The sequence below is a fragment of the Mycobacterium paraffinicum genome (assembly GCF_001907675.1).
GTDB classification, from domain to species: domain Bacteria; phylum Actinomycetota; class Actinomycetes; order Mycobacteriales; family Mycobacteriaceae; genus Mycobacterium; species Mycobacterium paraffinicum_A.
Genome location: NZ_MPNT01000003.1, coordinates 56904 through 113249 on the forward strand (window position 1 = coordinate 56904; position 56346 = coordinate 113249).

At 67.4% G+C, this 56346-nt stretch carries 58 protein-coding genes and 1 pseudogene (2 of these 59 running past the window's edge); 26 read left to right on the forward strand and 33 right to left on the reverse strand.

Annotation, left to right across the window (positions count from 1 at the left end; translation table 11 throughout):
* A protein-coding gene (locus tag BRW65_RS31635) for a hypothetical protein (RefSeq protein WP_167373997.1) crosses the window boundary here: on the forward strand, window positions 1-98 show its 3' portion. The gene continues 64 nt to the left of window position 1, outside the view; the window shows 98 of its 162 coding nt (coding positions 65-162); its start codon lies beyond the left edge, outside the window; it ends in the stop codon at window positions 96-98.
* A 156-nt stretch (window positions 99-254) separates the two neighbouring features.
* On the opposite strand, the gene BRW65_RS04815 is transcribed toward BRW65_RS31635, so the two are convergent.
* The 7 genes from BRW65_RS04815 to BRW65_RS04845 all read right to left on the reverse strand — a co-directional run bounded on the left by BRW65_RS04815 (window position 255) and on the right by BRW65_RS04845 (window position 6700).
* Window positions 255-932, reverse strand: coding sequence for a phosphodiesterase (locus BRW65_RS04815; RefSeq protein ID WP_073871900.1), 678 nt, complete (start codon window positions 930-932; stop codon window positions 255-257).
* 56 nt (window positions 933-988) lie between these two features.
* Complete coding sequence (locus tag BRW65_RS04820) at window positions 989-2068, reverse strand: sulfate/molybdate ABC transporter ATP-binding protein (RefSeq protein ID WP_073871902.1); 1080 nt, start codon at window positions 2066-2068, stop codon at window positions 989-991.
* 13 nt (window positions 2069-2081) lie between these two features.
* Window positions 2082-2900, reverse strand: a complete 819-nt coding sequence (gene cysW, locus BRW65_RS04825) for a sulfate ABC transporter permease subunit CysW (RefSeq protein ID WP_073871904.1) — start codon at window positions 2898-2900, stop codon at window positions 2082-2084.
* Window positions 2897-3781: a sulfate ABC transporter permease subunit CysT gene (cysT, locus tag BRW65_RS04830; protein ID WP_073871906.1), complete on the reverse strand. Its 885-nt coding sequence runs from the start codon at window positions 3779-3781 to the stop codon at window positions 2897-2899. The genes cysW and cysT overlap by 4 nt, the downstream gene beginning before the upstream one ends.
* A complete protein-coding gene (locus tag BRW65_RS04835; protein ID WP_073871908.1) occupies window positions 3778-4815 on the reverse strand; it encodes a sulfate ABC transporter substrate-binding protein in 1038 nt (345 codons plus the stop codon). The genes cysT and BRW65_RS04835 overlap by 4 nt, the downstream gene beginning before the upstream one ends.
* A 529-nt stretch (window positions 4816-5344) precedes the next feature.
* A complete protein-coding gene (locus BRW65_RS04840) occupies window positions 5345-6082 on the reverse strand; it encodes a hypothetical protein (protein WP_073871910.1) in 738 nt (245 codons plus the stop codon).
* 123 nt (window positions 6083-6205) lie between these two features.
* Window positions 6206-6700 (reverse strand): MarR family winged helix-turn-helix transcriptional regulator, encoded by a 495-nt coding sequence (locus tag BRW65_RS04845; protein ID WP_073871912.1) that lies wholly within the window; start codon window positions 6698-6700, stop codon window positions 6206-6208.
* Between the two features lie 331 nt (window positions 6701-7031).
* On the opposite strand from BRW65_RS04845, the gene BRW65_RS04850 reads away from it, so the two are divergent.
* Genes BRW65_RS04850 through BRW65_RS04890 form a run of 9 tightly spaced genes read left to right on the forward strand, consistent with a single transcriptional unit; the run spans window position 7032 to window position 14917 of the window.
* Window positions 7032-8153 carry a polyprenyl synthetase family protein gene (locus BRW65_RS04850; RefSeq protein WP_073872315.1) on the forward strand — a complete coding sequence of 374 codons (1122 nt, stop codon included), beginning with the start codon at window positions 7032-7034 and terminating at the stop codon, window positions 8151-8153.
* 27 nt (window positions 8154-8180) lie between these two features.
* A complete protein-coding gene (crtI, locus tag BRW65_RS04855) occupies window positions 8181-9713 on the forward strand; it encodes a phytoene desaturase family protein (protein ID WP_073871914.1) in 1533 nt (510 codons plus the stop codon).
* Window positions 9710-10666 (forward strand): phytoene/squalene synthase family protein, encoded by a 957-nt coding sequence (locus BRW65_RS04860; RefSeq protein ID WP_073871916.1) that lies wholly within the window; start codon window positions 9710-9712, stop codon window positions 10664-10666. The genes crtI and BRW65_RS04860 overlap by 4 nt, the downstream gene beginning before the upstream one ends.
* Window positions 10663-10986, forward strand: a complete 324-nt coding sequence (locus BRW65_RS04865; protein WP_073871918.1) for a lycopene cyclase domain-containing protein — start codon at window positions 10663-10665, stop codon at window positions 10984-10986. The genes BRW65_RS04860 and BRW65_RS04865 overlap by 4 nt, the downstream gene beginning before the upstream one ends.
* Window positions 10983-11294, forward strand: a complete 312-nt coding sequence (locus tag BRW65_RS04870; protein ID WP_073871920.1) for a lycopene cyclase domain-containing protein — start codon at window positions 10983-10985, stop codon at window positions 11292-11294. The genes BRW65_RS04865 and BRW65_RS04870 overlap by 4 nt, the downstream gene beginning before the upstream one ends.
* Window positions 11281-12006 (forward strand): class I SAM-dependent methyltransferase, encoded by a 726-nt coding sequence (locus BRW65_RS04875; RefSeq protein WP_073871921.1) that lies wholly within the window; start codon window positions 11281-11283, stop codon window positions 12004-12006. The genes BRW65_RS04870 and BRW65_RS04875 overlap by 14 nt, the downstream gene beginning before the upstream one ends.
* A complete protein-coding gene (locus tag BRW65_RS04880; protein ID WP_073871922.1) occupies window positions 12003-13538 on the forward strand; it encodes an FAD-dependent oxidoreductase in 1536 nt (511 codons plus the stop codon). Before BRW65_RS04875 ends, BRW65_RS04880 begins: the two co-directional genes overlap by 4 nt.
* On the forward strand, window positions 13535-14545 hold the full coding sequence (locus tag BRW65_RS04885; RefSeq protein ID WP_073871924.1) for a DUF5914 domain-containing protein: 1011 nt from the start codon (window positions 13535-13537) through the stop codon (window positions 14543-14545). Before BRW65_RS04880 ends, BRW65_RS04885 begins: the two co-directional genes overlap by 4 nt.
* Window positions 14546-14557: 12 nt before the next feature.
* A complete protein-coding gene (locus BRW65_RS04890; RefSeq protein ID WP_244167985.1) occupies window positions 14558-14917 on the forward strand; it encodes a DUF2784 domain-containing protein in 360 nt (119 codons plus the stop codon).
* On the opposite strand, the gene BRW65_RS04895 is transcribed toward BRW65_RS04890, so the two are convergent.
* The gene (locus BRW65_RS04895; protein ID WP_073871926.1) at window positions 14907-15155 is read right to left on the reverse strand and encodes a hypothetical protein; all 249 of its coding nucleotides are present in this window, start codon (window positions 15153-15155) and stop codon (window positions 14907-14909) included. The genes BRW65_RS04890 and BRW65_RS04895 overlap by 11 nt on opposite strands.
* A 101-nt stretch (window positions 15156-15256) precedes the next feature.
* On the opposite strand from BRW65_RS04895, the gene BRW65_RS04900 reads away from it, so the two are divergent.
* Both BRW65_RS04900 and BRW65_RS04905 read left to right on the forward strand, forming a co-directional pair.
* Window positions 15257-15550, forward strand: a complete 294-nt coding sequence (locus BRW65_RS04900; protein ID WP_073871928.1) for a LapA family protein — start codon at window positions 15257-15259, stop codon at window positions 15548-15550.
* A 336-nt stretch (window positions 15551-15886) separates the two neighbouring features.
* A complete protein-coding gene (locus tag BRW65_RS04905; RefSeq protein WP_073871930.1) occupies window positions 15887-16468 on the forward strand; it encodes a MarR family winged helix-turn-helix transcriptional regulator in 582 nt (193 codons plus the stop codon).
* Here the strand turns inward: BRW65_RS04905 and BRW65_RS04910 are convergent.
* Entirely contained in the window at window positions 16465-17715 is a 1251-nt protein-coding gene (locus tag BRW65_RS04910; protein WP_073871932.1) for a glycosyltransferase, read from the reverse strand. The genes BRW65_RS04905 and BRW65_RS04910 overlap by 4 nt on opposite strands.
* Window positions 17716-17726: 11 nt before the next feature.
* A pseudogene (gene fni / locus BRW65_RS04915) lies at window positions 17727-18775 on the reverse strand (type 2 isopentenyl-diphosphate Delta-isomerase).
* 374 nt (window positions 18776-19149) lie between these two features.
* Here fni and BRW65_RS04920 point away from each other — a divergent pair.
* The 3 genes from BRW65_RS04920 to BRW65_RS04930 all read left to right on the forward strand — a co-directional run bounded on the left by BRW65_RS04920 (window position 19150) and on the right by BRW65_RS04930 (window position 21636).
* On the forward strand, window positions 19150-19629 hold the full coding sequence (locus BRW65_RS04920) for a TspO/MBR family protein (RefSeq protein ID WP_073871934.1): 480 nt from the start codon (window positions 19150-19152) through the stop codon (window positions 19627-19629).
* A gap of 3 nt (window positions 19630-19632) precedes the next feature.
* On the forward strand, window positions 19633-20961 hold the full coding sequence (locus BRW65_RS04925) for a cryptochrome/photolyase family protein (protein WP_073871936.1): 1329 nt from the start codon (window positions 19633-19635) through the stop codon (window positions 20959-20961).
* 123 nt (window positions 20962-21084) lie between these two features.
* On the forward strand, window positions 21085-21636 hold the full coding sequence (locus BRW65_RS04930; RefSeq protein WP_073871938.1) for a DUF4333 domain-containing protein: 552 nt from the start codon (window positions 21085-21087) through the stop codon (window positions 21634-21636).
* A 135-nt stretch (window positions 21637-21771) separates the two neighbouring features.
* Here the strand turns inward: BRW65_RS04930 and BRW65_RS04935 are convergent, their stop codons facing one another.
* On the reverse strand, window positions 21772-22509 hold the full coding sequence (locus BRW65_RS04935; protein WP_073871940.1) for an acyltransferase: 738 nt from the start codon (window positions 22507-22509) through the stop codon (window positions 21772-21774).
* A 102-nt stretch (window positions 22510-22611) separates the two neighbouring features.
* Between BRW65_RS04935 and BRW65_RS04940 the strand changes: the two genes are divergently transcribed.
* Complete coding sequence (locus tag BRW65_RS04940; RefSeq protein WP_432206397.1) at window positions 22612-23964, forward strand: PQQ-binding-like beta-propeller repeat protein; 1353 nt, start codon at window positions 22612-22614, stop codon at window positions 23962-23964.
* Window positions 23965-23982: 18 nt separating this feature from the next.
* Window positions 23983-24372: a DUF6264 family protein gene (locus BRW65_RS04945; RefSeq protein WP_073871942.1), complete on the forward strand. Its 390-nt coding sequence runs from the start codon at window positions 23983-23985 to the stop codon at window positions 24370-24372.
* Here the strand turns inward: BRW65_RS04945 and BRW65_RS04950 are convergent.
* The 8 genes from BRW65_RS04950 to ctaD all read right to left on the reverse strand — a co-directional run bounded on the left by BRW65_RS04950 (window position 24369) and on the right by ctaD (window position 32885).
* Window positions 24369-25052, reverse strand: a complete 684-nt coding sequence (locus tag BRW65_RS04950; protein WP_073871944.1) for an esterase — start codon at window positions 25050-25052, stop codon at window positions 24369-24371. The genes BRW65_RS04945 and BRW65_RS04950 overlap by 4 nt on opposite strands.
* A gap of 71 nt (window positions 25053-25123) precedes the next feature.
* Window positions 25124-26365 carry a class I SAM-dependent methyltransferase gene (locus tag BRW65_RS04955; RefSeq protein WP_084187729.1) on the reverse strand — a complete coding sequence of 414 codons (1242 nt, stop codon included), beginning with the start codon at window positions 26363-26365 and terminating at the stop codon, window positions 25124-25126.
* Complete coding sequence (locus tag BRW65_RS04960; protein ID WP_073871947.1) at window positions 26323-27297, reverse strand: class I SAM-dependent methyltransferase; 975 nt, start codon at window positions 27295-27297, stop codon at window positions 26323-26325. The genes BRW65_RS04955 and BRW65_RS04960 overlap by 43 nt, the downstream gene beginning before the upstream one ends.
* 10 nt (window positions 27298-27307) lie before the next feature.
* Window positions 27308-28072, reverse strand: a complete 765-nt coding sequence (locus BRW65_RS04965; RefSeq protein WP_139272882.1) for an enoyl-CoA hydratase — start codon at window positions 28070-28072, stop codon at window positions 27308-27310.
* Window positions 28069-28914 (reverse strand): NUDIX hydrolase, encoded by an 846-nt coding sequence (locus BRW65_RS04970; protein ID WP_073871950.1) that lies wholly within the window; start codon window positions 28912-28914, stop codon window positions 28069-28071. The genes BRW65_RS04965 and BRW65_RS04970 overlap by 4 nt, the downstream gene beginning before the upstream one ends.
* A complete protein-coding gene (locus BRW65_RS04975) occupies window positions 28911-29786 on the reverse strand; it encodes an ABC transporter ATP-binding protein (RefSeq protein WP_073871952.1) in 876 nt (291 codons plus the stop codon). The genes BRW65_RS04970 and BRW65_RS04975 overlap by 4 nt, the downstream gene beginning before the upstream one ends.
* Before the next feature lie 84 nt (window positions 29787-29870).
* Window positions 29871-31109 (reverse strand): phosphoserine phosphatase SerB, encoded by a 1239-nt coding sequence (gene serB, locus BRW65_RS04980; RefSeq protein ID WP_073871954.1) that lies wholly within the window; start codon window positions 31107-31109, stop codon window positions 29871-29873.
* A gap of 15 nt (window positions 31110-31124) precedes the next feature.
* A complete protein-coding gene (gene ctaD / locus BRW65_RS04985; RefSeq protein ID WP_073872321.1) occupies window positions 31125-32885 on the reverse strand; it encodes an aa3-type cytochrome oxidase subunit I in 1761 nt (586 codons plus the stop codon).
* A gap of 187 nt (window positions 32886-33072) precedes the next feature.
* Here ctaD and BRW65_RS04990 point away from each other — a divergent pair, with 187 nt between their 5' ends.
* Both BRW65_RS04990 and BRW65_RS04995 read left to right on the forward strand, forming a co-directional pair.
* Window positions 33073-34167 (forward strand): iron-siderophore ABC transporter substrate-binding protein, encoded by a 1095-nt coding sequence (locus BRW65_RS04990; RefSeq protein ID WP_073871956.1) that lies wholly within the window; start codon window positions 33073-33075, stop codon window positions 34165-34167.
* A 79-nt stretch (window positions 34168-34246) separates the two neighbouring features.
* Window positions 34247-35287 (forward strand): NAD(P)-dependent alcohol dehydrogenase, encoded by a 1041-nt coding sequence (locus tag BRW65_RS04995; RefSeq protein WP_073871958.1) that lies wholly within the window; start codon window positions 34247-34249, stop codon window positions 35285-35287.
* Here BRW65_RS04995 and BRW65_RS05000 read toward each other — a convergent pair.
* Entirely contained in the window at window positions 35282-35719 is a 438-nt protein-coding gene (locus tag BRW65_RS05000; protein ID WP_139272883.1) for a DUF3349 domain-containing protein, read from the reverse strand. The two genes, BRW65_RS04995 and BRW65_RS05000, sit on opposite strands and share 6 nt — an antisense overlap.
* A gap of 157 nt (window positions 35720-35876) precedes the next feature.
* On the opposite strand from BRW65_RS05000, the gene BRW65_RS05005 reads away from it, so the two are divergent.
* Window positions 35877-36452, forward strand: coding sequence for a restriction endonuclease (locus tag BRW65_RS05005; RefSeq protein WP_073871962.1), 576 nt, complete (start codon window positions 35877-35879; stop codon window positions 36450-36452).
* A gap of 66 nt (window positions 36453-36518) precedes the next feature.
* Here the strand turns inward: BRW65_RS05005 and nrdF are convergent, their stop codons facing one another.
* On the reverse strand, window positions 36519-37493 hold the full coding sequence (nrdF, locus tag BRW65_RS05010) for a class 1b ribonucleoside-diphosphate reductase subunit beta (protein WP_208611756.1): 975 nt from the start codon (window positions 37491-37493) through the stop codon (window positions 36519-36521).
* Between the two features lie 213 nt (window positions 37494-37706).
* Between nrdF and BRW65_RS05015 the strand changes: the two genes are divergently transcribed.
* Window positions 37707-38153, forward strand: a complete 447-nt coding sequence (locus tag BRW65_RS05015) for an SRPBCC family protein (RefSeq protein ID WP_073871964.1) — start codon at window positions 37707-37709, stop codon at window positions 38151-38153.
* Complete coding sequence (locus BRW65_RS05020; RefSeq protein WP_073871966.1) at window positions 38137-38682, forward strand: TetR/AcrR family transcriptional regulator; 546 nt, start codon at window positions 38137-38139, stop codon at window positions 38680-38682. Before BRW65_RS05015 ends, BRW65_RS05020 begins: the two co-directional genes overlap by 17 nt.
* Here the strand turns inward: BRW65_RS05020 and BRW65_RS05025 are convergent.
* On the reverse strand, window positions 38659-39231 hold the full coding sequence (locus BRW65_RS05025) for a TetR/AcrR family transcriptional regulator (protein ID WP_073871967.1): 573 nt from the start codon (window positions 39229-39231) through the stop codon (window positions 38659-38661). The genes BRW65_RS05020 and BRW65_RS05025 overlap by 24 nt on opposite strands.
* A 101-nt stretch (window positions 39232-39332) precedes the next feature.
* Here BRW65_RS05025 and BRW65_RS05030 point away from each other — a divergent pair, with 101 nt between their 5' ends.
* On the forward strand, window positions 39333-40253 hold the full coding sequence (locus BRW65_RS05030) for an SDR family oxidoreductase (RefSeq protein ID WP_073871968.1): 921 nt from the start codon (window positions 39333-39335) through the stop codon (window positions 40251-40253).
* 19 nt (window positions 40254-40272) lie between these two features.
* Here BRW65_RS05030 and BRW65_RS05035 read toward each other — a convergent pair whose 3' ends face one another.
* The 4 genes from BRW65_RS05035 to BRW65_RS05050 all read right to left on the reverse strand — a co-directional run bounded on the left by BRW65_RS05035 (window position 40273) and on the right by BRW65_RS05050 (window position 44271).
* Entirely contained in the window at window positions 40273-40731 is a 459-nt protein-coding gene (locus BRW65_RS05035) for a universal stress protein (protein ID WP_073871969.1), read from the reverse strand.
* Window positions 40732-40849: 118 nt separating this feature from the next.
* Window positions 40850-42394 (reverse strand): flavin-containing monooxygenase, encoded by a 1545-nt coding sequence (locus BRW65_RS05040; RefSeq protein ID WP_073871970.1) that lies wholly within the window; start codon window positions 42392-42394, stop codon window positions 40850-40852.
* 99 nt (window positions 42395-42493) lie between these two features.
* Entirely contained in the window at window positions 42494-43228 is a 735-nt protein-coding gene (locus BRW65_RS05045) for a TetR/AcrR family transcriptional regulator (RefSeq protein WP_139272884.1), read from the reverse strand.
* A gap of 65 nt (window positions 43229-43293) precedes the next feature.
* A complete protein-coding gene (locus BRW65_RS05050) occupies window positions 43294-44271 on the reverse strand; it encodes a helix-turn-helix transcriptional regulator (RefSeq protein ID WP_073871972.1) in 978 nt (325 codons plus the stop codon).
* 339 nt (window positions 44272-44610) lie between these two features.
* Here BRW65_RS05050 and BRW65_RS05055 point away from each other — a divergent pair, with 339 nt between their 5' ends.
* Complete coding sequence (locus BRW65_RS05055; protein ID WP_073871974.1) at window positions 44611-45393, forward strand: alpha/beta fold hydrolase; 783 nt, start codon at window positions 44611-44613, stop codon at window positions 45391-45393.
* 32 nt (window positions 45394-45425) lie between these two features.
* On the opposite strand, the gene BRW65_RS05060 is transcribed toward BRW65_RS05055, so the two are convergent.
* Genes BRW65_RS05060 through BRW65_RS05070 form a run of 3 tightly spaced genes read right to left on the reverse strand, consistent with a single transcriptional unit; the run spans window position 45426 to window position 50149 of the window.
* Window positions 45426-46829, reverse strand: a complete 1404-nt coding sequence (locus BRW65_RS05060) for an FAD-binding oxidoreductase (RefSeq protein WP_208611757.1) — start codon at window positions 46827-46829, stop codon at window positions 45426-45428.
* 18 nt (window positions 46830-46847) lie between these two features.
* On the reverse strand, window positions 46848-49667 hold the full coding sequence (locus tag BRW65_RS05065; RefSeq protein ID WP_244167986.1) for an RND family transporter: 2820 nt from the start codon (window positions 49665-49667) through the stop codon (window positions 46848-46850).
* Window positions 49668-49705: 38 nt separating this feature from the next.
* Window positions 49706-50149 carry an MmpS family transport accessory protein gene (locus BRW65_RS05070; protein WP_073871978.1) on the reverse strand — a complete coding sequence of 148 codons (444 nt, stop codon included), beginning with the start codon at window positions 50147-50149 and terminating at the stop codon, window positions 49706-49708.
* Between the two features lie 360 nt (window positions 50150-50509).
* Here BRW65_RS05070 and BRW65_RS05075 point away from each other — a divergent pair, with 360 nt between their 5' ends.
* On the forward strand, window positions 50510-52027 hold the full coding sequence (locus BRW65_RS05075; RefSeq protein WP_073871980.1) for a GMC family oxidoreductase: 1518 nt from the start codon (window positions 50510-50512) through the stop codon (window positions 52025-52027).
* Window positions 52028-52055: 28 nt separating this feature from the next.
* Here the strand turns inward: BRW65_RS05075 and nrdE are convergent, their stop codons facing one another.
* The 4 genes from nrdE to BRW65_RS05100 form a co-directional block, all read right to left on the reverse strand.
* Complete coding sequence (gene nrdE / locus BRW65_RS05080) at window positions 52056-54221, reverse strand: class 1b ribonucleoside-diphosphate reductase subunit alpha (RefSeq protein WP_073871982.1); 2166 nt, start codon at window positions 54219-54221, stop codon at window positions 52056-52058.
* Window positions 54191-54643, reverse strand: coding sequence for a class Ib ribonucleoside-diphosphate reductase assembly flavoprotein NrdI (gene nrdI, locus BRW65_RS05085; RefSeq protein ID WP_073871984.1), 453 nt, complete (start codon window positions 54641-54643; stop codon window positions 54191-54193). Before nrdI ends, nrdE begins: the two co-directional genes overlap by 31 nt.
* Before the next feature lie 43 nt (window positions 54644-54686).
* On the reverse strand, window positions 54687-54926 hold the full coding sequence (locus tag BRW65_RS05090) for a redoxin NrdH (RefSeq protein ID WP_067274703.1): 240 nt from the start codon (window positions 54924-54926) through the stop codon (window positions 54687-54689).
* 528 nt (window positions 54927-55454) lie between these two features.
* Complete coding sequence (locus BRW65_RS05100) at window positions 55455-56015, reverse strand: NAD(P)H-dependent oxidoreductase (protein ID WP_208611758.1); 561 nt, start codon at window positions 56013-56015, stop codon at window positions 55455-55457.
* Window positions 56016-56107: 92 nt separating this feature from the next.
* On the opposite strand from BRW65_RS05100, the gene BRW65_RS05105 reads away from it, so the two are divergent.
* Window positions 56108-56346: the start of a TetR/AcrR family transcriptional regulator gene (locus tag BRW65_RS05105; RefSeq protein WP_073871986.1), read on the forward strand. 376 nt of this gene lie beyond the right edge of the window; the window shows 239 of its 615 coding nt (coding positions 1-239); the start codon lies at window positions 56108-56110; its stop codon lies off the right edge, out of view.

Below are 56346 nucleotides of genomic sequence, written 5' to 3' on the forward strand. Positions count from 1 at the left end.
GCGACATGCTCGCGGGCACCAGCACACCCGACTTCTACCCGGGCGGAAGCTATTACACCGAACTCCTGGCGGCCGGCACGATCACCACACTGCCGTGACGAGTCAAGGCACCGGCCGAACGGTGAGCGGTCGGGCCGCCGCGTCGCGGCTGAGCCGCCTCGACGAACGACCGTGAATCCAACACTGGGCTTCTCGGACGCGTATTGAAAGCCGTCGCCGGGCTGCGATCTGGTGTGCCAGGACACGGCGACCTACTACTCCGCATCTCTGCCGTGACGGCTTCGCCGGTAGGCGCGGGCGCGCAGATCGGCGAGCCACCGCGGGTGCAGGTTCAGGCCCGGCGGCGTGTTGATCACGGGGTCGAACGACACGTCCGCCGCCCGTTCGGGGTCGACGATCCCGGTCAGGGTCAGACGGCCCAACGGCGTGAAATCGCCGCTGCCACAAGCCTGGTCGAGCGACACTTCGATGCTGTCACGCTCGAGGCGGTCGCGCACGCTGTCCAGCGACAGGCCGAGACCGTCGATCTTGCCGACGATCCGAGCCCTGAGCCACCAATCGGCTCCCTGATAGTGCAGCGGCATCAGCGTGGTCAGCGTCTGATCGCCCCACGAGATGGCCGGGCGCAGCGCCAACGCCCGGGACAGCAGTCCCGAGCCCGACGAGACGACCAGGATGTCCCATGGCCCGGTCCCCTGCGACGGTGTGACCCGGATGGCCAGGCCGATGAAGTCGGGCAGGGCACCGGGGGTGCCGCTGGCCTTCGACACCCGGGCGACAACCTCAGACGACGCAATGGGCAGCCCCTCGCCCGCGGGGGCGACCCGTTCGATGCAGCCCTGCGCCAACACCCCGACCGGATGGAACAACCGTTTGCCCCGGATGGCGGAGCCCCACTGGAAGGGCAACGCGACAAGATCGGAAACGCTCACCGGCGGCGAATTCCCGTTTCCCCGCAACGGAAACGCGTCAAACGCTCCTTACTCGGTCACGCGGTGGTCAACCTGGTGTCGTCATGGTCAGCTCGGTCGGTCGGGCGGGCGGCCGGGTGGCCGATCGGCGGTACCCGAGTCGCCCGCACGTACACCGTGTCTCCGTCGCGCAGGGCCAGCGCTTCGGCGTCGCCGCGGGTGATCTGGGCGCTGAACGGTGCACCGCTGGCGGCGCTGGTCAGCTCGACCCGCACCTCGAACCCCAGCGTGACCACCCGGTCGACGGTGGCCGCCACGACGCCGACGGCTGCCGCGCTGCCGTCGCCGCCCGCGACCGCCATTTCGGGGTTGCGGCCTACGCGGATGTCGTGCGGGCGGACGAGGGCGCCGTTGAGTTCCGACACCGCACCCAAGAACGACATGACGAACGGGTTCGACGGGGAGTCGTAAACGTCGCTCGGCGACCCCACCTGCTCGATGCGGCCCTTGTTGAGCACCGCGATCCGATCCGCGACATCCAGCGCCTCCGTCTGGTCGTGGGTGACCAGCACGGTGGTGACGTGCACCTCGTCGTGCAGGCGGCGCAGCCAGGCGCGCAGGTCTTCGCGCACCTTGGCGTCCAGGGCGCCGAACGGCTCGTCGAGCAGCAACACCTGCGGGTCGACGGCCAACGCCCGGGCCAGCGCCATGCGTTGCCGCTGACCCCCCGAAAGCTGGTTGGGGTAGCGGCGGTGAAATCCGCTCAGCCCCACCACCTCCAGGAGGTAGTCGACCTTCTCCTTGATTTCGGCCTTGGGGCGTTTCCGGATCTTCAGCCCGTACGCGACGTTGTCGCGCACGGTCAGGTGCTTGAACGCCGCGTAGTGCTGAAACACGAATCCGATGCCGCGGCGTTGCGGCGGCACGTGCGTCACGTCGCGGCCGTGGATCGTGACCGTCCCGCTGTCCGGCTGGTCCAGGCCCGCGATCGTGCGCAACAGGGTCGACTTGCCCGAACCGCTGGGACCCAGTAGCGCCGTCAGCGACCCGGTGGGTACGACGAAGTCCACGTGATCCAGCGCGACGAAATCGCCGTAGCGCTTGTAGGCATCGCGCACCGTGATCGCGGGCGTCTCGGCACTGCCGGCCTGAGTCATATGTGTCTCCTTGTCACGCTTCAATTTTCGTGCGCGCCCGGCGCACCTGCAGAATTACCTTGACGATCAGGAACGTCACGGCGACGCCCATCATCAACGTCGACAGCGCGTAGGCGCCGTACTCCGCCCCCCGGTTGTACCGGTCGTTGACCAACAAGGTCAGCGTCTGTGATTCGCCCGGCAGATTCGACGACACCATGATCACGCCGCCGAATTCGCCGAGGGTACGCGCGGTGGTCAGCACGATCCCGTAGGTCAAGCCCCACCGAATCGACGGCAGCGTGATCCGCCAAAACGTCTGCCGCCACCTCGAACCCAGAGTGGCCGCCGCCAGCTCCTGCTCAATCCCCACCTCTTGGAGCACCGGCTGAACCTCGCGCACCACGAACGGGAGCGTGACGAAGATGCTGGCCAACACGATGCCGGGGATGCTGAAGATGATCGTGATGCCGAGATCTTTTTCGACGAACCCCAACACCCCGGCCGAGCCCCACAGCACGATCAGGGCCACGCCCACGATGATCGGTGAGACGGCGAACGGCAGGTCGACGACCGTCTGCAGCACGCCCCGACCACGGAATCTGCTGCGGGCCAACAGGAGTGCGACAAGCACACCGAAGATCACATTCAGCGGAACGACTATGGCCACCACGAGCAACGACAGCTGCAGCGCCGAAATCGCCGCCGGCGTAGTCACCCAGTCGTAGAACTGATTCCAACCGGGCCGAAAGGTCCGCCATACGATGATTGCCACCGGAGCGATCAGCATCACGCCCAGGTACGTCAGCACCGCGAATCGAGTCAGGTAGCGGCCCCAGCTCACCTGGCTCACGGCGCCTTCTCCTCGCGGCGGGCCCGTCGGCCACCGACAATCCGCAGCAGGAACAGCACCGCGAACGAAATCGACAAGAGCACGATCGATATCGCGGCGGCGCCGGTCCGGTCGTCATTCTCGATCAGGGCGCGGATCCACTGGGAGGACACCTCGGTCTTGCCGGGCACCTGACCGCCGATCGTGACCACCGAGCCGAACTCGCCGATGCAGCGCGAGAATGCCAGGCCCGCACCGGATAGCAGCGCGGGCAGCAGAGACGGCAAGACGATCGACGTAAAGATCTTGGGGCCGGTGGCGCCGAGTGACGCCGCGGCCTCCTCGGCGTCACGGTCGATTTCCAGCAGCACCGGCTGGATGGCGCGCACCACCATGGGCAGTGTCACGAAGATCAACGCGACCGTGACGCCTGGCGGCGTGTGCTGCAGATGGACGCCGACCGGGCTGTTCTTGCCGTACAGCGCCAGCATCACCAGGCTGGTGACGATGGTCGGCAAGGCGAACGGCAGATCGATGATGGCGTCGATCACGCCTTTACCGATGAAGTCGTCGCGCACGAGCACCCATGCGGTCGCCAGACCGCACACCAAGTTGATGACCGTGACGACGACGGAAACCATCAGCGTCACCCTGAAGGACTCCAGCGCGGCGTGCGAGGTGATCGCCAACCAGAACGCCTGCCACCCGCCGCCGACGGCCTGCCAGGCGATCGCGGCCAACGGCATCAGCACGATCAGCGAGAGCCACAGGGTTGCCACCCCGACTTGAAGCGACAGCCCGCCCGAACGTGAGCGCGGGATCGGCTGCTCAGCCGGCCGCCCTGTGCGCGGAGCCAGTTCCGGCCGAATCGCTTCCGGTTCGGGGATGACGGCGGTCGTCATCCGGTGGCCTTCAGATAGACCTTGGTGATGCTGCCGGTGCTCTTGTCGAACAACTGCCGGTCGACATCGGCCCATCCCCCGAGGTCGGTGATCGTCCAGAGCTTGACCGGCACCGGATAGAGGTCGCGGAACTTGTCCGCCACGGCCGGCTCGACCGGCCGGAAACCGGCCTCCGCCCATAGCCGTTGCGCCGCCGCCGTGTACTGGAAGTTCTTGAACGCGATCGCGGCGTCCAGGTGTGGACTCGTGGCGACTACCGCGAGCGGGTTCTCGATCTTGAAGGTCTGCGACGGCGTAATGTGTTCGACCGGTTTCCCTTGCCGCTCAACGGCGATGGCCTCGTTCTCATAGCTGATCAGCACATCGCCGCTGCCTTCGGCAAAGACGTCGGTGGCCAGTCGGCCCGAACTCGGTCGCAGCTTCACGTGCTCGTGCACCAATCTGCTGATGAAATCGATGCCGGCGCCGGCGTCCTTTCCCCCGCCGCTCTTGGCCGCGTAAGGGGCCAACAGGTTCCATTTGGCCGAACCCGAACTCAGTGGGCTGGGCGTCACGACCTCGATGCCCGGGCGCAACAGGTCATCCCAGTCGCGGATCTGTTTCGGATTTCCTTTGCGCACAACCAATGTCACCACCGAGCCGAACGGGATTCCTTTGGCGGCATCCTTGTCCCACTCCGCGGAGACCTTGCCGGCCTTGACCAGTCGGGTGACGTCCGGTTCGACCGAGAAATTCACGACGTCGGCCGGTTTGCCTTCGACGACCCCACGGGACTGGTCGGCCGAGGCGGCGTACGAGGCAACCACCTGCACCCCCCTGCCTTCCACAGAGGCGTTGAACGCCGGAATGACCTTGCTCCAACCGGGTTCGGGCACCGAGTAGGCGACCAGGGTGATCTTGGTGTTCGGGTTCGTCAGGCCCGTCCCGCCCACGGCGTCACTGGCGCCCCCGCCGCAGGCGGTGACCAGGCCGCACACCAGCGCGAGGGCGGCGCCTTGCCGCCGACGCGGTGCGCTACCGGTGCGGTGGAGCATTGATGGCCTTCCGTCGCGGGGTTTTGATCCATGCGTCCCGTAGCGGCGGCTGAATACCCGAGAGGCATCACAGGGTGATCGACTCCATACCGGACCGCGGAACGGGCTCGACGAGTCAGCGACAACAATGCACGGGCACTGAGCAAACATCCTCTGCCACGCGCATGGGGGCAGCCTAACAAGGCGCGAGCGTCCCCGCGGTCGACGACAACGGGACGCAACCGACACGACGGCCCGTAAGCGAGCGAACGTTTCGGCAGACCCGGCCGCGTTAACTAGTGCGTAACACCAACGCGGTGACGGGGGCGACGCCGCGCCGACGTTCCCGCGATCCGTGTCGGCCAGCAACCGCGCTGCAGCCGGGCGCCAGACCGAATGCGAACCCGCAGGCCACGCCCACTCGGGACCGATGACTGCCATTCCCGGACCCGTCGGATCGGCGACGGCGGCGGGCCCGACTTCTGGCTCGCTCCGGTGGCGCGCCGGTTTTCGTGGTCGTGGAGTCGCCGCGTGGGCACCGACGTAAAAGTCACGGTGATGGAAATGGACTGGCCACCCGCCGGCCGACCAGGTGTGGTTCCCCGGGGGTTTGCGGCTGCTGGTTTTGCGCGCTGCCGTCGATATAGACCTGCTGCATCACAGCCTGCCAGGACTCCATCTCGGGCACCGATCCCCACATGCCCTCGAACAGCCCAACGATCACGGCTCCGTCGTCGGTCAGGGCATAGACGGGTCCACCGAAGTCACGACTGTCGACGGCCACGTCGGCGATGATGAACCGGCCGTCGCTGACGGAGCTGATCGATCCGCACCGCTGGCCGACCGATCGACGAAACTGGCACACCGGCAGCCCCGGCTGCGCACGCAGGCCCGGGGAGGACTTCAGTTGCCGGCCGGTCGGCAACAGATCCGAGGCGGTCACGTCGTGGCCGAGCGCGATGACCTCGTATTCGACGGGCAACATCGCGCGATTCGCGGCGGCGTCGTCGGCGGCCTGGCGGCGGGCGAGCACCACCTTCCCCACCGGGTTTCCGTCATGGTCGGTGACGTCCGTCTCGCCGTTCCCGCATTGACCGCTGGTCACCGCAACCCGCAACCGGGGCTCGACCAACCCCACCATGCACACCGTGGCGCCTTGGCGAATCTCCATACCGGGAAAGGCAGTGACGGTCGGGGTCGCGCTTGCATGGCCCGGGCAGCCGACCACCGTCACCGCGAACGCAAACGCGATCGCCAGGCGACCGCCCCGCCCGCTGACTACTTCCATTGGGCGCCACCACCCCTCACGTCCGTCCGAGGGATCTGTCGGATACGCACTTGAGCCGCGTATACCCGCGGGCGACCCCACCAAACGGCACAAGTCACAGGGTCAACGCGACGAAATGGGCGATCACTCCTGGGCAACTGCCAGCTCGCCCTGGAATCGCTGCAGGGCGTCGATCACGGCCCCGAGCACCCGATGCGCTGCCATCAGGTCGGCGTCGGGCAGCTCCTCGAGGGCGACGCGGCTGTGGGCATCGAGTGGACTGAAGAACGAACGTGCGGTGGCCAGGCCGGATTCGCCATGACGCAGGATGACCTTGCGCCGGTCGTCGGGGTGGGAATCGCGTCGGATGTGGCCCGAGTCGATCAACCGGTCCACCAGGTAGGTGATCGCCGAACCGGACAACCCCATTCGTTGGCTGAGGTCCCCCGAGGTCATCGGCCGCCCCGCGGTCTCTGCCACCATGATGTACATCAATGCTCGGAAGTCATTGGGCCGCAACCGATGTAACATCGCAAACCGCCGACCGATCTGGTCGGATTCGGTCGATATCTCCCGCAGATCGGCCGAGATCAGCGACTCAAGCGCTTCGCGGCGCAGGCGCTGCTCGTCAGCTTCCATAACAAAGTGAGCATATCGGGCGAACCGGCACACAGTTCAGTTCGTTAATGGTTAATTAACTGAAATGGACTTTCGGCGACGGCCGTGCCGGGAGTGCGAGTGGCCAAGGCGGCAGCACTGCGACTGGCGAACCGAGAGTCATTTCAGTAAATTAATGTTTAAGTTATTGAAGGTGATGGGAAGTCGTCCGAGGCTGGGAAGGGCCGATCGGAGCGGGATCGCGGCGGCGGAATCGCCGGTTTTCGCCTCCGAACAGCGGTGATCACCGCGTGCGTTTGAGCCGTCTCAGCCTGGGAATGCCAAGCCGTCCAGGAGGGAGCGCGTGGCCAAGATGGGTGCATTGTCGTTGACGCCCGCCACGGAGTCGCCGGCGGCTGCCGCGGACTGGCCGGGCAGCGCCCCCTTCGACGAGTGGCGCTCGAGCGTGCGGTACGGCGTCCTCGCGCTGCTCGGGCACTTCGTCGAACCCCGACGCTCCCAGTTGGACGACACTCGCGTCGACGCCGCCGGCGACATCCTGATGGCGTTCGCCTCGGGCGGCAAGTGCCTGCGGTCGACGTTCATGTACCTGGGATGGCTCTGCGGTGCCGCGCCCGGCGAGGCGGCGCTGCGGGCAGCGGCCAGTTTCGAGCTGCTGCACGTGTTCGCGCTGCTGCAGGACGACGTCATGGACGGTTCGGCCGAACGGCGGGGGCGTCCGTCGGCGCACCTGCAATTCGCCCAATGGCACCGCGAACGCGGGTTATCCGGCTCGTCAGCGCGGTTCGGTGAGTCGGCCGCCATCCTGCTGGGTGACCTCTGCCTGATCTGGTCGGAGCAGATGCTGCGCGAGAGCGGTGTCGATGCCCGGCGGTTGCAGCGGGCCTGGCCCCGCTACGACACCATGCGCACCGAGCTTGCGTTGGGTCAGTTCGCCGACCTGACCAGCGATGTGCGGCGCATGCCCACCCTGGACGCCGTGCTGGACGTCGCCCGGCGCAAGTCGGGCAACTACACGGTGCGGCGGCCGTTGGAGATCGGCGCGGCAATGTCCGATTGCGACGACCGGACGCTGAGCCGACTCGGCCGCTACGGCGCCGCCATCGGAGAAGCCTTCCAGCTTCGCGACGACGTGCTCGGCGTCTTCGGCTCACCGGCGATCACCGGGAAGCCGGCTGCCGGAGACCTCTTGGAGCGCAAGGCAACCAGCGTCGTGGTGGCCGCTCACCAGCTGGCCGATCCGCGCACCCGGACCGAACTGACCGAGCTGATGAACGGCCAGTCCCTTGACGACGACGCGCTCGCCGGGTGCAAAGCGCTGATCGCGGCGACGGGGGCGGTCCAGATGATCGAGCAGATGATCACCGACCGGGTCGCGGCCGCGCGCGAACACCTCGACGGCACATCGATCGACGAACCCGTTCGCGCCGCGCTGGCCGAAATGGCGGCCGCCTGCACGGATCGCGCCGAATGAGCAGCACAAATTTGGGAGCATGCTGATATGCGGACCGTCGAAGGACGCAGCGAGCGCGTAGTGGTGATCGGGGCCGGCCTCGCCGGCCTGTCCGCCGCGCTGCACCTGGCCGGCCGGGGGCGCACGGTCACCGTGATCGAGCGCCACCCCTGGCCGGGCGGGCGCGCCGGCCGCCTCGACATCGACGGCTACCGCATCGACACCGGGCCGACGGTGCTGACGATGCCGGACATCATCGACGAGACGTTCGCGGCCGCGGGCCAGAGCCGGTCGGGCCGACTGGAGTTGCTGCCGCTTGACCCTGCCTACCGGGCGGTGTTCGCCGACGGCAGCGCGATCGACGTGCACACCGACGCGGACCGGATGACCACCGCCATTGAAGAGTTCGCTGGCTTCGGGCAGGCAGCGGGCTACCGGCGGCTGCGCGAGTGGCTGCAGCGGTTGTACAGGATCGAATTCGACGGGTTCATTGCCGCCAACTTCGACTCCCCGCTGTCGTTGCTGACGCCGCAGCTGGCGCGGCTGGCCGCGATCGGCGGCTTCCGCAAGTGGGATCGAGTGGTCAAGCGGCATATCAGCGACCCTCGGCTGCAGCGGGTCTTCACGTTCCAATCCCTGTACGCGGGCGTGGCGCCGCAAAACGCCCTGGCCGTGTACGCGGTCATCGCCTACATGGACACCGTCGCGGGCGTGTTCTTCCCGCGCGGCGGCGTACGCGCCCTGCCCGACGCGCTGGCTGCCGCCGCCGCCGATGCGGGGGTCGAATTCCGTTACGACGCCACGGTTACCGGGCTCGACCGCGCCGCCGGACGGGTCAGGGCCGTGCTGACGGACCGCCTGGACCCCATCACGTGCGACGCGGTGGTATTGACCACCGAACTGCCGCAGACCTACGAACTGTTGGGCCGCACACCGCGTCGCCCGATGCGGCTGCGCCCGGCGCCGTCGGCGGTCGTGGCCCACCTGGGCTGCCGCCGTGTCGCTTCCGACGCGGCGCACCACACGATCCTGTTCGGTGATTCCTGGGATCAGACCTTCACCGACATCATCCGCGATGGCCGCATGATGCAGGATCCCTCGCTGCTGGTCACCCGCCCCACGGCGAGCGACCCGACCCTGGCCCCGGACGGGCACGACCTGCTCTACGTGCTCGCCCCGGCGCCGAATCTGGACCGCGGGACCATCGACTGGGACGCCGTCGGCGGGCGGTACGTCGACAACCTCATCGACGACGTCGCGGCGCGGCTGCTGCCCGGGTTGCGCGGGGGCGCAACGGTATTGGACGCCGTCACGCCCGCCGACTGGGCGCGGCAGGGCATGGCCGCGGGCAGCCCCTTCGCGCTGGCCCACACTTTCGCACAGACGGGCCCGTTCCGGCCGGGCAATATGGTGCGCGGCGTCGAAAACGCGGTGCTCGCCGGGTCGTCGACGGTGCCCGGCGTCGGTGTCCCCACCACGCTGATCTCGGGTCGGCTTGCCGCCGACCGCATCACCGGCCCCAGCGCCGGCCGAGCCAACCGGATGACGACGCATCACGACATGAGGGCCGGGCTGACATGATTCGCAGCGAACTGGACGCGGCCGGAATCGACGATCCGCGCCTGCGCGAGGGCTATCGGCGCTGCCGCGAACTCAACGCCGCGCACGGCCGCACCTTCTTCTTGGCCACCCGCCTGCTGGCGCCCGACCAACGTCCGGCGGTGCACGCCCTCTACGGTTTCGCGCGCTATGCCGACGACATCCTCGATGACCTCGACCCGGGGTTGAGCGCCGACGTCCGCGGCGTGCGGCTACAGCAACTGGCCGACCAATTCTTCTCCGGCGGAACCCACCTCGACGACCCCGTACTCGCGGCGGTCACCCACACCGCCCGCCGTTACCGCATCGGCACCGAGCTGTTCGACGACTTCCTGACCTCGATGCGGATGGACCTGACGGTCACCGACTACCCCGACCGCGGGGCGCTCAACCTCTACATGCGCGGATCCGCCGAAGCCATTGGCCTGCAAGTGCTTCCGGTCTTGGGCACCGTGGCGCCGGTCGAGGAGACCGCACCCTACGCCGCGGCGCTCGGCAGGGCGTTTCAGCTCACCAACTTCCTGCGCGACGTCGACGAAGACCTGCTGCGGCAGCGGGTCTACCTGCCGGCCGACGAACTCGCGGCGCACGGTGTCGATCGGGAGCTGCTGACCTGGTGTCACCGGAATCGCCGCACTCACCCGCGGGTGCGCGACGCGCTGGCCGCCCAGCACGAGATCGCCCGTGATACTTACCGTTTCGCGGCCATCGGCATCCCCATGCTGAGCCCGCGCTCGCAACCGTGCGTGGCGACCGCGGCGGCGCTGTACGCCGAAATCCTGGACCGCATCGAGGAGAGCGACTTCGCGGTGTTCAGTCATCGGGCCACGGTCGGCAGAGCGCGACGACTGCACGTCGCCGGGATCGGGCTGATACGGTCGTGGCGGGCGCGCAATGGTTCGCCCGGCGTTTCAGATGCCACGGGGGCCGCATGAGCGATCGCTGGCAATATCTTCTGGTCCTGGCCGCCTGCCTGGCGATCACCGCGCCCTTGGAGTTCTTCGGACCCGGCGTCTACCGGCAGTGGCGGCGGCTGGTGAAGGCCGTCTTCCCCGTGGCCGTGGCGTTTCTGCTGTGGGACGAGATCGCCATCGCCGCGCACGTGTGGACGTACAACGGCGCGTATATCACCGGCCTGGACATCCCGTTCCGGGTGCCGATCGAAGAGGTGCTGTTCTTCGTCGTCATTCCGATCTGTGCGCTGCTCACCTACAACGCCGTCAGCACGATCCTGGACAGGGTCAACCGGCGGTGAACGGCCTGGGTTATACCGTTCCGGCCGTGGCGTCGGTATTCGCCGTCTGCGCAGTGGAATTGGTGGTCCTGCGCACCGGGCTCTTCCGGCGACCGGCCTACTGGCTGTCGATGCTGATCATTCTCGGGTTCCAGGTTCCGGTCGACGGGTGGCTGACCAAGCTCAGCTCCCCCATCGTCAGCTACGACCCTCGCCACATCACCGGCCTGCGCTTCCCGTTCGACATCCCGGTCGAGGATTTCTTGTTCGGCTTCGCACTGGCCACCGCGGTGCTGCTGGGATGGGAACGCCAACGTGCGCGTCGGTGAAGCTCGCCCGAACCCCGGCGAACTGTCGGCCGCCTTCGATGCCGGAGCGCCGGCATACGACCGGCTGGTGGACGCCAGCCCCGGCTATCACAAGCAACTGCTGCTCTCCGCCCGCCGCATGCGAATACGCGACCGCGGCAAGGGCTTACGGCTGCTCGACGCCGGGTGCGGCACCGGCGCGTCGACGGCCGCGCTGCTGGCCGTCGCCCCCGAGGCCGAGATCGTCGCCGTCGACGCCTCGCGCGGCATGCTCGACGCCGCGGCGGCGAAGGACTGGCCCCCATCGGTGCGGTTCGTGCACACCCCCGTCGAGCAGCTGGCCGAGCACGGAATCACCGGGCCGTTCGACGGAATCCTGGCCGCCTACCTGATCCGCAACCTCGCCGACCGGGACGGCCAATTGCGGAAACTTCGGACGATGCTGCGACCCGGTGCCACGCTCGCGGTGCATGAGTACTCGGTGCGCGACTCCCCCACCGCGACCCGCATCTGGCACGCCGTGTGCTGGGCCATCATCATTCCCGCCGGATGGTGGCGCACCCGCGACGCGACGCTCTACCGCTATCTGTGGCGCAGCGTGCTGGAGTTCGACGGCGCGGCCCGATTCCGGGAGCGGCTCGCCGACGCGGGCTTCACCGCGGTGCACAGCGAGACGATGCCCGGCTGGGAGGCCAACATCGTGCACACCTTCCTGGCGGACGCGCCGCTATGAGTGTCCTCGCCACCGACCGCCGCCGCGAAACAGTCCCCGCGCCAACCGGATTGCCGGATGCCAGCGCGCTGACGTCGCGACCCCGGGTCGTCGTCGTGGGCGGCGGCATCGCGGGGCTGGCCGCCGCCACCGGCCTGGCCGAACGCGGCGTCGCCGTCGCCGTGATCGAGCGGGAGGAATACCTCGGCGGCCGGGTGGGCGGCTGGACCGAGCGTGAAGACGGGACCGACCTCGCGATGAATCGGGGCTTCCACGCGTTCTTCCGGCAGTACTACAACCTGCGCGCCCTGCTCCGCCGCATCGAACCCCAGCTGCGAATGCTCACGCCCGTCGACGACTATCCGCTCATCGACGGTGCGGGCCGGCGCGACACCTTCCGGGGGCTGCCGCACACCCCACCGTGGAACGCGGTGGCGTTCGCCGCCCGCAGCCCGACGTTCCGGCTTCGCGACTTCCTCCAGATCGACGCTCGCGCCGCCGCGCCGCTCGCCGCGGTGTCCGTGCCCGGAATCTACGAACGCCTCGATCACTTCGACGCCGCGACGTTCCTCAAGAGCATCCGATTCCCGGAGGCGGCAAGGCATCTGGCGTTCGAGGTGTTCTCCCGCAGCTTCTTCGCCGACCCCGCCAAACTCTCCGCGGCCGAGTTGGCGGCCATGTTCCACATCTACTTCCTCGGCTCGTCCGAAGGCCTGATCTTCGACGTCCCCACGTCCAACTACGACACCGCCCTGTGGGGGCCGCTGCGCGGCTACCTCGAGGGCCGCGGCGTGCGGTTTCTGCTCGGCACCAGCGCCTCTCGGGTCGAGACCGGGCCGGCGGAGCCGTTTCGGGTGCACACGGATTCGGGCGGTCACCTGGACGCGGACGCCGTGGTGCTGGCCACCGACGTGGCCGGCCTGCAGCGTGTCGTGGGCGCGTCGACCGGCCTGGCCGCCGACGACTGGCGCGCCCAGATCGCGCGGCTGCGGACCGCCCCGCCGTTCGCCGTCCATCGGCTGTGGCTCGATCGCCCCGTCGCGGCGCGGCGGCCGGCGTTCCTGGGCACGGCCGGCCACGAGCCACTGGACAACATCAGCGTGTTGGAGCGCTACGAACGCCAGGCCGCCGAGTGGTCGCTTGCGCACCACGGGTCGGTCGTCGAACTGCATTCCTACGCCCTCGACGCCGCGCCCTCCCGCGCGGCGGCGCTGCGCCAGCTGCACGAGGTGTATCCGGAAACCGCGGCGGCGCAGATCGTTTGCGAGCGACTGCTGCATCGCAGCGATTGCCCGCTGTTTGCGCCCGGCTCCTATGCGGACCGCCCGGCGGTGGTCACTCCCCAGCCGTGCCTACTGTTGGCCGGCGACGCCGTCCGCGTCGACTTGCCGGTCGCGCTGATGGAGCGCGCCGCCACCACGGGTTGGTGCGCCGCGAACCATTTGCTGAGAAGATGGGGACTGGGCGGCCACCCGTTGGTCACCGTACCCACCCGGGGCCGGTCGGCCCTGTTGCGATGGCTCGCCACCCGCGAAGGATCCACCCGACGATGAATATTCGCGAACAGCTCCAACACCGATGGCCGGGTACGCGGCCCAAAGACTGGCCGCTGCAGATGATTTCGCGCACGTCGTGGGCCGACCAGCGCCCGACCTACCACGAGGCGCAACCCGCCATCATCGACGGCGCCCTGAAACGGGCCCAGCGCAGGCCCACCGGAAATTGGTTCGCGTTCGCCGGCAGCGCCGACGTGCGGTCCGGGCGGCCGTTCGGCGCCCGGGTGGCCGGCGTCGACATCGTCGCCTGGCGCGACGACGAACGCCGGCTCCGCGTCGGCCCGCGCAGCTGCCCCCACCTGGGGGCGGACCTGGCCACCGGGACGGTGCACGGCGGCACCCTGATCTGCCGATGGCACGGACTGGCCCTGGATGGCCAGGCGCGTGAACTCGGCTGGAGCCCGTTGCCCAGCCATGACGACGGCGTCCTGGTGTGGGTGCGGCTCGACAGGGCGGGCGGCGAGGAGCCGTCGGCCGGACCGGTGATACCGGCCCGGCCGACGGGCGACACCCTGGCCGCCGTCGCCCGCATGGCGGGCGTGTGCGAGCCCGCCGACATCATCGCCAACCGGCTGGACCCCTGGCACGGCGCCTGGTTTCACCCCTATTCGTTCACCCGGCTCGAAGTGCTCACCACCCCAACCGAAACCGTCGATCGCTTCTTGGTGGCGGTGACCTTCCGAATGGGACGCCTGGGGGTTCCCGTCGTCGCGGAGTTCAGCTGCCCGGAGGCACGCACGATCGTCATGCGCATCGTGGACGGCGAGGGAACTGGCAGCACGGTCGAAACCCACGCCACCCCAATCGGATTGGGCCCCGACGGCCTTCCCCGCACCGCCGTGCTGGAAGCCACGATCGCGCATTCGGACCGGCCGGGTTTCTCGCGCGCGTCGCGGGCCGCCGCACTGATCACCCCGCTCATGCGGTTCGCGGCCAACAGGCTCTGGCGCGACGACCTCGCCTACGCCGAGCGCCGCTACCAGGTGCGCACCGGCTTGGGCTGACGGTCAACTGCCGTGCGGAAAGGGTATGTCGCCGCCGTCGTCGTGACCGTGGGCGCGCACCTCGCCTACCTGGCCTACGTGCCCGTCGGCGGCTTCCTCGCGCTGCGCTGGCCGCGCACCATCGTGCTGCACCGGGCGGCCGTGGCGTGGGGCGTCGCCGTCATCGCGCTCAGGTTGCCCTGCCCGTTGACGTCGGCGGAATCGTGGGCGCGCCGCCGCGCCGGCATGGATCCCCTACCTACCGCCGGGTTCGTCGACCGTTATGTCGCGGGCCTGCTCGTGCCGTCCGGCCGCGTCGGTGTCGCGCAGGCGTTCGCTTTCCTGTGGGCCGCGATCTCCTGGGTCCTGTTCGCGCGGCGCGTCAGCCGCTGAGGCCCAGCTGTCCCCCCGGGGCGCCGGCGACCGCCGAATCCGTGCCGGGCGCCGCCTCCTCGGGCTGAGGCGGACGGGACTTGCGCTGCCACAACGCACGAGCGGCAACCGAAACCAGAATGGCCGAGAGGATCACGGCGGGCCACAGGGCCAGCTGCGCCAGCCACAAGTCGCGCTGCAGGCGCAGCGCCGTGCGCCTGCGTCGCCAGACGCGCCGCGGCAGCTCTTTGACAGTCATCGCTGCTCTCATACCCCGCACCGGGCGAATCAAACGCCACAGCAGGAGAGGATTTCGCACCTCAGGGGTTTGGCGCACCGCGTTGACGGCTAGTCACCAGCATGAGCACTGAGTCGCGCGTTCCCGCCGAACCGTCATCGCGATCGTTCACCCGACTAGCGGCCGCCTGGTGGGCTCTCGTAGTCGGCCTGCTGATCCTGATCGTGCTGCTCATCTTCGTCGCGCAGAACACCGACTCGATAACCGTGCACTTCCTCGCTTTTCACTGGAACCTGCCGGTCGGAGTGGGCTACCTGCTTTCGGCCGTGGCCGGCGCCACAACCACGGTGCTGGTGGGCGCCGCCAGGATGATCCAGTTACGCAGGGCAGCCAAGAAGCAAATCAAGGCGCTTTGATTCTCTCGCTACGCAAACTCCTTGCTTAGCAAGCATTCCCGAATGCAGGCTGCGGGCGGGTGCGCGCTGGGCCGCCTCCCAACGATTCGGCTCGGGTCTTCGCGGGAATGCCACGGCGACAGGGTCGGAAGAGACCATGAGCCACAACGCAACAAGTGAGCGGTCGCACAGGCGGTGGCAAGTCACCATGGCTCTGGAGACCGAGAGGTCCGCTCGGCGTCCGCGTGTTCGCTGACCAATCCGGTGCCAATGCGGGACACTTATCGGGGCTAGCGGGCCGCGTGTGGCGGTCGCCGATACGCTGGTCGGCGAATCTCGCAAGAAGGACACCGATAAGTGACCAAGCGCGGCGCCGCAGACCGGCGAATGGACCGAGCCGAACTCGAAAAGTTGATGTCGGCCGACATGCGTGCGCTCACGGCGCAATCGGACCGCATCGGCCGACACTTCGCCCGCCAGAATGACGTCGGTGGCACCGACTTACACGCCTTGTTGCACATCATGGTCGCCGAAACGGCCGGAACGCCGCTGACGGCGGCGCAGTTGCGGCAGCGACTGGATGTGTCGCCCGCCGCCATCACGTACCTGGTGGATCGGATGATCGACTCCGGCCACCTGCGGCGCGAGCCCGATCCCGACGACCGGCGTAAGACCCTGCTGCGCTACGAGGAATCGGGCATGGCACTGGCGCGCTCGTTCTTCACCCCCCTCGGTGCGCACCTGCACGAGGCCCTCGCCGACGTTCCCGACCGCGATCTGACCGCCGCACACCGCGTTTTTCAGGCGATGATGGCGGCGATGTCCACCTTCGAATCGCAACTCGCCACGCCGGACCGCAAACCGCCCGAGACGGACGGGAAGCGCGCCCCCGTCAGGGGCCGGCGTCGCGCGGCGCGCACCGGCGACCGGCCCGCCTAGGACACCGGCCGCCGGGCAGTGGAACCGAGCACCCGCTGCTCGATCAGTTCGGCCCCGCGCTGCACCCCGCCGGTTGCGGCGAACCCGGCGGCCACTCGGCGGGCGCCGTCCGTCATCGTCATCGCCGCGCGGACCTTCGCCCGCAACCGTGCGGGCGTGAGGCTCTTGGCCGCCAGGCGGGTGCCGCAGCGGGCGACCTCCACACGCCGGGCGACTTCCGCCTGGTCGCGCGCGAACGGCACGACACAGACGGGCACTCCGCGGTCGAGGGCCTTCAGCGTCGTGCCCATCCCGCCATGGGTGATGGCGCAGCTGGCTCGCTGCAAGAGCGCCGCGTGCGGGACGAAACGGCGGATGGTCGCGTTGGCCGGCCTGGGGAGGTCCGGCGGTATACCGGCCGGAAACGTCGCCACCACGTGGACGGGCTCGTCGGCCAGTGCCCGCAACGCGATTCGTCCGAGGGCGGCATCTGGCTGCCTGATCGACGAGGTGTTCACCAGCACCACCGGTCGGTTGATGTCGGCGACCCACTCCGGTGCGGGCGCCTGCGCGGGCTCGAATACGCAGGCGCCGATGTGGTGAACCAAGCCGACCCATCCCGGGTGGGGATACTCGAAGGGCTCGCCGCCGACGGCCAGCAGCAGCGGCGCCCGCCGCACGAAATCGTCGACCGACACGATCGGCGACAACCCCAGCTCGGCGCGAACTGCGTTGACGCGCGGCACCATTGGACGATCGAACAGATACCGGACGATCGGCCGCACCGAGGCGTCGCGCAATTCGCCCAGGATGCCCGGCAACGGACGCAGCCCGGGACCGAACGGCGGAACCCCGCGGGACCGCAGGTACGGCGTGAACGGCGAGAACACCAGCCACGGCATATCGCCTGCCTCCGCGACCGACATCGCCCCCCAGCAGTTCGCGTCCACGATGACCGCGTCCGGCCGCACGGCGGACACCGCACGTCGCAAGTCCTCGACTTCGAGCGCCGCGCGGCGGCACGGCACGTCGATGGTTAACTTCAGCACTCCCAAGGCGTTTCGGGCGCGCCAGTCCTCACCGACGATCGACTCGATCGCCGGGTCGACCGGCTCGGCGTGGATGCCGACCGAGCGCATCGTCGCGACGCCACCCGCCATGGTGCGCGCGTGCACCTGGTGACCCCGGCCGGCGAGCTCGGCCAGCAGCGCGCCGGCCGGCAACAGGTGCCCCAGCGCCGGCGACCCGTAGGCCAGTATCACCGCCATGTCGCGCGCGGCTATGGGACGGGAGTCAGGTCGACGGCGCGCAGGCCGGAAAGGCTTGCGGCGCCACAGCCGTGCAGGCAGACGCGGAGTTCATCGATGAACGGCTGCAGCCAATCGACGACGGCGGCAGCCGAATCGATCGCTGCCGGCAGCAGGGGACGAGCCACCGCCACGGCATCGGCGCCCAACGCGATCGCCTTCGCCGCGTCCATACCGGTACGGATCCCGCCGGAAGCCACCAGCGGAATGCCCGGCAGCACCTCACGCACCTCCACGATCGCCTGCGCCGTCGGGATGCCCCAGTCGGCCAGATGCGGATACCGCAGCTCGCCGTAGCGGACGAGTTGCTCGACCCGCGACCACGAGGTGCCGCCGGCGCCCGCGACGTCTATGCCGGCGACCGGCAGATCCCCCTCGGCCCCAACCAATTCCGCGGCGGCCGCGCCGCCGATGCCGTGGCGGCCGCGCCGCCGATGCCGTGGCCGACCTCCTTGAGCAGCACGGGGCAATCTATCGCGTCGGCCGCATCCCGCAGCCGGGCCAACGAGCCCGAGAAGTCGGTGTCACCGTTGCGCTGGATCGCTTCCTGCAACGGATTGGTGTGCACCGCAAGCGCATCGGCGCCCACCCGGTACAGGGCCTTCACCAGATCGGGAACGGCGGCCTTGGTCAGTTGGGCCAGCCCGATGTTGCCGAACAGCAAGACATCCGGGGCGACATCACGCACCGTGAAGCTTCCCGCGGCCCGCTCGCCCAGCGCGCTGTCCAGCATGATCCGCTGCGAGCCGAGCATCATCCCGATGCCGAGCTCTTGAGCGGCCGCGGCCAGATTCCTGTTGATGGTCCCCGACAACTCGGCGCCGCCGGTCATCGCGCCGATCAGGACAGGGAAGCATAGGTCCGCGCCGAAGAATGTGGTCGACAGGTCGATGTCATCGAGGCTGGTCTGGGTCAGGGCGTTGTAGGGCAACTGGTAACGCTCCAGCCCGGTGGTCACATGCTCGTAATTGACCGGCTCGGCGAGGCACACGTCGATGTGCCGCCGCTTGCGGCTGGTCATCGGCGCCCGATCTGCCGTCACGGCAGGCACCCCGGCGCGACGACGCCGCACCCGCTCGCATCCATAATGTCCATAGTGCCCCTCATTGGGTACCGCCAATGTGCAACGGTGAGTAATTTCAGTTGATTAATGTTTAACATACTGAAATACTTCTCGTCGTGGTGTGGGATCGCGCGGCCGCGGCCGTAACGGGACGACGCTCGGGGCTGGTCGCGCCGGCCGCCGTGATCGTGCCGGAATCGTTTTGGCTGCCGTCACCCTGGTCATTCCCACGTTGTTCGGCCTCCTCGGCGACCGCATCTGGTGGCCATCTGCGCCGAGACCCACCAAAGCCGCTGCAGCACAGACAGAAATCAACCGGAACGGAGCACCCCTTGAACAAGTCGACCCTTGCCGCCACCAGCCTCGCCGTCGCCGCCGCCGCGGTGACCGGCACCGTCGCCAACGCCAAGGCCGCTCCCGCCTGGTATGCGCGGCTGCGGAAGCCGGCGTACCAACCGCCCAGCGCCGCCTTTCCGGTGGCGTGGACCTCCCTCTACGGCGACATCGCGGTCACGTCGGCAGTGGCCATCGAACGCTTTCGGGCGGCGGGACGAGAGGACGAGGCGCGCCGCTACGCGGCGGCGCTCGGCGTGAATCTCGCGTTGAACGCCGGATGGAGCTGGCTCTTCTTCGGTTTCCACAAACTGGGCGCGTCGGCGGTCGCCGCCGCCGTGCTGACAGCCAGCAGCGCCGACCTCGCGCGGCGGGCGGCGCGGGTCGACGCGCGGGCCGGCGTGGCGTTGTCGGCGTACCCGCTGTGGTGTTCCTTCGCGACCGTCCTGGCCACCCACGTTTGGCGACTGAACCGCTGAATCATGCCGACGCTGTTATGGTTCCGTCGCGACCTGCGGTTGGGCGATCATCCGGCGCTGAACGCCGCGGCCGACGACGGCGAGGTGCTCGCCTGCTTCGTGCTGGACCCGAAGCTCGAGGCGTCCTCCGGCCGCCGCCGGCTCCAGTTTCTGGGTGACTCGCTGCGGCGGTTGCGTGACGACCTGGACGGCCGGCTATTGGTGACGCGGGGGCGGCCCGACGAGCTGATCCCGCGCATCGCCAACGAGATCGCCGCGTCGGCGGTGCACGTCTCCGTAGATTTCGCGCCGTACGGTAAGCGTCGTGACGAACAGGTCTGTGCCGCACTGGGTTCGGTCCCCCTCGTGGCTACGGGCTCGCCGTACCTGGTCTCGCCGGGCCGCGTCGTCAAGAAGGACGGCTCGCCCTACCAGGTGTTCACACCGTTTCTGCGGCAATGGCGCGAGTCGGGCTGGCGGCCGCCGGCGAAATCGGGCGCCGGGTCCGCGCGCTGGCTCGATCCGGTGCGGCTACGTATCGACCGGGCCGAGATCCCCGACCCCGGCGCCACGCTCGACCTAGACGCGGGTGAGGCCGCGGCACGCAAGCAGTGGAAGTCGTTTATGGACAACGGGTTACAGCGCTACGCCGAAGAGAGGAACCGCCCCGATCTGCACGGCACCAGCCGAATGTCGGCACACCTGAAGTTCGGCAGCATCCACCCCCGCACCATGGCCGCCGACCTCGATCTCCGTCATGCCGGGGCGCAAGCGTACCTGCGCGAGTTGGCGTTTCGCGATTTCTACGCCGACGTGTTACACCATTGGCCGGCCAGCGCCTGGCGCAACTGGAACCGCCAGTTCGACTCCATCCGCACCGACACCGGCGCCGAAGCGAAGAGCCGCTTCGAGTCCTGGAAGGCCGGCGAGACCGGCTTTCCGATGGTGGACGCGGGAATGCGTCAGCTCCGGGAGACGGGCTTCATGCACAACCGGGTGCGGATGATCGTCGCCTCCTTCCTGGTGAAAGACCTGCACCTGCCGTGGCAGTGGGGCGCCGAGTGGTTCCTGGATCAACTGGTGGACGGCGACATGGCGAACAACCAGCACGGGTGGCAGTGGTGCGCGGGCTGCGGCACCGACGCCGCGCCGTACTTTCGGGTGTTCAACCCGACCACGCAGGGAGAGAAGTTCGATCCGTCCGGGGATTACATCCGGCGGTGGGTGCCCGAGCTGCGCTCCGTGGACGACGCGCACCTGCGCAAGGCCCAACGGCCGGCGGACTACCCCGCCCCGATCGTCGACCACGGCGCCGAGCGCGCCGAGGCGCTGCGGCGTTACCAGAACATCTGATCACTGCCTGCACAGCAACGAATGGTCGTGTGCGTGAATGTTTGCTCAATCGCCTGACCCGAAGCTGGTTGGCATGCGATTATCAGCCGATTCGCAGTTGTCAAGCCGCTCGGGAGGCACTAAATGACACCCTTCATCGTTCGGACGTTGCTGGCCTCCGGTGCCGCCGCGGGGTTGCTGGCCGGCGTGAACGCCTGTTCGTGTTCCGTCGGTTCGTCGCACTCGGTCAGCAAGAGCGATGTCGCCGGTCAGATCACCTCGAAGTTGACCGACGCTGCGGGCAACAAGCCCGACTCGGTGAACTGCCCGGACGACTTGCCGGCGAAGGTTGGGGCGCAACTCAATTGCGAGATGAAGGTCAAGAACCAGACCTTCAACGTCAACGTGACCGTGACGAGCGTGGACGGCAAGGACGTCAAGTTCGACATGGTCGAGACGGTCGACAAGAACCAGGTCGCCAGCATCATCAGCAACAAGCTGGCCCAGCAGGTGGGCAGAAAGCCCGACTCGGTGACCTGTCCCGACAACCTGAAGGGCGTTCAGGGCGCCACGCTACGGTGCCAACTCGTCGACGGCACCGACAAATACGGCATCGCGGTGACCGTCACCAATGTCGACGCCGGCGACGTCAACTTCGACTTCAAGGTCGACGACCACCCAGAACCCGCCAGCTAGCGGTGATCGCAAGCGCGGCGAAGCCGGGCGCTGCGGGTCACCGCCATCCGCCCAGCGGTGATCGCAAGCGCGGCGAAGCCGGGCGCTGCGGGTCACCGCCATCCGCCCAGCGGTGATCGCGAGCGCGGCGAACTTCTAACGAGCGGCCTTTTTGCGTTCGATGTCGGCCAGCGCGGCCGCCAGTTCGGCCCGCTGGGCGGCCGAGCTCTCCCAGGCGAGCTGGCGGTTCTTGACGACCTTGGCAGGCGCGCCGACCGCGATCGAGTAGTCGGGGACCACGCCGCGGACGACCGCGTGTGACCCCAGCACGCAACCGCGCCCAACGGCCGTCCCGCGCAACACCGTCACCTTCACCCCCACCCAGGTGTCGGGCCCGATCCGTACCGGCGACTTCACGATGCCCTGATCCTTGATCGGCAGCGTGATGTCGTCCATGCGGTGGTCGAAGTCGCAGACGTAGCACCAGTCGGCCATGAGCACCGAGTCACCGAGCTCGATGTCCAGGTAAGCATTGATGACGTTGTCGCGGCCCAGCACCACCTTGTCGCCGAACCGCAGCGAACCTTCGTGGGCACGAATGGTGTTCTTGTCGCCGATGTGCACCCATCGCCCGATCTCCAGCTGCGCCAGTTCGGGCGTCGCATGGATCTCCACGCCCTTGCCCAGGAACACCATCCCGCGGGTGATGATGTGCGGGTTGGCCAGCTTGAACTTCAGCAGCCGCCAATAGCGCACCAGGTACCACGGTGTGTATGCGCGGTTGCGCAGCACCCATTTCAGCGAGGCAACCGTGAGGAACTTGGCCTGGCGCGGGTCCCGCAGATTCGACCCCCGCCAGCGGCGATGGATCGGTGCGCCCCACATGCTCGTCATGGCCGGACAGCCTAGCGCGCGCTTGCGGCGGCCGAGAACCGTGGGCAATCCGCTAGAGCCGAGTCGTCACGGGTTACCCTCACCTGTACTCACTGGCCGCTCATGCCGAACGCCGTGGAAAAGGATCTGGGATTCGAGGTGCTTGACCGACATCTCCCGCGTGGGCTTCGGCGTTGGTCATCCGCGCTGCTGGCGGCCGGGATCACGGTCGGGCTCGGCGGGTGCGCCAACACCGACTCCTGGGTGGAGGCGTCCGCCTCGGCCGGGTGGCCGGCGCAATACGGCGACGCCGCCAACAGCAGCTACACCGGCACCAACGGCGCCTCCAAGCTCTCGCTGCGGTGGACGCGTTCGGTCAAGGGCAGCCTGGCGGCGGGCCCGGCCCTGAGCGCGCGCGGCTACCTGGCGCTCAACGCGCAGACCCCGGCCGGATGCTCGCTGATGGAGTGGGAGAACGACAACAACGGCCGCCAACGCTGGTGTGTGCGGCTATTCCAGGGCGGCGGGTTCGCGGGCCCCCTCTTCGACGGGTTCGACAACCTCTACGTCGGCCAGCCCGGCGCGTTCCTCTCCTTCCCGGTTACGCAGTGGACGCGGTGGCGGCAGCCGGTCATCGGAATGCCCACCACCCCAAGGTTTCTCGGGCACGGCCAGTTGCTGGTCGCGACGCACCTGGGCCAGGTGCTGGTTTTCGAGGCCCACCGCGGCGCGGTGGTCGGCAGCCCGATGGATCTCGTGGAGGGCGTCGACCCCACCGATGCGACGCGCGGGTTGGCCGATTGCGCGCCGGCCCGGCAGGGCTGCCCGGTGGCCGCCGCGCCCGCCTTCTCGGCAGCCAGCCAGACGGCGGTGCTGGGCGTCTGGCAGCCGGACGCCCCGGCCGCGGCGCTGGTCGGGCTGAAGTACCACCCCGGACAGACGCCGCTGCTGTCCCGCGAGTGGACCAGCGACGCCGTCGGCGTCATCGGCAGCCCGGTGCTGTCCGCCGACGGGGCGACCGTCTACGTCAACGGCCGCGACCAACGGCTGTGGGCGTTGCGCGCCGCCGACGGAAAGGTGAAATGGTCGGCGCCGCTGGGGTTCCTGGCCCAGACGCCGCCCGCGGTCACCCCCGCGGGCCTCATCGTGTCGGGCGGGGGCCCCGACACCCGCTTGGTGGCGTTCAAGGACGCGGGCGATCACGCGGACCAGGCGTGGCGCCGCGACGACGTCGTTCCGCTGTCGTCGTCGAGCCTGGCCGGCGCCGGCGTCGGCTACACCGTCGTCAGCGAACCGGCCGCGAACGGCGCGCCCGGCATGTCGCTGCTCGTGTTCGATCCCGGCAACGGCCACACGCAGGGCAGTTACCCCCTTCCGGCCGCCACCGGCTATCCCATCGGGGTGTCGATCGGCACCGATCGCCGCGTGGCGGCCGCCACCAGCGACGGGCAGGTGTACGGTTTCGCGCCGGCGTGACCGGGACATACTGAGCCCATGCCCACCGACGACACCGAGATGCAGGCGGCGATCGCCGCGTACTCGAAGAGGGACCAACGCCATCCGGCGGTGGACCGCACCGCGACCGTGCTGCTGCTCGCCGTCCAGGCTTTCCTGGTCGCGGTCACCATAGGCCTGCTCAGCGTCTACGTCATGGCCACCGACCCGTGCGGCTACCAGAAGTGCGGCGACCCGGCGTGGATCAATCGCGCCATGGTGCTGGGCATCGGCGGAGGCGGCGTCATCTTCGCTGCCACCCTGTTCGTCGCGGTCCGCCGCCTCGCCCAGCGCCGGACCGCTTTCTTCGTCCCGATCATCGGTTGTCTGGCGCAGGTCGCGCTGGCCGCGGGCGCCGTGGCCATGGAGTTCCAGGCCGGCCCCGTTTAGAGCGCCAGCGGCGGGATGGCGTTGCGGGGCACCTCGGCCTGGACCGGCCCGGCGAACGCCGGCAGGATCTCGCCTGGCGCGAAATAGAAGATCAGCTCGTCGTCGGTGATGGCGAAGTTCTGGTAATGCGTCGGATCGCGCCCGGTCGACGGCAAAATGGCTGCGCCCAACGGGGTCTGGCGTGTCAGGTCGCGCTGGACGATCGGAAAAATGCTGTCCAGCGGCGTCGTGCCCGGCGCGAACAGATTGTCGAAGGTGATGGGCTGCTTTGTCCCGAGGTTGTAGTTGAAGGCCTTGTACCAGATCGAGGGGTGCGCTCCACCGAGGTCCTGGAAGAACTTGAGCACCACGCTGCGGGTGTTGTGCGGCGGCTGACCCGAGCTGCGCTGCTCGGTGGTGGCCTCCAACTGGTAGGGCTGGTCCCGCGACCCCGAGCTCTGGGCGACGTTGACGAAGCCGTCCCGGTTCTGCGTGATGTAGTCGGTCAGCGCCTGCTCGTCGGGGTAGTCGGCGGGAAACGCCATGTTCAGCGTGTAGGTGGCGCCTGTGGCGCGCACGCGACACATCTGGCCGTCCTCGACGGTGCCGCCCAAACTGGCACACGACGGTGGGGCGGCGGCCGCGGGCCAACCCAACAGGGCCGCCGATGCGAGCGCCACGGCCGCTATCAGAAAACGCATTCTTCTATTGTCCTTGCAGGTGAGGCGGGGGCTGGGCGCCTGGCAGAGCGATCGCACCAGCCTACCCGGCGCTACCGTGACGGACGGCAGACGAAGGCCGTCGCGCGCCCGGCGGCCCCCGACCCGATGCGGGTGATGACCACCGACAGGGGCCGGCCGCCGCGCGGCCGGATCCGCCGCCGCAACGCGTCGGGGTCCACCCGCACGCCGCGAACCAGGACCTCCAACGTCCCGCAGTCCAGCGCCCCGAGGGCCTGGCGCAGCCGCCGCTCATCGAAGGCCAGCTGCTCGAGCACCTCGAATCCCCGGACCGCCGGCGGCAGCTCATCCCCCGACAGGTAGGCGATGTCGGGGTCGAGTTGCCACAGCCGGTGCCGCGCGCCGTAGTGGCGCACCAGCCCGGCCCGGACCACCGCACCGTCCGGGTCGACGATCCACCGCCCGGCCGGCCGCACGGGGCAGTCGTCGGGGTCGGCGTCGGTGATCTGCTCGCCGCGATCGAGGACGCTAGCGCGTCGCCGGACGCCGCGCTGTGCCAGTCCGGGCGACCAGAGGCACGCCTCGCGCACCGCGCCGCGGTAGGACGTCACCTCGACCTCGCCGCGGAAGCCGAGCCGATCCAGCTCGCCGAAATCTATTCCAGGAGAGCATTTTACGACGAGGTCGCGGTCTCGGAAGGTGTCGATCAGGGCGCCCAGCGCCGGGCGGTAGTCGTCGATGCGGAAGCGGCGCCGCCCGCCGACGCGTCGCGCCGGGTCCGCAAGCACCACGGCGTCGCGGGTCACCGGCGCCAGCGCGTCGGCGCGACAGAGCACGGCGGACTCCCCGAGGTTGTGCCGCGCCATCGCCAGCCGCACCGCATCGAGGTCGCTGCCAACCGTCCGAACCCCGACCGCGCGCAGCGCGGCCAGCTCGGTGCCGATCGAGCAGGTGGCGTCGTGCACGACGGCTCCGGCCCCGGCGAGCCGCCTGGACCGGTGCAGCGCCACCGGCGCCGCGGTGGCTTGCTGCAGCGCCTCGTCGGTGAACAGCCAGCTCGACACCGGGATTTCGGCGGCCAGCCCGTCCAGTTTCTCGGCGGCGCGCCGGCGCAACAACGTCGTCTCCACCAACACCGCCGCCCGGTCCCCGAATCGCGCCCGCGCCGCCGCGACGTCGGCGACCCGGGTCGCGTCGGTCAGCTCGAGCGCGTCGACCGCCGCCAGCGCGGCGGCACCGGCTTCCGACCGCAGATACCGGACGTCCCCGGCGGTGAAGGTGAGGCCGTCACTCAGGAGGGCTTGACCCCGGTGATCATCACGTTGTAGAACCAGCCCTTCGGCGCCACGTGCCGCCACACGTTGGCGTCCAGCCAACTCAGCGTCTTCCAGCTGGTGAACGCGAACTTTGCCCAGCCCCAGCCGAGCCGCCCGGGCGGCACCGCGCATTGGAACGTGCGCAACGGCCAGCCCAGCATGGCGGCGGTGAATTCCACTGTGGCCGTTTGCACTTCGGCCGCGCCGGCGTTGCCGGCCATCCGCTCCAGGTCATCGGGTTCAAAGGTGTGCAGGTCGACGACCGCCTCCAGCGCCGCGGCGCGGGAGGATTCGTCGAGTTCGGCCTGCGGTCGCCGCCAGCCGTCCAGGCCCGGCAGCTTGGTGACGTTGGTCGCCAGTCGCCAGGTCAGGGTGGACAGCGTGCGGGCGTAGGTGTCGCCGACGGTGGTCGGTTCGCCGGCGAACACGAACCGCCCGCCCGGCCGCAGCACCCGGACCACCTCCCGCAGCGCCAGCTCGACGTCGGGGATGTGGTGCAGCACGGCGTGCCCGACGACCAGGTCAAAGGTGTTGTCCTCGTAAGGGATTCCCTCGGCGTCGGCGACCCGGCCGTCGATGTCGAGCCCGAGCGATTGCCCGTTGCGGGTGGCGACCTTGACCATCCCCGGTGACAGGTCGGTGACCGAGCCACGCCGGGCCACCCCGGACTGGATCAGGTTGAGCAGGAAAAACCCGGTGCCGCAGCCCAATTCGAGGGCCCGGTCGTAGGGCAGCTCGCGCTGCACCTCGGCGGGAACGATGGCGTCGAAGCAGTCCCGGGCGTAGTCCACGCAGCGCTGGTCGTAAGAGATCGACCACTTCTCGTCGTAGGACTCCGCCTCCCAGTCGTGGTAGAGCACCTGAGCCAGCTTGCTGTCGTGCCGGGCCGCTTCCACCTCTTCGGCGGTGGCATGCGGGTTGGGAACGGCATCGGTCGAACTCGTCGTCATGCAGGGCAGCCTAACGGGCTCCGGGTTCGGAGTCCTCGTCGCCGGTCTGACCTGCGGCGAACACGTCGACGTACCGGCGCCGCTCGGCGGCGTCCCGGTCGGCCGGACCCAGCTCGAACACGTCGTTGATGCCCGCCTTCGCGGCGGCCAGCGCGTCGCGCGGCCCATCGAGGAAGCGGCGGGCCCATCCCGCGGCGGCGTCGTAGACGTCGTCGGGGGCCACCATCTCGTCGATCAGGCCCAGCGTCAGCGCCTCCTCGGCGTCGAAGAACCGGCCGCTGAACACCAGTTCCTTGGCCCTGCTCGCCCCGGCCGCGCGGGTCAGCCGGGCCATGCCGTCGCCGCCGGGGATCAGTCCGGCGAGGATCTCGGTGGCGCCGAACTTCACGTTGTCGCCGCTGACGCGCCAGTCGGCGGCCAGCGCCAGTGTCAGCCCGGCGCCCAGCGCGTAGCCGGTGATCGCGGCCACGGTCGGCTTGGGAATGGCCGCCACGGCGTCGATGGCCTGCTGCCGCGCCCGGGCCGCCGTCTCGGCCTCCTGCGCGCTCAGCGTCCGCAGCTCGGGCATGTCGTCGCCGGCCGAAAAGATCTCGTGGCCACCGAACAGTATGACCGCGGCCACGTCGTCGCGCTCCCCCAGCTCGCCGGCCGCGGCCACGATCTCGCGGTAGACCTGGCGGGTCATCGCGTTCGTCGGCGGCCGCGCCAGCAGCAGCATGGCCAGGCCGGCGTCCTGCGACCCGTCGCTGACCACGGTGCTGACGAATTCGCTCAATGCCGCCATCCCATCCCGCCGGCTTCGCGCGCCTGGTGGTAGCGGTCGGAGTCGAAGAACTCGAACACCCAGTTGTCGCCCTGTATCTCCAGGTGCGGCTGCACGGTCACGATCTGCCGCTCGACGGCCAGCACTTCGGCGACGGTCCGCCCGGCCAGCGAATCCAGCTGGGTCCACGTCGGTGGCAGTAGGAAACAGCGCCCGGCGGAGAAGTCCTCGATGGCGGCCTGGGGCGTCGTCCAACCGGCGCGATCGGATTCGGTGTTCTCGCCGTCGGCCCGCTGCCCCGCCGGCAGGGCCCCGACGAAGAAATAAGTGTCGTAGCGGCGGGTGCGCTCCGCTTCGGGGGTGACCCAGTTGGCCCAGGGCCGCAGCAGGTCCGAGCGCAGCTCCAGGTTTTCGCGGCGCAGGAAATCCGCGAAGGACAGGGTGCCCTCGGCGAGCGCGCGGCGGGCGTCGGCGTACACCGAGGCGTCGCCCACGATACTGTCCGGTGCCCTAAGGCCCTGGCCGGCCGGCCCCGCGAACAGCACCCCGGATTCCTCGAACGTCTCCCGGGCCGCGGCGCACACCAGCGCCTCGGCCAAGTCCGGCTCGATACCGAAGCGCTCCGCCCACCACTGCGGCGGCGGCCCGGCCCAGGCGATATCGGCGTTGCGGTCGCGATCGTCCACGCCGCCGCCGGGGAACACCATCGTGCCCGCGGCGAACTCCATCTTGGCGTGCCGGCGCATCAGGAAGACGGCCAGCCCGGTTTGTGAGCCGTGCGGGTCGTCGCGGATCAGCATCACGGTCGCCGCCGGCCTCGGGACGAGCGGTGCCTCTTCGGTCGGTGACGTCATAGCGGCCTCCGGTGGGCTGCGCGGGTGCGGACGCGGCGGGCGAAATAGCGGCCGTCGGCGACGTCGAGCGCGATCGACTGGCCGAAGGCGGTGGACAGATTCTCCGCGGTGAGCACGTCGGTCAGCAGCCCGGCGGCGACCACCTTGCCCTCCGACAGCAGCATGCAGTGGCTGAAGCCCGGCGGGATCTCCTCGACGTGGTGGGTGACCAGCACCAGCGCCGGGGCGTCGGGATCGGCCGCGAGGTCGGCCAGCCGCGCCACCAGCTCCTCGCGGCCGCCCAGGTCGAGCCCGGCGGCGGGTTCGTCGAGGAGCAGCAGCTCGGGATCGGTCATCAGCGCGCGGGCGATCAACACCCTCTTGCGCTCGCCCTCCGACAGGGTTCCGTAGCTACGGTCCGCGAGGTGTTCGGCGCCCAGGCTCTCCAGCATGTCGACGGCCCGGCGGTAGTCGACGTCCTCGTAGCGTTCGCGCCACCGGCCCAGGACCGCGTAACCGGCCGAGACGACCAGGTCGCGCACCACCTCGTCGGTGGGCACCCGCTGCGCCAGAGCGGACGAGCTGAGGCCGATCCGGGAGCGCAGCTCGGACACGTCCACCCGGCCCAGCCGCTCGCCGAGCACGAAGGCGACTCCCGATGACGGGTGCTCGGCCGCCGCCGCGATCCGCAGCAGCGACGTCTTGCCGGCCCCGTTCGGGCCGACGATGACCCAGCGCTCGTCGAGCTCGACCGCCCAATCCAACGGCCCGACGAGGGTGTGTCCGCCGCGGCGCAGCGACACGTCTCTGAAATCGATCAGCAGATCGGGATCGGCTGCCTCGCTTGTTGGGTCGGCTCTGTCCTCGGATTCTCGCGAATCCTCGGATTTCACCTCCGGCTTCCATTTTCGGGCACCCGCTCATCGTGCCGTATCCCTCGCACGGGAACGCAGAAGCCCCGGGTTTGACGCGTAGCGCTACGCCTCGGGCGGGATCTCCACCCGCCGGACCTCGCCGGTCACCGCGTCGGCGGCCTCGATCTCGCCGCGCGTCACGCCCAGCAGAAACAGCACCGTGTCCAGGTAGGGGTGGCTCAGCGACGCGTCGGCCACCTCACGCAGCGCCGGCTTGGCGTTGAACGCCACGCCCAGCCCTGCCGCGGCCAGCATGTCGATGTCGTTGGCGCCATCACCCACGGCCACGGTCTGCGCCATCGGCACCCCGGCCCGCTCCGCGAAATCCCGCAGCGCCGTGGCCTTGCCGGCGCGGTCGATGATCGGTCCGACGACCCGCCCGGTGAGTTTGCCGTCGACGATCTCGAGCTCGTTGGCGGCGACGTAGTCCAACATCAGCTCCTCGGCCAACGGCTCGATGATCCCCCGGAAGCCGCCGGAAACCACACCGCAGTGAAAACCCAAGCGACGCAACGTCCGCAGCGTGGTCCGGGCCCCGGGCATCAGCTCCAGCTGCTCGGCCACCTCGTCGATCACGCTGGCGGGCAGGCCGGCCAGCGTCGCCACCCGCTGTTCGAGCGACTGCGCGAAGTCCAACTCGCCCCGCATGGCCGCCTCGGTGATGGCGGCGACCTTGCCCTCCGCGCCCGCGCGGGCGGCCAGCATCTCGATGACCTCGCCCTGCACCAGCGTCGAGTCCACGTCGAAGACGATCAGCCGTTTGGCCCGCCGCTCCAGGGTGTAGTCCTCGACCGCCACGTCCACCCGCTCCTCGGCCGACACCTGGTTCAGCGCCGTCCGCAGCGCGGCATCCGATCCCGGCGGCACCGAGACCCGCAACTCGAGGCCGGTCACCGGGTAGTCGGAGACACCGCGGATGAGATCGATGTTGACCCCCAGGGTCGCCACCGCCCGGGCCACCGCCCCGAACGCGCCGGCGGTGATGGGCCGGCCGAGCACGAAGATGGTGTGGGTCGAGGGATCCCGGATGATCGGCACGTCGTCACTGCGCTCGATGGTGACGTCGAGGCCCACCCCGCGGATGGCCGACTCGACGTCACGGCGCAGGGCGGGGCCGTCGGCGACGTCGGCGGGACAGCACACCAGCACGCCGAGCGTCAGCCGGTGCCGAATCACCACCTGTTCGACGTTGAGCAGCTCGACGCCGTGCCGGGAGAGCGCCTCGAACAGGGCCGACGTGACACCCGGTTGATCCACTCCGGTGACGGTGATCAGCACCGACACCTTCGGCGGTGAATTCACCTGCGGCTACCGCCGCTACTGATCAGGAGTCGAGCGATCGGCTTCGGTCCTCGGACCGAAGCCCTTCGGGGATTCCAGCGCCGTGGCGTGGCGTCCCACGTGCGCCTCGGCGCGCAGCCGCTCCACCATGTGCGGGTAGTGCAGCTCGAAAGCCGGGCGCTCCGAACGGATTCGGGGCAACTCGGTGAAGTTGTGCCGCGGCGGCGGGCAGCTGGTGGCCCACTCCAGGGAGTTGCCGTAACCCCATGGGTCGTCGACGGTCACGACCTCGCCGTAGCGCCAGCTCTTGAAGACGTTCCAGACGAACGGGAACATCGACGCGCCCAGGATGAAGGCACCGATCGTCGAGACGATGTTCAGGCCCTGGAAGCCGTCGCTGGCCAGGTAGTCGGCGTAGCGGCGCGGCATGCCCATGTCGCCCAGCCAGTGCTGCACCAGGAAGGTGGTGTGGAAGCCGATAAAGGTAAGCCAGAAGTGCAGCTTGCCCAGCCGCTCGTCGAGCAGCCGGCCGGTCATCTTGGGGAACCAGAAATAGATGCCGGCATAGGTGGCGAACACGATGGTTCCGAAGAGCACGTAGTGGAAGTGCGCCACCACGAAGTAGGTATCGGTGACGTGGAAGTCCAGCGGCGGGCTGGCCAGCATCACCCCGGTCAGACCGCCCAGCAGGAAGGTCACCAGGAAGCCCACCGAGAACAGCATCGGGGTTTCGAAGGTGATTTGTCCCTTCCACATCGTGCCGATCCAGTTGAAGAACTTGATCCCCGTCGGCACCGCGATCAGATACGTCATGAACGAAAAGAACGGCAGCAGAACGGCTCCCGTGGCGAACATGTGGTGCGCCCACACCGCGACCGACAGCGCGGCAATCGACAGCGTCGCGTAAACCAAAGTGGTGTAACCGAAGACGGGCTTGCGGGAGAACACCGGGATGATCTCGGTGACGATCCCGAAGAACGGCAACGCGATGATGTACACCTCGGGATGGCCGAAGAACCAGAACAGGTGCTGCCAGAGCAGGACCCCGCCGTTGGCGGCGTCGTAGACGTGGGCCCCTAGATGCCGATCGGCCGCCAGCCCGAACAGCGCGGCGGTCAGGATCGGAAACGCGATCAGGATCAGGATCGACGTCACCATGATGTTCCAGGTGAAGATCGGCATCCGGAACATCGTCATGCCGGGCGCGCGCATGCACACCACGGTGGTGATCATGTTGACCGCACCCAGGATGGTGCCCAGACCCGCGACGATCAGGCCGGTGATCCACAGGTCCCCGCCCGCGCCGGGCGAGTGCACGGCGTCCGACAGCGGCGTGTAGGCCGTCCAGCCGAAGTCAGCGGCCCCGCCGGGGACGATGAAGCCGGCCGCCGCGGTCAGACCACCGAAGAGGAACAGCCAGAACGAGAAGGCGTTCAGCCGCGGGAACGCCACGTCGGGCGCACCGATCTGCAGCGGCAGCACCAGGTTGGCGAACCCGAACACGACCGGCGTCGCGTACAGCAGCAGCATGATCGTGCCGTGCATGGTGAACAGCTGGTTGTACTGCTCATTGGACAGGAATTGCAGTCCGGGCGCGGCCAGCTCGGTGCGCATCAACAGGGCCATCAGTCCGCCGATGAAGAAGAAGACGAAGCAGGTGACCGTGTACATGATGCCGATCATCTTGTGATCGGTGGTCGTGATCAGTTTGTAGACGAGGTTCCCTTTGGGACCGGTCCGGTCCGGGTACGGGCGAACGGCCTCGAGTTCTCCCAAGGGGGGCGCTTCGGCTGTCAACAGCTTCTCCAAACAGTTAGGACAGGGGCCCAAAAAAACAGAGCTGACACGAATCTTAACCGCCGATCATGGCGACGTCAGGGCTGGTCCTACAAACTGTCGTAAACGGCTCGGCGGTGCGGCGTGTCGTTTCGGCGTGCCGGGCGCCGAGCCCGCGGGTGTTAGCGTCTGACGCGTGCTTTTCGGCATGACCAGAACCGCTTTCCTGCCCGCGGTAGCCGCGCTGGCGGCGGCGGTCGCCGTCACGTGCGGCGGCTGCGGATCCGGCAAGCCCGCCACCTTGGCGACGACCCCCGCCCTGGTCACCCCCACCACGCAGATCGCGGGCGCCGGGGTGCTCGGCAACGACCGCCGACCCGACGACTCGTGCGCGCGGGATGCCGCGGCGGCCGATCCCGGGCCGAAGACGCGGCAGGCCCACAACGCGGCCGGCGTCACACCGGACGTCGTGCAAGTTCCGGCGGAGCCACAGCGCATCGTGGTCCTCTCCGGCGACCAGCTCGACGCGCTGTGCGCGCTCGGACTGCAGTCGCGGGTGGTCGCCGCCGCCCTGCCGGACGGATCCTCGAGCCAGCCCGCCTACCTGGGCAACGCCGTGCACGGGATGCCCGGCGTCGGCACCCGCGGCAACCCGGACCTCGGCGCGATCGCGGCGAAACACCCCGACCTGATCCTGGGATCGCAGGGGTTGACGCCCACGCTGTATCCGCAGCTCGCCGCGATCGCGCCGACGGTGTTCACCGCGGCGCCCGGTGCGGCGTGGGAGGACAACCTGCGCGGCGTGGGCGCCGCGACGGCGCGCGGCGGCGCCGCAGACGCGCTGCTCAACGGCTTTTCGCAGCGGGCGAGCGATATCGGCGCGCGGCATGACGCCTCGCATTTCCAGGCGTCAATCGTGCAGCTGACCACCGACACGATCCGCGTGTACGGCACCAACAACTTCCCGGCCAGCGTGCTCGGCGCGGTCGGGGTGGACAGGCCGGCCGCCCAGCGATTCACCGACAAGCCCTACATCGAGATCGGCGCCACCGACGACGACCTGGCCAAGAATCCAGACCTGTCCGCCGCCGACGCCGACGTCGTCTACCTGTCGTGTGCGTCACCGGCGGCCGCCCAGCGCGCCGCCACCGTGCTCGACAGCAACCCGTGGCGCAAGCTTTCCGCCAACCACGACAACCGCGTCTACGTCGTCAACGATGAGATCTGGCAGACCGGCGAGGGCCTGGTCGCCGCCCGAGGCATCGTCGACGACCTGCGGCTGGTAAACGCGCCGATCAACTAGCGCCCCTCCGCCAGGTAGCCCCAAAACATTACCTTAGCTAAACTTCTTCAGGACGCATCGAACTCGAAAAGGGATATCCATGAGCACTGTGTCGGCCTATGCCGCCCCGTCGGCAACCGAACCGTTGACCAAGACCACCATCACCCGCCGCGACCCGGGCCCGCACGACGTGGCGATCGACATCAAATTCGCCGGCATCTGCCACTCGGACATCCACACCGTCAAGGGCGAGTGGGGCGAGCCGCATTACCCGCTGGTCGTGGGCCACGAGATCGCCGGCGTGGTGACCGCCGTCGGCCCCGAGGTCACCAAGCACAAGGTGGGTGACCGCGTCGGCGTGGGCTGCATGGTGAACTCGTGCCGCGAATGCCGCAGCTGCCGGGCCGGGCTCGAGCAGTACTGCGAACGGGGCATGGTCGGCACCTACAACGCCATCGACCGGGACGGCACCGTGACGCAGGGCGGCTACAGCCAAGCGGTCGTCGTCGACGAGAACTACGTCGTGCGCATCCCCGACTCCCTGCCGCTGGACAAGGCGGCGCCGCTGCTGTGCGCCGGCATCACGCTGTTCTCCCCGCTACGGCACTGGAAGGCCGGCGAGGGCACCCGCCTGGCGATCATCGGCCTGGGCGGGCTGGGACACATGGGCGTCAAACTGGGTGCCGCGATGGGCGCCCACGTGACCGTGCTGTCGCAGTCGCTGAAGAAGATGGAGGACGGGCTGCGGCTGGGGGCCAGCGAGTACTACGCCACCGCCGATCCCGAAACATTCCGCAAATTGCGCGGCAGCTTCGACCTGATCCTCAACACCGTCTCGGCCAACCTCAACCTGGCCGACTATCTGAAGCTGCTCCGCGTCGACGGCACCCTCGTCGAACTCGGCATCCCGGAGCACCCCATGGAGGTGCCGGCGTTCGCGCTCGCCTTGGCGCGCCGCAGCCTTTCCGGGTCGAACATCGGCGGGATCGCAGAAACCCAGGAAATGCTGGACTTCTGCGCCGAACACGACGTGACGCCCGAAATCGAGCTGGTCGAGCCGGATTACATCAATGAGGCGTACGAGCGAGTGCTGGCGAGCGACGTTCGCTACCGCTTCGTCATCGACATCTCGAAGCTATGACGCGACCTCTGACGGCGCGTCGGGGGCGCAGTCACGGGCGATGACCTCGGCCGCCTCCGCGTGCTCGTCGTCGGGAACGACCTCGCTGACGTCGATGCCGGCCAGCGGCCATCCGGCCGCGGCCAGCGTGGCGGCCACCCGGATGACGTTCTCCTTGCCGGCGTCGAATTGCGTCATGTCGGAGATGAATTCGGCGATCTCGTCGCGATCGATCGGATGATCGATCGTCTCCGGTGACCCTTCCTTGGCGCTGATGTGGCGCACCACCTCGCGGATCTGGTCTTCCGTCAGCGGTGTGCTGCGGAGCAGGGCCATCAACGGCACGCGGTCCGGGCCGGGAACTCCGTTCGGGTAGCCGACCTGCAGCCACCGAATCACTGAACGGCAGAAGTGGCGGCGGTGATCCTTCTCGGGGGAGGCGGGTTTCGTCACCAGAACAGTGTCGGGGCATGGGCCGCACCGGCGCTACCGGCCCGTCGCTCCATCCGCACAATTCATACGCCGTTCACTGCCCGAACATGTCCGCCCCGGGCGCGGCGCTTGCCGTTAAAGACCAGGTTTTGTCGTCGCCCCTCCCTACGATCGAGGCGTGCTCACCGCACTCGTCGTCCTCCCCCTCGCCTGCGGGCTGGTCGTCGGCGTCGTCGAGCACAGTCCCGGGCTAGGGTTCCTGGCGTTCTACCTGGTGGTGCTGCTCGAGGTGCTCGTCGGCTGGTCGACCAAGCGCCGATGGCCGCGCGGCGGGCGCGCCGACGCGAGCATGCGGGCGATCGACGCGATGGACGGGGTCGAGTTCGAGGGCTATGTGGCCACCCGCCTGCGCCGGGCGGGCTGGCGGGTGACGTTCACCCCGCCGGTCGGGGATTACGGCGTCGACCTGATCGCCGAACTCGACGGCCACTGGGTGGCGGTCCAGTGCAAGCGCTACGGCAAGACGGTGGGTGTCGCGGCCGTTCAGCAGGTGGTCTCCGGCGCCCGCCACCACGGGTGCGCTCGCAGCATCGTGGTGAGCAATCAGGAATTCACCAGGGCCGCAAAGCAATTGGCGCACACGCACGGCTGCCAGCTGATCGGCCGCAAGGTATTGCGGGCCTGGGTGCCGCCACCGCCCGGGAGCGCGAAGAGCCCCGCGGGAAGAAAATCGGCACAGCCGGTGTCTGAATAGGAGATCGGGCCGGCCCCAGTCCCTCCCCCCCGACGTGCGCGGCCGGCCCGATTCTCAAAAAGACTTTTAGAAGTCCCAGTCCTCGTCTTCGGTGACGACTGCCTTGCCGATCACGTAGCTCGAGCCCGAGCCGGAGAAGAAGTCGTGGTTCTCGTCGGCGTTGGGTGAGAGCGCCGACAGGATCGCCGGATTCACGTCGGTCTCGTCCCGCGGGAACAGCGCCTCGTAGCCCAGGTTCATCAGCGCCTTGTTGGCGTTGTAGCGCAGGAACTTCTTGACGTCCTCGGTCAGCCCCACCTCGTCGTAGAGGTCCTGGGTGTACTCCACCTCGTTGTCGTAGAGCTCGAAGAGCAGCTCGTAGGTGTAGTCCTTGAGCTCGGCGCGCTTGGCCTCGTCGACCAGTGCCAGCCCGCGCTGGTACTTGTAGCCGATGTAGTAGCCGTGCACGGCCTCGTCGCGGATGATCAGCCGGATCATGTCGGCGGTGTTGGTCAGCTTGGCCCGGCTCGACCAGTACATCGGCAGGTAAAAGCCGGAGTAGAACAGGAAGCTTTCCAGCAGCGTCGAAGCGACCTTGCGCTTGAGCGGCTGGTCGCCCTTGTAGTACTGCATGACGATCTCGGCCTTGCGCTGCAGGTTGGGGTTCTCCTCCGACCAGCGGAACGCGTCGTCGATCTCGGCCGTCGAGCACAGCGTGGAGAAGATGTTGCTGTAGCTGCGGGCGTGCACCGACTCCATGAAGGCGATGTTGGTGTAGACGGCCTCCTCGTGCGGGGTCAGCGCGTCGGGAATGAGGCTGACCGCGCCGACGGTGCCCTGGATGGTGTCCAGCAGCGTCAGCCCGGTGAACACCCGCATGGTCAGCTGCTTCTCGCCGGCCGTCAGCGTCGCCCACGAGGGGAGGTCGTTGGACACCGGCACCTTCTCGGGGAGCCAGAAGTTTCCGGTCAGCCGGTCCCAGACCTCGGCATCCTTTTCGTCCTGCAGCCGGTTCCAGTTGATCGCCGAAACGCGGTCAATCAGCTTCATGTTTTCGGTCACCAGAACCCCACTTCACACGCCGTTTTGCCTGAGGGACGTCAGGCTCCAAACACTACCCCTGGGGTACGACAACGGGGCGGAACACAAGAAGTTGTGTTTTGCGTGTCGTGCCCGGGGGCCGCGTTCGATGTCACTTTCTCAAGTATTGCGCGGTCGACGCGTCATGCGAGGAGGAGCTATCCAAGGCCCTGCTTTGGATGTACCATTTGGTACATGTTTACCGAAGACAGTGTCGAGATCGATGCACCGTCGCAGCTGGTGTGGGACGTCTTCAGCGACGTCGCGCGCTGGCCCGAATGGACCGCGTCGGTGACGTCGCTGGTCGGGCGGGACGGTCCCGCGCTTGCCACCGGCAAGCGGTTCGCGATCAAGCAACCCCGCATGCCCAAGCTCGTGTGGACGGTCACCGAGATCGACCCCGGCTCGTCGTGGACGTGGGAGGTGCGGTCCCCCGGCGCGTCGACAGTCGCGCGCCACTACGTCACCGGCCTGCCCGGCGGGCGCACCCTGGTGCGCCAGGAACTCGATCAGCGCGGCTTCCTCGGCGCGCTGGTGGGTCGCCTCATGGTGTCGATGACCAAGCGCTACCTCGAGATGGAGGCCCAGGGCCTCAAGGCCCGGTCTGAGCAACTCAGCCGCGCCGATGGCGCGCACTCCTGACGTTGCGCGGCGCCGGCAGCTGCTCGATGCGCTGATCCAGGAGTTCGCCACCGGCGGCATCGGCGACCGTTCGCTGCGCGAGGTGGCCGCTGCGGTCGGCACCAGCCATCGAATGTTGTTGCACCACTTCGGTTCCCGCGATGGCATGCTGCTGGCTGTCGTCGAGGAGGTGGAGCGCCACCAGATGGGGGTCCTGACCGACCTGCCCCGGACACCGGCCGAGGGCTTCGCCGCCATGTGGGCCGACGTCCGTCGGCCCGAGCTGCGCAACCTGGAACGACTCTTCTTCGAGTGCTACGCCCGCGCCGCCCAGGGCGAAAAGTCTTTTGCCCGTATGGTTCCCGGCGCTGTCGACGGCTGGCTGGCGGAGATAGGGGCGCTGGACGGCGATTCGGACCCGGCACTGGCCAGGCTGGGGCTGGCCGTCATCCGCGGCCTGCTGTTGGACCTCGTGGCCACCGACGACGACGCCGGGGTCGACGCCGCGGCAGAAGCCTTCGCGAGACTACTTCGCTTTGGGCAACACTGAGATCAGGGTGTCGACGAGCTCCTCTGCGTTGGTGTGCCACTTGTCCAGATCCAGGTGGCCGCTCAAGTCCAAACCCGTGATGCCGTGGGCGCTGGTCAGTAGCAACGCCCCATAGCGTCGCGCCCGTTGCGGACCGGTGATGCGACCCACGATGTCGAGGAACAGATCCTGCGCGCGTTGGGCCGCCTGCATCGCGTCGGTGGGGTCCCCCGGCGGCGGGGTGAACATCAGCCGGTACAGGTGGGGCCGGGCGCGGCCGAGCGCGATCAGCGAAAGCAGTCCGGAGCGCAACGACTCCTCGGGCGGATCGTCGCTGGCAACCAAAGCCTCGAGCAGCTCACCCAATTCGCTCAGCGCGTTGGTGGCCACGACGGCGAGCAGCGATTCCTTGTCGGCGAAGTGGCGATACGCCGCCGAGCGCGAAACGCCGGCCCGGGCCCCCACCTCCCGCAGCGTGACCGCCTCGACGCCGCCGAGGTCCAGCAGGGCGCCGGCGGCCTCGAGCAGCGAACGGCGCGTGGCCGCGGCACTTTCCGCGCGTGTCGTCACCTGCCGAGCATATGCCGGCCTTTGAGTTGACAATGTCAACTCAAAGGCTTAGCTTCAGTTGACAACGTCAACTCAAGCGCCGCACTCGGACGGAGACCGCCATGAATTCCACGAACCGCATCGATCGCCGGGAGCTGGTCGTCGTCACCGGTGCTTCCACGGGCATGGGTGCGGCGACCGCGAAGGAGTTGGCGCGCAGGGGCTTTCACGTCCTTGCCGGTGTACGCCGCGACGCCGACGCTGACGCGTTGCGCGCCGAGGGCGTCGAACCGGTGATCCTCGACATCACCGCCGAATCGGACATCGCCGCAATTGCCGATCGCGTCGCGAACGATCCACTGCGCCGGCCGCTGCGCGCGCTGGTCAACAACGCCGGGATCGCGATCAACGCCCCGGTGGAAACGTTGCCGATGGCGCAGTGGCGCAAGCAGTTCGAGGTCAACCTGTTCGGACACATCGCGATGACGCAGGCGCTGTTGCCGGCGTTGTTTGGCAGCAAGGGCACCGTCGTGAACATCAGTTCCGTCGGCGGCAAGGTCGTCTTGCCGACCTATGGCGCATACGCCGGTTCGAAGTTCGCGCTCGAGGCGGTCAGCGACGCCCTGCGCCGCGAGGTCGGCCATCTCGGGATCAAGGTCGTCGTCGTCGAGCCCGGCGCGGTCAGAACCGAAATGGCCGAGCGGGGAATCGCCACCGCGGAGGCGCTGATGGCCGACATGAGCCCCGCCCAGCTCGCGCGCTACGACGCGCTCGCGGCAGCCGTCACCGCCCAAGCCCGATCGTTCGGCGAGGATGGCGTGTCGGCCGAACACGCGGCCAAGGTGATCGTCAAGGCGGCGACCGCGTCCCGCCCCCGGACCCGCTACACCATCGGTCGCGACGCCGCGATCCTCACCCGAGTCAGCCGCGTCGTATCCGACCGGGTTCTGGATCGCATCGTGCGCCTGAGCCTTCGCTCATTCGCGAAAGGCTCGGAGTCAAGCGAACGGCACAGCGCGCCAACCGCGTCCGCGGACGCCTAGGCGGTCGGGGGTCGGAAGATCAGCCGGAGGTGTGGACGATCAGGACGTCGGTCTTCGCCCTGCGGGAGACCTCGGACGGCACTGATCCCAGCAGTCGCCCGGCGACGCTGCTGAGCCCGACGTTGCCGACGACCAGCAGGTCGGCCTCGATCTCCTCGGCGAGCTGCACCAGCGCGTTGATGGGAGGACCGACGATCGGCTTCTCCTCCACGTGCTTGGCCCCCGCTTGGTGCGCCCGCTCCCTGGCGTTCTGCAGGATCGCGAAGAAGGGGGCTTCGCCCACCGTCCGGTAGTCCTGACCGTGGTCGCTTCCCGGTGGGATGGCGTAGCGGCCCTTTTCCACGGAAACGGGGAGATGCGCGGTCGCGACGACTAATTTCGCGCCATGATGCGCAGCGATCGCTGCCGCTCGCTCCACCGCAAGCAGCGACGAGTCCGAGCCATCGGTGCCGACCACGACGATCTGATAAGCGCACATTGCTCACTGAGTGTAAGAGCTAGACGGCGGGCTGACGGCCCGAATGAAAGACAAATTGGTGAACCGCCCCGGCCAGCCCGGAGCCGGTCGCGCCACTACCGGGCGGTTCCCCCGGTACTCAGTCCCGCGCTTTCGCCGCCAAGCGCTTGGCGCTTGAGCCGTTGCCGAAGAACTCGTACTCCTCGGGCTTGACCGAACGTGTCTCCCGCCAGTACTCCCAGGTGTAGCCGCCCCACAGCACGGTGTTCTTGCCGTGCTCGTCGAGATACCAGCTGGCGCAGCCACCGCTGTTCCACACCGACGGCCCCAGCCTGCGCTGCAACCCGTCGTTGAAGGCGTCCTGCGCGGCGCGCGTGGGCGCCAGCGCCTGCACGCCCAGCTTGTCGCAGGTCTTGATCGCGCTGGCAACGTAGCGAATCTGGGACTCGATCATGAACACCACCGAGTTGTGGCCCAGGCCGGTGTTCGGCCCCAGCAGGAAGAACAGGTTGGGCATGTCGGCGACGGTGATGCCGCGGTGGGCGGCGATGCCCTCCCGGTTCCACCGGTCCACCAGATCCTCGCCGTTGTGGCCCTTGATCTGGACGTAGGTGTAGGAGTCGGTGACGTGGAAGCCGGTGCCGTACACGATCACGTCGACTTCGCGCTCCGTGCCGTCGGCGGTGACGATCCCGGTGGGCGTGATCCGGGCGATGTGCTCGGTGATGAGTTCGGTCTTCGGGTCAGCGACCGCGCGATAGTACGTGGAGGAGTTCAGGATTCGCTTGCAGCCGATGCGATAGTGCGGGGTCAGCTTGCGGCGCAGTTCGCGGTCCTTGACCGACCGGCGGATGTTGTATTTGACGTAGGCCTCGATGAACTTCAGCGCGTTGGGACGCTTGGTCATGCCGATGGCCAGCGCCTCTTGTCCCCAATAGATCGCGAGACGCACCAAGGCCCGCAGGCCGGGGACGTTGGCCATGGCCCGGCGCACCGCCACCGGAATCTCGGGGTTGGAGCGCGGCACCACCCATGGCGGGGTGCGCTGGTAGAGCTGAAGTTCGGCCACCTGTCCGACGATTTCCGGCACGATCTGGATCGCGCTTGCGCCGGTCCCGATCATCGCCACCCGCTTGCCGGTCAGATCGACGCTGTGATCCCATTCCGCGGAATGGAAGGCGGGACCGCGGAATTCGTCGCGGCCCTCGATGTCGGGCAGCGACGGGATGTGCAGCGCGCCCGCGCCCGAGATCAGGAACTGCCCGACGAATTCGCGGCCGTCCTTGGTGAAGACGTGCCAGCGCTGTTCGTCGTCGTCCCAGTGCGCCCGGTCGACGTGCGAGTTGAACTCGATGTAGCGGCGCAGCCCGTATTTCTCGGTGACGCCCTTGAGGTAGTCCCAGATCTCGGGCTGGTAGGAGAACGGGTTGCGCCAGTCGGGCTTGGGCTCGAACGAGAAGGAGTAGAGGTGCGACGGGATGTCGCAGGCGCAGCCGGGGTAACTGTTGTCACGCCAGGTGCCGCCGACGTCGTCGAACTTTTCCAGGATGACGAAGTCCACGCCCTGCTGCTGCAGCCGGATCGCCATGCCCAGGCCGGAGAACCCGGTCCCGATGATGATGGCGCGGGTGTGCACGGGCTGGTGTGCGGATGTCGGTTCGGCGTGTGTCACAACGTCGGTCACGGTGAATCGATCTTCCTGTTAGAAATACCCGGTACCCAGGGTATCGGTTGGCACGAGTGTCGACGACCGCCGCAACGATGTCAACGTGGCCGAAAGTCCTCAGCTCGCGGCGGGGTTGCTGGGCACCACGCTGTGCACCGGCTGATCGGGGTCCATCGCGATGCCGAGCACCTCGGCGGTGCCGACGATGACCCCCACCAAGATCGTCGTCAGATGCGCGACGAACTGTTCGCGCGGCATGCGGCGCGCGCTCTGCGGGTCCGGGCCCAGCCACCATTCGGTGGCCGAGGCGGCCGAACCGAAGGCGGCATGCGCGGCCAGCTCGAACGCCGCGTGGTCCAGCTCCATTTCGCGCAGCTCGTTGTCGAACAGGTCGGCCATCGCCAGCGTGATCCCGCGACCCTCGTTGAGGATCTGGGGGCTGGCCGCCGTTCGACCCTGGATGAAGACCCGCAGCACGTTGGGGTGCTGGTCGACGAGGTTGACGTACTCGTCGACGGCGCGGTGGATCACCTCGCGCGCCGAGTCGGTCTTGAGGTCGATCGCCGGGAAGATCGCCGCCCAGAGCATGTCGCGCAGCCGCTCCCCGATGGCCTGGAACAGGTCGGACTTGTCGTGGAAATGCCGGTAGATCTTCGGCTTGGCGGTGCCGGCCTCCTCGGCGATCTCCCGCACGCTGAGCTCGGGGCCCAGGCGGTCGATGGCGCGGAAGGCCGCATCCACGATTTCGCCGCGAACCTTCTTGCGGTGTTCGCGCCAACGCTCGCTGCGCGCGTCGACCTTCGCCCCGGGCGGCTTGACGCTGGGGTGGGGCGGTCGCGGAATTCTCACCACATCAAGCACCATACCCGTAGGAGCCGCTGACCTGGGCAGACCGCTTTTGTGTGGCTACCGTTCCGTCATTGCCCCGCACGCAGCACCTCGCTGGGAGAGCGGCCGAACTCCCGCCGGTAGTCGGCGGCGAAACGGCCGAGGTTGCCGAACCCCCAGCGGTACGCAACGGCTGCCACGGTCGTACCTTCCTCGACGGATGCCTGCCGCAGGTCCGCGTGCGCGCGGGCAAGACGAATCGACTTCAGATACGCCATGGGGGTCGTGTCGAGGTGCTTGCGAAAGGCTTCTTGGAGGGCGCGGGTGCTCACCCGTGCCGCGGCCGCCACGTCGTTGATCCGGATGTCCTCGGCTGCGGATTCCTCGAGATAGGCGATTGCACGCCGCACGGCGCGTGGTCTGACGACGCCGCTGCGACCTTCGTCGGCCGTGCGATAAACCCCGGGGTAGGCCTCGACGATGCTCGCTACCAGCATCCGACGCATTTGGGCGGACAGTAACGACCCGGACGCCAGGAGGCCATCGGGTCCGGCATTCCGGAGCAGCACGTGCATAACCTTCGCGACGGCCGCCCCTCCGGGTTTGGTGGGGCGCCGGCTCAACGGGAATCGAACCGCAGCCGTTTGACTCGCGCCGGCGAACTCGGCAACAGTCGCCTCGAATGCGCTACGGGGAAGCCGCGCGTGGAAAATGCGGCAGTTCTCTTCCCAGCGCAGTCGATACGCCGTGTGAGCGTCCAGCACCACGTGTTCGCCCGGCAACAGGATCCGTTCCCCGCTTCCGGCTCGGGCCACCAAGCGACCGCTGATCTGGTGGGACACGAGCACGAAGTCATCGAAAGTGACTGAATCCAGCACCGTAGTACCCGACCCGTACGTCAGGGAGTAGACACCGAGCCCGCTGCTGCCTCCTTCGGCGTGCCGCGCACGGAAGGCGGACAGCCTCCCCTTCACGGTGAGGCGGTGGGGACAGTAGACGGACCCGATCTGGGTGCACGCGTCGTCCGGATCCGACGTGTCGACCCGGATGCGCAGCCCGTCGATCATGCGACTGTCATCCGTTGGCGGATCTCCCCCGCTGGCCTGAGGATCGGCGCCGCGCTCACCTGCCGATCCACAGTGCCGACCGACGTGGATCGGTCGGCCGGGCGAAGTCGAAGACTCATTCGATACCTTCCATCGAATTGTGACGCTCGATGAAGACAACGAAGACCCCAGGTCGCGCGCGCCGGAGGTGCGCCAAAGTGTCCGCTTCTGTGGAAGAGATGGCACATTGCGAGCGGTAGGCAGGTGTTCGCGGCCACGCGGTTGGGCCATGGCAGTTTCTGTGGGAAATGTGGCAGTTGCGCCACGTCCGCACGGGCCTGCGGTGGCGTTGCAGCGGGCATGACAACCATCGTTTCCCCCGACGGAACCAGGATCGGCTATGAATCCGCCGGTGCCGGTCCGCCCCTGCTGCTTGTGCACGGCAGCACCGGCACGCGCGCTCGCTGGTCCCCGGTGATGCCGGCGCTGGCACAGCGTTACACCGTGCACGCGATGGACCGCCGCGGCCGGGGACTCAGCACTGCCGAGATCGAGCCCTACAGCCTGGGCCGCGAAGCAGAGGATGTCGCGACCATTGCCGAAGCCCTCGGCGGAAATGTCTACGTCCTCGGGCATTCCTACGGGGCGTTGGCGGTGCTGGAAGCTGCCCTCATCACACCCGCTTTCCGCCGGATCATGCTCTACGAGCCACCGATACCGTCGCCGGGCCTCGACGTCGTCTCACCAGAGGGCTTGGCACGCATCACCAAGATGTCCGACCCCCACGAAATCCTTGAAGCGTTCTATCGCGAAACCCTGCACCTTCCCCGGTCGGCCATTAAGAACCTTGCGGATCGAGAGTTCTCGCATCTCGCCGACTCAATCGGACACACCGCCGGCCGCGAACTCACGGAAGCCCGCGCCTACCGGGCGACAGAGCGGCTCGCCAAGATCACCGTCCCGGTCCGTATGTTGCTCGGCACCGAGAGCCCCGCGTACTTCCAGGCGGCCACCGCGGCCGTTGCTGCGCGGATACCGGGCGCCACGATCGTCGCGTTGCGCGGCCAGGGACACCAGGCGGTCGACTACGACCCACAACAGTTCGCCGGGGCGGTACTGGATTTCGACTCCGATATCAGCTAGTCGGCGTCGGTGATTGTGACAATGGTCGGTGCTCACCCGGCCGGAACCACATTAGGGTTGAGGCGGAACATGTCGGTCGGGTCGAACGTCTTCTTGACACGAACCAGGCGGTCGTAGCATTCGGGGCCATAGATCGCCACGGCGTCGCTTGCTTCTTCGGGAGCGAGGTTGTTCACCAATAGGCGGTCGCCCTGCCATGGCGCCATGCCGTCGAGTAAGGCAGCGATCGACTCCCTTAGCCGCCGTTCCTCTGATAGCGGACCGACCTCCACACCCAACAGGACATACGGCAGCCCTCGGGTCGCCACGGCGTTGGGCACCGCCGGCTCGCGGTCCCAGGCTCCGCCAAGGGCGCGCAGTTCGGCGATCCACATGGTGCTGTCGGAATCCGGACCGACAAGTTCGACCAGCTTGTCCTGCGCCTCCCCGCCGAACTCCCGCAGCATGATGCTGCGTTCGTAGTAAGGCAATGGTTCGGTCGGCTCGTTGTGGATCGATGCGACTGCGGCATAAGGCATGTCCGCTACGGTGTCCAAGATTGTCGGCGCCACCGCCCGAAGCGGTGCGATCATCCGTTCGCCGTCATCAGCCGTGCCGTTGTAGGCGATCCGCACAGCCACGGTGAACACGCCGCGCAGCGGTTCAGGTATTTCGGGCAGCGGCGGCAGCCGCAGCGCCGCGAACGAAGAGGTCACTGTTTCCGGCGTGTTCGGGTGCCAGGCAGTCCAGGCCCGCAGCACGTCGGCCATCCGCTCCCCGGGGAAGTACATGCCGCCGCCGTAGAGTCTCGAGACCGGGAACAGGGCGAATTCCATCCGCGTGACCACGCCGAAGTTGCCCTTGCCGCCGCGCAGCGCCCAGAACAGTTCGGGTTCGGATTCCGCAGTGACACTGAGCAATTCGCCGTCCGCTGTCACCACCTCGAGTGAGCGCACGTGGTCGGCTGCGTAACCGTGGGAGCGGCCGAGGGTCGGGCTGAGACCGCCACCCAGGGTGTAGCCGACAACTCCCACCGTGGGGTTCGAACCATTCAAGGGTGCCAGGCCCGCCTCGGCTGCCCTCCGCACCACGTCGGCCCAAATCGCCCCAGCGCCGACTCTGGCCGTGCGGCCCACGACATCGATGTCGATGCCGCTCATCCGGTGGGTAGCGATCAGCACGGAACCCTCTGCCGCGCCGACCATCTGATGGCCGGTGGCTTTCACCAGAACCGGCCGGTGCTGTCCCGCCGCGAAAGCAACGGCCGCCTGGACATCGCTTGCGCGCTGCGACACCACAATCACGGCGGGCTTGAGCTCGTGATTGAGGTTGAAGACAGCGCGCTCGTAGTCGTATCCCACCTCACCCGGCAGCAGGACCGAACCCGCCACCGCCGCCCGTAACGGTGCGACGTCCTCCGGCCGCAGCGGCGGGAAAGGGTAACCATCGAGAGTCACGCTGAGAACCTCTTTTCGTTATGCGACAGGGGCGCCGACAGGAGCATCGCGCCGGATGGTGGTCATACGCAGCGGCCTGGAAGGGATTAGCCGGGGCCACCAGAAGAACGATCCGAGCAACCGCGCGATCGCGGGCGTGACGAACGAACGCACGATGAGCGTGTCCAGAAGAAGACCCAGGCCGATGATGGAGCCCATCTGGCCGATGTTGATCAAATCGCTGGACACCATCGCCATCATGGTGACCGCAAAGACCAGTCCTGCTGTGGTCACCACTTTGCCGGAGTTGGCGACGGCTCTGATCAGACCGGTGTTCAGACCGGCTTTGCTTTCCTCGAGGTAGCGGGCGATCAGCAGAAGGTTGTAGTCGGAACCGACCGCCACCAAGATGAGGAACGTGAGGGGCAAGTTCAGCCAGCTCAGTGGAATACCGATCAAGTGCTGCCAGATCAGGACCGACAGGCCGAACGCGCCGGAATACGAGAACGCCACGGTTCCGAGGATGACCAATGCTGCGACAATGCTTCGGGTGATGAGCAGCATCACCAGGAAGATCACCGCGAAAGCTGCTGTGGCGGCGATGAACAGGTCTGTTCTTGACGCGTCCTGAATGTCCCAGTAGGTCGCGGCCGCGCCTCCGAGATAGACGCGCGATCCGGCGAGCGTGGTGCCTTTCAACGCTTCCTTGGCGGCAGGCAGATAGGTCTGGTCATGCTTGATGCCTTCGGGGCTCAGCGCCTCTCCGTCGTGGTAGACCATGTACCGCGCCGATTTGCCGTCCGGGGACACGAAGAACCGCAGGTCGATCTGAAAGTAGGGATTTGTGAACGCGTCCGGCGGCAGGTAGAAGAATTCGTCGTTCTTCGCACTGTCGAACGCGTAACCGAGATCCATCATCTGCCTGCTCAACGCATCCAACTGGGTCAACTGGGGCGCGATCGTGCTGTGCTCGGCCAAGATGATTTGGCGCATCTGGTCGAGTTGGTCGGCGTTCTGGCCGATGAGGCCGACGAGCTGCGGCGTCACCGCGTCCTGAAGCAATGCAGCTCTCAGGTTCTTGTCCACCCCGTCCGTTAGCTGATCAAACTTGTCGGTCACTTCGAATAGCGATCGCAGTGACCAGCAGATCGGGATGTCGAAACAGTGCTTCTCCCAGTAGAAATAGCTGCGGATCGGGCGCCAGAAGTCGTCGAAATCGGCGATGTCGTCCCGCATCGAATCGGTGGCGTCTTTGATGCCCTGAGCGGCATCGGCGGCGATGTGCGCCGCTCCGGCCTGTTGCGAGGTCAACTCCTGTTGGTGATGTAAGAGGCCCGTCATGCGGTCGGTGATAGCGGCCATGTCCGTGAGCCGGTTGTTCAGATCGGTGAGAAACGGCAACAATTCTTTGATCTTCGTTCCCATCGTGCCCATGGCGTAGGTGAAAGACGAATGCTCCAGTGGCGCGCCCAAAGGTCTTGTGGTGCTCTGCACCATCGCAATACCCGGGGTGTGAAAAACGCTGCGTGCCACTCGGTCCAGCGCGATCATGTCCGTGCTGTTGCGCATGTCGTGGTCAGATTCCACCAGGAGCATGTCGCTGTTCAACCGGCTGACGGGAAAGTGCCGGTCGCTCGCGGCATACCCCTGCTTCGACGGGACGTCATCGGCGACGTACAGCCTGTCGTCGTAGTTGGGGCGGTAGGTGGGAAGCGCGGCCGACCCCACCAGCATCACCAGGGAACTCGCCAGCAATAGCCGGGCCGGCCAGCGCACGACAAGTGTTCCGACCTTGCGCCAGATGCCAGCCCCCGCCGCCCTTTTCGGTTCGAAAAGTCCCACGCGACTACCCAGGTCGAGCAAGGCCGGACCGAAAGTCAAGGCAGCCGCGACTGCGGTCAACATCGCCGCAGCGCAAGGAATGCCACATGTATTGAAGTAATTGAGCCGCGTGAATTTGAGGCAGAACGTTGCCCCGGCCACCGCTAGGCCGGACCCGAGAATGACGTGGGACACGCCGCCCACCGCGGAATAGTAAGCGGATTCCCGATCTTCGCCGGCCTGGCGTGCTTCGTGGTAGCGGCCGATCAAGAAGATCGCGTAATCGGTGCCCGCGCCCAGGATCAGGGAGACAAGGATGTTCGATGCGAATTCGGATATCTGGGTGAACTTGTGGAAGGCGAGGAAGGAGACGATACCCCGCCCGCAGATCAATTCCATCATCACCATCAAGAGGATTAGCAGCGCGGTGGTGATGGAGCGATAGACGACCAGTAGCATCGTGGTGATGAGGACGATGGTCACGAACATGATCGTGATCAGGCTCTTGTTGCCGACCTCGAGCATGTCAGCCGACAACGGCGCCGCGCCGGAGACGTAGACTTTTAGCCCCTGCGGTGTTTTGGTGTCCGAAACCAGATCTCGTACCGCATGGATGGACTCGTCCGACAGCGACGAACCCTGGTTACCAGCGACCCGCACCATTGTGTAGGACGCTTGTCCATCATTGCTTTGCACCCCAGCAGCGGTCGTTCCTTCGCCCCACAGGTTCATCACATACTGAACGTGCCTGTCATGCTGGAGTTTTGAGACCAACTGGTTGTAGAACGAGTGGTCTGCTTCGTCCAGTTTCCGAGAAGCCTCCAACACGACCATCACTAGGCTGTTGCTGTCGGATTCCTTGAACACTTCCCCGGTGCGGATGAGCGCCTTTGCCGACGGCGCGTCGAGAGGGACCAGAGGGCCTCGGTTTGCCTCGGTGACGGGCTCGAGCTGCGGGACGACCACGTTGACCACCACCAGCAGGGCGATCCAGGCAAGCACCACCGCCAGCGAATACTTTCGGATGGTGCGTGCCACGTACGGTCTGCGCGCATCGGGGCCTGGGCGGCGCTGGTTCACGCGGACAGCACCTGGCACCAGACTCCCGCCTGCGCACCTGTCGCCACGTGTTCGGACCGCACTTGCCCGTCAATCTTGATACGGCAGCCAATATTTGGTCCTGCCACTTGCGCGGTGACATCGGCGGTAGCCGTCGTCAACACGGTTCTTTCGGTGTGCGTCCAGGGCAATGTCGTCAGTTCCACCGCGACGGGCTTGGAGTTGACGTCCCAGTAACTGACCCTCCCCCACCCGCCCAAATCGCCGAAGATTTCGTATTCAATGCGCTTGGGATTGAACTGGGCGATCGAAAATCTGTTGCCAGAACCTCGAGTTCGATCGTCGGAGCCGAAGACACCGTGAGCGGCGTGGATGACGAATCCCGCCACGGTGATCACGACGACCACGATCGTGGGCAGCCAAAGCCGACTGGCCAGTCGTCGAGTTGTGGAGACGAGCATGTTATTCCAGCTGCCCGAACAATCTCGCATTACTTGAACCTCACGCAGCGGCGCTGCTTGCTGAGTAGTGGTGATGCTCAGTTGGATTCACGAGATTTGGTCCTTTCCGATTCGAGGCGGTCATTCCTACCAGCCGCTCACCGAGGTACAAGCTAGGGACATCAGCGCCGCCGGTCTACCCGAATAGCGCGGCCGATGGCCGGAATACGCGGTGGGGAAGCCACCCGTGGCGCGCTGGCCTTGATGGCCCGCCGCTGGCCGTCTTATGGTGCTCGGCGTCGGCGACGAATCATTGGTGACCCGAAAGCCGACGTACGATCGAAATGGGTTGGACCCCAACGCCTGAAGGGAGGCTCCGTCGTGCCGAGAACCGAGTCATACGACTTCATCGTCATCGGCGCCGGTACCGCCGGGTGCGTCTTGGCGCGCCGGCTGAGCGATGACAGCAACGTCCGGATCTTGCTTCTCGAGGCGGGAAGTGCCGCCCTTCCGCCGTCCAGCGAGCAACCGCCGCAGTGGCCGACATTGATAAAGAGTTCGGCCGACGGCGGCGGCCTCACCTCGGTGCAGGCGGCAACCGGCCGGGCGGTGCATTTACCACTAGGACGCGGCATCGGCGGGTCCTCGGCAATCAACGGCATGATGTTCGTCCGCGGACACCGCGACAGTTATGCCGATTGGCCACCCGGCTGGCGGTTCGACGACCTCTTGCCTTACTTCAAAGCCAGCGAGTGCGCACCCGGTGGCGATCCTGCGTGGCGCGGAGAGAAAGGCCTCCTAGACGTCGCTCCGGTGGAGCCTCCGAACGAGGTGCTTGCAGCGGGGCTGCGCGCCGCGTTGCAGTCTGGCTATCCGCGTGCTCGGGATCTGAGCAGCGGATGCGAGTTGGGATTCGCAGCACCGGATGCCACTATTTCCGACGGGCGCCGGCAGAGCGCGGCGGACGCTTACCTGTGGCCTGTGTTTCCTCGCGACAATCTGACCCTGGTTGCGGATGCCGTCGTTCATCGGCTACTAATCGCCGACGGTCGCTGTAGCGGAGTGGAGTACCGCGTCGCGGGCCAGGGTCCGACTGTGGCCGTGGCAGGCGAAGTCGTGTTGTGCGCCGGTGCAATTGACTCACCGCGGCTGCTGATGATTTCGGGTGTCGGACCGCGCAACCATCTCCGCGACCTGGGCATTGACGTTGCGCTTGACCTGCCCGGCGTAGGGTCGAACTTGCAAGACCACCCGTTCACCGGGGTCATATTTCAAGCGACTCAGCCGATTCCGACGCCGCGGCACAACCACGGCGAAATAATGGGCATAATCCGCTCCAGATTCGCCGTCGCAGCGCCTGACTTACAGATTCTGTTCGTGGACACCGGCGCCTTGGCCGGACTCGACATACCGAATATCTACGTGATCGGCGTATCGGCGATGCAGCCGTTCAGCCGCGGCAGCGTGCGGTTGGCGGGACCAGCCGCTGACGCGGCGCCGGTCGTCGACCCGAATTACCTCGGGGATGCGCGCGACGTGGAGACTTTGGTGGAGGGTCTCTTGACAGCCCGAGAGATTGGCGCCGCGCCCGCACTGGCCGCCTGGCGTGGCGCGGAGCTGGCGCCGGGACCTGGAGTCAGCAGCAGAAAAGCATTGCGCGAGTTCATCAGACAGACGGTAGGCCCCTACTTCCACCCGGCAGGGACATGCGCCCTGGGGCACACTCAGCATTCAGTGGTTGATGACGAGCTTCGCGTCCACGGCATCACTGGACTCCGGGTGGTGGACGCGTCTGTCATGCCCTCGCTGCCCGCGGGCAACACGATGGCAACCGTCTATGCGATTGCCGAACGGGCCGCGGCTCTCATCAAGGGGCCCCGTGTCACTGCCCCACCTTAAGGCCGTGTGCGTCAACGGGTTGCGCGTGCTACAGCATGCAGGACACGCAGCCCTCGACCTCGGTTCCCTCCAAAGCCATCTGCCGCAGCCGGATGTAGTAGAGGGTCTTGATCCCCTTGCGCCAGGCGTAGATCTGCGCCTTGTTGACGTCGCGGGTGGTGGCGGTGTCCTTGAAGAACAGCGTCAGGCTCAGTCCCTGGTCGACGTGCTGGGTGGCGGCGGCGTAGGTGTCGATGACCTTCTCGTAGCCGATCTCGTAGGCGTCCTGGAAGTACTCCAGGTTGTCGTTGGTCATGTAGGGCGCCGGGTAGTAGACGCGGCCGATCTTGCCTTCCTTGCGGATCTCGACCTTGCTGGCGATCGGGTGGATCGAGCTGGTCGAGTGGTTGATGTAGGAGATCGACCCCGTCGGCGGGACGGCCTGCAGGTTCTGGTTGTAGATGCCGTGCGCCTGCACCGACTCCTTCAGCCGCTTCCAGTCATCCTGGGTGGGGATCCGGATCTCCGCGTCGGCGAACAGCTGACGCACCCTGTCGGTCTGCGGCTCCCACACCTGCTCGGTGTACTTGTCGAAGAACTCCCCCGAGGCGTACTTCGACCGCTCGAAACCGCCGAACGCCCGACCCCGTTCGATCGCGATGCGGTTCGACGCGCGCAGCGCGTGGTAGAGCACCGTGTAGAAGTAGATGTTGGTGAAGTCGATGCCTTCTTCGGAGCCGTAGAAGATGCGCTCCCTGGCCAGGTAGCCGTGCAGGTTCATCTGCCCCAGCCCGATCGCGTGAGACTCGTTGTTGCCCTGCTCGATTGAGGGCACCGACGTGATGTGCGTCTGGTCGCTCACCGCGGTCAGCGCGCGGATCGCCACCTCGATCGTCTGCGCGAAGTCCGGCGAATCCATCGCCTTGGCGATGTTCAGCGAACCGAGGTTGCACGAGATGTCCTTGCCCACCTTGGAATACGACAGATCGTCATTGAACTCCGACGGCGTGGACACCTGCAGGATCTCCGAGCACAGGTTCGAGTGCGTGATCTTGCCCTCGATGGGGTTGGCCCGGTTCACCGTGTCCTCGAACATGATGTAGGGGTATCCGGATTCGAACTGCAGCTCGGCCAGCGTCTGGAAGAACTCCCGCGCCTTGATCTTCGTCTTGCGGATGCGCGCGTCGTCGACCATCTCGTAGTACTTCTCGGTCACCGAGATGTCGGCGAACGGCACGCCGTAGACCCGCTCGACGTCGTACGGCGAGAACAGGTACATGTCCTCGTTCTTCTTGGCCAGCTCGAAGGTGATGTCGGGGATCACCACGCCGAGGCTCAGCGTCTTGATCCGGATCTTCTCGTCGGCGTTCTCCCGCTTGGTGTCCAGGAAGCGGTAGATGTCAGGGTGATGCGCGTGCAGGTACACCGCACCAGCGCCCTGGCGCGCACCCAGCTGGTTGGCGTAGGAGAACGAGTCCTCGAGCAGCTTCATGATCGGGATGACGCCCGACGACTGGTTCTCGATGTTCTTGATCGGCGCGCCGTGCTCACGAATGTTGGTCAGCAGCAACGCAACCCCGCCGCCGCGCTTCGACAGCTGCAGCGCGGAGTTGATCGACCGCCCGATCGACTCCATGTTGTCCTCGATGCGCAGCAGAAAGCAGCTCACCGGTTCGCCGCGCTGCTTCTTGCCCGAGTTCAAAAACGTCGGGGTGGCCGGCTGGAACCGCCCGTCGATGATCTCGTCGACCAGCTTCTCGGCCAGCCCGGTGTCGCCGGCCGCCAGCGTCAGCGCGACCATGACCACCCGGTCCTCGAAGCGCTCCAGGTAGCGCTTCCCGTCGAACGTCTTCAGCGTGTAGGAGGTGTAGTACTTGAACGCGCCCAGAAACGTCGGGAACCGGAACTTCTTGGCGTAGGCGCGGTCGAGCAGGGTCTTGACGAAGTTGCGCGAGTACTGGTCGAGAACCTCACGCTCGTAATAGTTCTCGCGAATCAGGTAGTCGAGCTTCTCGTCCTGATTGTGGAAGAAGACGGTGTTCTGGTTGACGTGCTGCAGGAAGTATTCGCGCGCCGCCAACACGTCCTTGTCGAACTGAATCTTGCCGTCCGCGTCGTACAGATTCAGCATGGCGTTCAGCGCGTGGTAGTCCGTCTCACCGGGCAGCGCGTGCGCGCCGGACGTTACAGGCTCTGCAGTGACGGTTGGTGGCACGTCTGTTCCTTCCAGAATTCTTCCAAGCCCGCGCGGACGGCTTCCACGTCGTCGGGGGTTCCCATCAGTTCGAAGCGGTAGAGGTACGGAACGCCGCATTTGCGTGCGATCACGTTGCCCGCATAAGCGAATTCAGCACCGAAGTTGTTGTTGCCCGCGGCGATGACACCGCGGATCAACGACCGGTTCTGCTCGTTGTTCAAAAATGCGATGACCTGCTTGGGCACATAGCCGCCGGCATTGAGGTCCGGGGTGGCCCGGCCGCCGCCGTATGTGGGCAGTATCAGCACGTACGGCTCGTCGACCTCGATGCGCCCGTGCAGCGGTATCCGCGTGGCGGGAACACCCAGCTTCTCCACGAAGCGATGGGTGTTCTCCGACACGGAGGAGAAATACACCAGGTTGCGCTGCGTGCTATCCATGGCACCGCAACCTCCTTCTTCCCTAACGTCCGTCGCTAATTGCTCAGGCGCTGAGCGCCGATTCCGCGAGCGCCTTGATGCGGTCCGGCCGGAAGCCCGACCAGTGGTCGTTGCCCGCCACCACCACGGGGGCCTGCAAGTAACCCAGCGCCATCACGTAGTCGCGCGCCTCGTTGTCGAGCGTGATGTCGACCTTCTCGTAGCCGACGCCCTGCTTGTCCAGGGCCTTGAACGTGGCGCTGCACTGCACGCATGCCGGCTTGGTGTACACGGTGATGCTCATGGAAGCCGCTCCTTTGCGGAAGGTGGGACTTATAACGGACTGGCAACTACTCGGGTACTTCAACAAACGCTGTCTTCGCTGTGTTTCAGCGGCCCGTCAAGCCCCCGCGTTCCCGTCCTGCGGCCGTCGGGGTCGAATGACCTGGTAAGCCGATTTCGGGTGGTGAACCAGGGCCCGGTCGGCCTGGTGTACCTGGGATCTGCCGGTGCTCGAAACACTACACCTAGTGGCTGACAAGATGTCGAGATACAACATGTTCGGAATAACAATTCTGAAATTCGCTGGTCGTAAGGCCTCTGAGGCGGACACGCCCGGCGTGTCGCAGGTCACAATCCTCGTCAAAGTCGTACATGCGAATCGTTGTATCACCGGCCACCGACAAGTCCCGTCGACGCGCTTCGATGCCGCCGCGGACCGGGCCGCCCATGCCGCCGCTAGCAAAGCCGCCAGCGCGGGCTGGCGGCTTTGGCTATTCGGTTGTGACAACCTCGCTGGTCGCCAGGCGATCGGCTTGTTGACTTCTGCCAATCAGGCGACTTCGGCGGCGAGCTTCCCGAGGGCGTCGCGCACGTTGCCCGACAGCTCGCCGTGCTCCGCGGGGGCCTTGCCCTCGAGGGTTTTGAACGGCACCGAGAGCTTGATCGACTCGACCACCCTGGCGCCGGCGATCCCGAACGACTTCCGGGTGTCCTCGTGCGCCCACACCCCGCCGTACTGGCCGAACGATCCCCCGATGACCGCCAGCGGCTTACCCTTCAGCGCGCCGTCGCCGAACGGGCGCGACAGCCAGTCGACGGCGTTCTTGATGACAGCCGGATAGCTGCCGTTGTATTCCGGCGTGACCACCAGGGCGGCGTCGGCGTCGGCCGCCGCGGATCGTAGCGCGGCCACCGGGGCCAGCGGCGGAGCGTCGGTGTTCATCGCGTCGTCGATCTCCTCGTTGTAGAACGGGAGGTCCGCCAGTCCCTCGAACACCGTCACGGTGACGCCGTCGGGGGCGATGTCGGCCGCCAGTTCGGCGATCTGACGATTGATCGACGCCGCGCGCAGGCTCCCCACTAACGCCAAGACCTTGATGTTGTCTGCCACCGTTCCCGTTTCCCTTCAGTCGTTGGTATCCATCCTCGCACACACAACCGGACTTCAGTCCGGTTGTATTCCCGCCGGGTTAAAGTACAGGGATGACCAGTGTCGAGCGGTCGAGCGAACTGCCCGTCTACCCACTCCAGGCGGCCCAGCCGGAGCGAGGCGACGCGGCGCGCAACCGCGCCCTGCTGTTGGACGCGGCCCGCAGCCTGATCGCCGAGCGCGGCGCGGACACGGTCACCATGGACGACGTCGCGGCCGCCGCCGGCGTCGGCAAGGGCACGCTGTTCCGTCGGTTCGGCAGCCGCGCCGGCCTGATGATGGTGCTGCTCGA

Bases quoted from the DNA above. Each gene is read 5' to 3' on its own strand.
- BRW65_RS04835 (WP_073871908.1), bottom strand. From the start codon at position 4,815: ATGCTCCACCGCACCGGTAGCGCACCGCGTCGGCGGCAAGGCGCCGCC.
- BRW65_RS05090 (WP_067274703.1), bottom strand. From the start codon at position 54,926: ATGAGCATCACCGTGTACACCAAGCCGGCATGCGTGCAGTGCAGCGCC.
- BRW65_RS05030 (WP_073871968.1), top strand. From the start codon at position 39,333: ATGAATTCCACGAACCGCATCGATCGCCGGGAGCTGGTCGTCGTCACC.
- BRW65_RS05070 (WP_073871978.1), bottom strand. From the start codon at position 50,149: ATGCTCGTCTCCACAACTCGACGACTGGCCAGTCGGCTTTGGCTGCCC.
- BRW65_RS04935 (WP_073871940.1), bottom strand. From the start codon at position 22,509: ATGACGAGCATGTGGGGCGCACCGATCCATCGCCGCTGGCGGGGGTCG.
- BRW65_RS04860 (WP_073871916.1), top strand. From the start codon at position 9,710: ATGATTCGCAGCGAACTGGACGCGGCCGGAATCGACGATCCGCGCCTG.
- BRW65_RS04900 (WP_073871928.1), top strand. From the start codon at position 15,257: ATGAGCACTGAGTCGCGCGTTCCCGCCGAACCGTCATCGCGATCGTTC.
- BRW65_RS04895 (WP_073871926.1), bottom strand. From the start codon at position 15,155: ATGACTGTCAAAGAGCTGCCGCGGCGCGTCTGGCGACGCAGGCGCACG.
- BRW65_RS04960 (WP_073871947.1), bottom strand. From the start codon at position 27,297: ATGACGACGAGTTCGACCGATGCCGTTCCCAACCCGCATGCCACCGCC.
- BRW65_RS04885 (WP_073871924.1), top strand. From the start codon at position 13,535: ATGAATATTCGCGAACAGCTCCAACACCGATGGCCGGGTACGCGGCCC.
- BRW65_RS04950 (WP_073871944.1), bottom strand. From the start codon at position 25,052: ATGCGTTTTCTGATAGCGGCCGTGGCGCTCGCATCGGCGGCCCTGTTG.
- cysT (WP_073871906.1), bottom strand. From the start codon at position 3,781: ATGACGACCGCCGTCATCCCCGAACCGGAAGCGATTCGGCCGGAACTG.
- BRW65_RS04990 (WP_073871956.1), top strand. From the start codon at position 33,073: ATGACCAGAACCGCTTTCCTGCCCGCGGTAGCCGCGCTGGCGGCGGCG.
- BRW65_RS05050 (WP_073871972.1), bottom strand. From the start codon at position 44,271: ATGATCGACGGGCTGCGCATCCGGGTCGACACGTCGGATCCGGACGAC.
- BRW65_RS04840 (WP_073871910.1), bottom strand. From the start codon at position 6,082: ATGGAAGTAGTCAGCGGGCGGGGCGGTCGCCTGGCGATCGCGTTTGCG.
- BRW65_RS04880 (WP_073871922.1), top strand. From the start codon at position 12,003: ATGAGTGTCCTCGCCACCGACCGCCGCCGCGAAACAGTCCCCGCGCCA.
- BRW65_RS05015 (WP_073871964.1), top strand. From the start codon at position 37,707: ATGTTTACCGAAGACAGTGTCGAGATCGATGCACCGTCGCAGCTGGTG.
- BRW65_RS04865 (WP_073871918.1), top strand. From the start codon at position 10,663: ATGAGCGATCGCTGGCAATATCTTCTGGTCCTGGCCGCCTGCCTGGCG.
- BRW65_RS04930 (WP_073871938.1), top strand. From the start codon at position 21,085: ATGACACCCTTCATCGTTCGGACGTTGCTGGCCTCCGGTGCCGCCGCG.
- BRW65_RS04970 (WP_073871950.1), bottom strand. From the start codon at position 28,914: ATGACGTCACCGACCGAAGAGGCACCGCTCGTCCCGAGGCCGGCGGCG.
- BRW65_RS05035 (WP_073871969.1), bottom strand. From the start codon at position 40,731: ATGTGCGCTTATCAGATCGTCGTGGTCGGCACCGATGGCTCGGACTCG.
- BRW65_RS04940 (WP_432206397.1), top strand. From the start codon at position 22,612: ATGCCGAACGCCGTGGAAAAGGATCTGGGATTCGAGGTGCTTGACCGA.
- BRW65_RS05055 (WP_073871974.1), top strand. From the start codon at position 44,611: ATGACAACCATCGTTTCCCCCGACGGAACCAGGATCGGCTATGAATCC.
- crtI (WP_073871914.1), top strand. From the start codon at position 8,181: ATGCGGACCGTCGAAGGACGCAGCGAGCGCGTAGTGGTGATCGGGGCC.
- BRW65_RS04850 (WP_073872315.1), top strand. From the start codon at position 7,032: ATGGGTGCATTGTCGTTGACGCCCGCCACGGAGTCGCCGGCGGCTGCC.
- BRW65_RS04910 (WP_073871932.1), bottom strand. From the start codon at position 17,715: ATGGCGGTGATACTGGCCTACGGGTCGCCGGCGCTGGGGCACCTGTTG.
- BRW65_RS04820 (WP_073871902.1), bottom strand. From the start codon at position 2,068: ATGACTCAGGCCGGCAGTGCCGAGACGCCCGCGATCACGGTGCGCGAT.
- BRW65_RS04925 (WP_073871936.1), top strand. From the start codon at position 19,633: ATGCCGACGCTGTTATGGTTCCGTCGCGACCTGCGGTTGGGCGATCAT.
- BRW65_RS04945 (WP_073871942.1), top strand. From the start codon at position 23,983: ATGCCCACCGACGACACCGAGATGCAGGCGGCGATCGCCGCGTACTCG.
- BRW65_RS04995 (WP_073871958.1), top strand. From the start codon at position 34,247: ATGAGCACTGTGTCGGCCTATGCCGCCCCGTCGGCAACCGAACCGTTG.
- nrdI (WP_073871984.1), bottom strand. From the start codon at position 54,643: ATGGATAGCACGCAGCGCAACCTGGTGTATTTCTCCTCCGTGTCGGAG.
- BRW65_RS04845 (WP_073871912.1), bottom strand. From the start codon at position 6,700: ATGGAAGCTGACGAGCAGCGCCTGCGCCGCGAAGCGCTTGAGTCGCTG.
- BRW65_RS05020 (WP_073871966.1), top strand. From the start codon at position 38,137: ATGGCGCGCACTCCTGACGTTGCGCGGCGCCGGCAGCTGCTCGATGCG.